Origin of the sequence: Burkholderia sp. Bp8994 (assembly GCF_003853805.1) — a bacterium.
Classification (GTDB): Bacteria; Pseudomonadota; Gammaproteobacteria; order Burkholderiales; family Burkholderiaceae; genus Burkholderia.
Window position 1 is genome coordinate 1 of record NZ_QTQH01000027.1, and the last position, 57288, is coordinate 57288.

Sequence of the window (57288 nt, forward strand, 5' to 3'; positions counted from 1 at the left end):
TGACGATGAACGCCGCGTTCTGCGGGGTGAGCAGGTGGTCGTTCGCGGGATCGCGAATCGGTTCGCTTGCCATGGTTGCCTCCAGAGACAGGACAGGAAGTGAGAGAAATCCCGAGGGTCCAGGATGGGCGGCCGCGGCGTCGGGATCGTCGTCGCGGCGGGGCGCCCGTGCTGTCGCACACGTCCGATGCGGTGCGCGCGGCGGGCGAATGCTCCAAGCTTAGTCAATCGATTCGGCACGCGAGGCACCCGTCAGGGAAAATCTACGCTCGCGTTCGCGCAATCGATCCACAACGAAGAAAGATGCTATTCGCGCAACAACCGAGCTTCCAGTCCCTTAGACTGCCGTCAGTGTTCTATGGGTGGAACAATCATGGATGACCTGAACGACCTCTACTATTTCGTGAAGGTGGTCGAGCACGGCGGCTTCACGCAGGCGGGGCGGGCGCTGGATGTCCCGAAGTCGACGCTGAGCCGGCGCATCGCCGCGCTGGAAGCGCACTACGACGTGCGGCTGCTGCAGCGGACGACGCGTCATTTCACGGTCACGGAAACCGGCCGCGAATTCTACGAACGCTGCCTCGCGGTGCTGGTCGAGGCCGACGCGGCGCGCGAGGTGATCGAGCGCCGGCACGCGGAGCCGCGCGGGATCGTCCGCGTGAGCTGCCCGACCGCGCTGCTCGAATATCGCGTGAGCGAGCTCGTCGCGCGCTTCATGGCGATCCATCCGGCGGTACACGTGCATCTCGAGGCGACGAACCGCCGGGTCGACCTGCTGAGCGAAGGCTTCGACCTGGCGCTGCGCGTGCGTTTCCCACCGCTGGAGGACAGCGACCTCGTGATGCGGATTCTCGGCGACAGCCCGCAGCGGCTGGTGGCCGCGCCGCAGTGGCTGGCCGGACGCACGGTGCCGGTCGACCCGGCCGAGCTGGCCGGCGAGCCGAGCCTAGACTGGGGGCCGCCGCGGCAGCACGTGTGGCAGCTGGTCGGGCCGAACGGCGAGCAGGCGCAGCTGCGCCATCATCCGCGCTACATCTCCGACGACATGCACGCGTTGCGCGACGCGGCGATTCATGGCGTCGGCATCGTCCAGTTGCCGTGCATGGTCATCGAGGACGACCTGCGCGACGGCACGCTGATCGACGTGCTGCCGGGGTGGGCGCCGAAGGGCGGCGTGATTCACGCGGTGTTCCCGTCCCGGCGCGGGCTCCTGCCGCGCGTGCGGCTGCTGATCGACTTCCTCGCCGAACACATCCGCAAGGACTGACGGCGGTGGGGCGCCGTCATCGGACGGCGCCTTTCGATCACGCCTTCCGCGCCGTCAGTGATGCTTGCGGATCTGCACCTGCACCTTTCCGTCGCGGATCGGCATCACATCGGGGCTGTCGTCGCCGACTTCGCTCGCGATCAGGTCGTTCAGCCGGCCGTTCATCGCGAGCAGCAGCTCGCCTTGCTGCTTGCGGTCCCGCGCGAGATTGTGCATTTCGGCCGGATCGTTCGCGACGTCGAACAGCTCGACGTCGTTGCGCGCGAACAGGTCCTCCAGCGTCGTCGGCCGGTTGAACTCGAGCGGTGAGAAATAGCGCGTGAACCGATAACGGCCGTCGTACACGCTGCGGATCGTGCCGCGCAGCCGGAAGTCGGGCTGCTGCGCGAGCGCGCGACGCAGCAGCGCGTCCTCGGGCACGCCTTTTTGCCGCAGCGCGGTCAGCTCCTTGAGCATCCATTCGCTGTCGTAGTAGAGCAGCATCGCGTAGTTGAACAGCGTGGCGTCGCGTGCCGCGTGCAGCTTCGCGTCGGCCGGCTTCGCGAGCCAGCGCGTGAGGTCGTGGCCCTTGAGCGCGTCGCCGCGGATCGACGCGGCGCGCGCGGTGTCGATGCCGGTCAGCCCGAGCAGCGTCGGCGCGATATCGATGTGCGACGTCAGCGCATCGCACTGCGTGCCGCCCGGATACGCGGGATGGCGGATCACGAGCGGCACGTGGTTCTGCGGCTGATACGCGGTCGCGCCCTTGCCGACGAGCTGGTGGGCGCCGACGTGATCGCCGTGGTCGGCCGTCATCACGACGATCGTGCGCTCTTCGAGGCCGAGCGACTGCAACGACTGCAGCAGGCGCACGACGTGCGTGTCGCAGTCGCGGATGCAATTGAAGTAGTTATCCTGGTAAATGCGCAGGCGTTCGTCGGTGAACGGATAGCGGCCGACGAGGTTCGCATGCGCGGCATTGAACATCCCGTGCGCGGCCGGTCGTCCGGGCGCGTCGTACGGCTGCCGGCGCGACGCCGCGAGCGGCACGTCGCGCCACGACGTGCGATACAGCGCGTCGTCGGGCGGTGGCGCGTTGCCGAGCATCGGATGGTTCGCGTCCTGCACGGCCGAGCCGTTCGTGTCGGTGTTCACGAACATCACGTCGTGCGGATTGACGAGGTTCACCGCGAGGAACCACGGCTTGCCTTCCTTCTCGAGCCGCGGCGCATGGTTGCGCATCCAGCTCACCGCGGCCTCGGTCGTGATGCCATCGTATTGATAGCCGCCGCGCACCATCCCGATCAGATCGCCGACGCCGAAGTAGTCGTCGAAGCCGTACGCGCGGATCGTGCGGTTGTAGTCGGCCACCGGCGCGGTGTACGGGCTCGTGGTTTCGTGCATCGTCGCGCTCAGGTGCCACTTGCCGAGATACGCGGCGTAGTAGCCGGCGTCGCGCAGCATGTGGCCGACGGTGCGCACGTCCGGCGACATGTCCTTCTGCCAGGGCATGCCCGCGTTGTCGAGCACGCCGGTGTGCTGGATGTGCTGTCCGGTGTAGACGGTGGAGCGCGACGGCGAGCACACGCACGCGGCGATCTGGTGGCGCGTGAACGTGATGCCGTCGCGGCGCAGCGCTTCGCGGCCCGGCGCGGGAAACGGCCAGCGGTCGAAGTGGCGCTCCTGGTCGGTCAGGATGAACAGGATGTTGTAGCCGGCGGGCGGCGCGGCGGGTGCCGTCGCCGCGCCGTGAAACGCCGGCGCGGGCCCGGCGTCGCCGCTTGCCGCGGCTGCCGGGGCGGCCGGCACCGCGTTGGCCGTGCGAGCGTCCGCGCCGAAACCGGCCGCCGCGACCGCCGCGCCGGCGAGCTTGAGGAACTGGCGCCGGGCCGCGGGTGCGCCGGCGGTGGGGTCCTGATCGTCTTTCACGTCGTCGTCTCCTGTTCGTGCCGGCGCGCGCCGGGGGTTTTCATGCCGACGACTATGCGGCACGATCGCGTATCGATCGATGAAAGATCGCGATCGATCGATAACCCCCGGAACATGAATGACGGAGATGTCAGTGACTTTCGCGACCCGCGGCCCGGGCGGCCGCCTTGCGCCGGACCCGCTCGCGCCGCCCGGCGCGCCGGCCCACGACCCGCGCATCGCGCAGGCGCTGCGCCGGCTGCGGCTGCGCGACCTCGAGACGCTCGACGCGCTCGCCCGCACGCGCAGCTTCGCGCGCACGGCCGAGGCCGCGTCGATCACGCAGCCGGCGCTGTCGAAGTGGCTGCGCGAACTCGAGGCGTCGCTCGGCCTGCTGCTGTTCGAGCGCACGTCGCGCCGCGTCGCGCCGACCGCGTACGGCGATGCGCTGCTCGAATGCATCGGCCGCGTGCTGACCGACTTGCGCGGCGTCGCGCCCGCGTTCGACGCGTTGCGCACCGGCGCCGGCCGCCCGGTGTCGATCGGCCTGCTGCCGAACATGGCGCCGCAACTGATTCCGGGCGTGCTCGCCTGGCTGCGCGACGCGGGGCGCGCGGTGCAGCTCAACGTTCGCGAGGACACGCTCGACCGGATGCTCGCGCAGGCGCAGCGCCACGAACTCGACCTGCTGGTGTGCCGGCTCGACGTGTCGGCGCTGCGCGCAGGGCTCGAGATCGCGCCGCTCTATCGCGACGACATGATCGTCGTGTGCGGGCCGCGCCATCCGCTGCTGCGGCGCCCGCGAGTCGGCTGGCGCGACGCGGCGGCGTTTCCGTGGATCGCGCCGCCGCTCGGCTCGCCGGCGCGCACGGCGCTCGATGCCGAGTTCGCGAAGGCGGGCCTCGCGCCGCCGGTCGTGATGATGGAATCGGTGTCATGGCAGACCAACCGCGCGGTCGCCGAACAGACGCCGTGCCTGTTCGTGCAGTCGGCCCGCGCGTTCGGCATGGCGGCGGCCGCCGGCGAGCGTGTCGGCCGCTTGCCGCTGAAGCTGTCGACGATGCCCGACACGGTCGGCGCGCTGTTCGCGGCGCCGGCGGGCGCGTCGGTGGCGGCCGCGATCGACGCGCTGAAGGCGGTCACGCGCGAGCCGCCGGGCGGGCACGCGTGAGGCGCCGCGCGCGCCAACCGTCTGATGAATCGGGCGCCGCCACGCGCGTCGCCGCGCATGCGGGGCGCGACCGCGCGTAAGCCCTGATGCACGCGGATGCGCGGGGCCGCGCGGATTGGTGTTAAATGTATTTTGGTACGCGTCGCGACGCGCGCTCTTGGGGACGCACCGGGCTCTCGTAAACCCGGAGCGATGAAAAAACGGCACGAAGAATCGCTACGAATCGGGCGCACCAGACCCGGTCGAACTGACGGCAGGATTCATCTTGAATACCGAACCGCAAAGTTCTCGCTACAGTCTCGGCCTCGCAGCGGAAGTGCTCGCATCCGAGCAAAGCGTGCTGAGGCTGATCACACGCAATACACCACTGCCGGAACTGCTCGTCGAGGTCTGCCGGCGCGCCGAGGCGCTGCTCGGCGACGGCGCGTCGTGCACGATCCTGCTGCTCGACGCGGACGGCGTGCACGTGCACGTCGGTGCCGCGCCGTCGCTGCCCGTGCAGTACAGCGCGGCGATCGACGGCGCATCGATCGGGCCCGCCGCGGGCTCGTGCGGCACGGCGATGTACGAGCGCCGGATGATCGCCGTCGAAGACATCGAAACCGATCCGCTGTGGGCCGCCTACCGTTCGTTCGCGTTGCCGCACGGCCTGCGCGCGTGCTGGTCGGTGCCGTTCCTGGACGATACGGGCACCGTGCTCGGCGCATTCGCCGTCTATCACCGTACGCCGCGGCGGCCCACCGACACCGAAACCGACCTGCTGCGCGATATCGGCAACAGCGTCGGCCTCGCGGTGCACCAGGACTGGATCGCGCGGCAGCTCGCGCGCAGCGAGGAACATCACCGCCTGGTCGTCAACAGCCTGAACGAAGGGATTCTCGTGGTGTCGCGCGACGGCATGGTGATCGCGAGCAATCCGAGCGCGAACCGGATGATGCGTGCGAAGGGCGACCTCGTCGGCCGCCGGCTGTCGACGGTGATCCTGTACAAGCTGCGCGAGGACGGCACACCGCTCGCGCCCGACGACTGGCCGAGCCGGCTCGCGTTCACCACGGCCATGCCGCAGCTCGACTACTCGGTCGGCTTCGGGCTCGCCGACGGCGACGTCATCTGGGTGCGCGGCAACGCGGTGCCGATCGTGAAACCGGGCGAGACGCAGCCCGAATCGGTGCTCGTGTCGTTTCACGACATCGGCCCCGTGCGCGAAGCGCAGCAGCAACTGCGCTACCTGGCGACGCGCGACGCGCTGACGGGCCTCTACAACCGGCGCTGGCTCTCCGAACGGATGCGCGAGCTGTTCGGCGCGCGCGAGGCGGCGGCCGGGCCTGCGCATGTCGCGATCCTGTTCCTCGATCTCGTCGGCTTCAAGAAGGTCAACGACACGGCCGGCCACGAGGCCGGCGACGCGCTCTTGCGCAGCGTCGCGGCGCGCCTCGCGGCCTGCGCGGGCGGGCGCCACGCGCTCACGCGCGTCGGCGGCGACGAGTTCGTGATCCTCGTCGACCACTGCGACGATCCCGACGAGCTGGCCGTGCTCGCGCGCGAGGTGATCGACACGATCGCGCAGCCGTTCGAGATCGCGAACAACGAATACTGGCTCGGCGTGTCGATCGGCATCAGCGTCGCGCCGCGCGACGGCGACGATTCGGTCACGCTGATGCGCAACGCCGACTCCGCGATGTACGACGCGAAGCAGCGCGGCCGCAACCACTTCACGTTCTTCACCGCGCAGCTGAACCAGCGCCTGCAGCGCCGCTTCGCGATCGAGCAGTCGCTGCGGCGCGCGTTCTCGTCGGACATGCTGCGGCTCGCGTACCAGCCGGTCGTCGACGCGCGCAGCGGCCGCACGGTCGGCGCCGAAGCGTTGCTGCGCTGGACGAGCCCCGAACTCGGGCCGATGTCGCCGGCGGAATTCATTCCGGTCGCGGAAGATACCGGGCTGATCGTCGCGATCGGCCAGTGGGTGCTCGAAACGGCCTGCCGGCAGGCCGCCGAATGGCGCCGCACGATCGCGCCCGACCTGACGCTCGCGGTCAACCTGTCGCCGCGGCAGTTCCACGAGGGGCTCGTCGAGTCGGTCTACCACTGCCTCGCGCAGACGCAGCTCGATCCGGGGGCGCTCGAACTGGAGATTACCGAAGGACTGCTGATGAACGACACGGACACCGTGCTGCCGATGCTCGAAGCGCTCACGGACATGAACGTGCGGATCTCGGTCGACGATTTCGGCACCGGCTACTCGTCGCTCGCCTACCTGAAGCGTTTCCCGCTGCACAACCTGAAGGTCGACCGTTCGTTCGTATCGGGCGTGCCCGATCATCGCGACTCGGTCGCGATCACGCAGGCCGTCGTCGCGATGGCGCATTCCCTCGGGATGAAGGTCACCGCGGAAGGCGTCGAGACCCAGGCGCAGTCGTGGTTCCTGCAGCAGATCGGCTGCGACATGCAGCAGGGCTACCTGTTCGGCCGGCCGCTCGATCCGACCGATTACGCGCGCCGGCTCGTCACCGTGTAGGCATTCAGGCGAAACCGCCGCCGGCCGGCGGAACCGGGGGCGCCGGCGGCGCGTCGATCTCGACGCGATTCTTGCCGTCGTGCTTCGCGCGATACAGCGCGCGATCGGCCGCCTCGATCAGAGCGGTGGTCGGCAGGCCGGGGGCCGGCACGATGCTCGCGCCGCCGATGCTGATCGTCACGTAGCGGCCCGTCGACGCGTGCACATGCTCGAGCCGCAGCGACTCGACCGCGAGGCGGATCTTCTCGCCGAGCAGCCGCGCGGCGCCCGGCGACGTGGCCGGCATCACGACCGCGAACTCCTCGCCACCGAAACGCGCGGCGAGATCGCCGGACTGCCCGAGACAGCGTTCGATGGTCGTCGCGACCTGCTTGAGCACGCTGTCGCCCGACACGTGGCCGTACGTGTCGTTGTACAGCTTGAAGTTGTCGACGTCGATCATCAGCAGCGACAGCTCGCTGCGCTCGCGCGTGCCGCGCCGCCATTCGGCGGCCAGGTATTCGTCGAGATAGCGGCGGTTCGACAGCCCGGTCAAGCCGTCCGAGTGCGTGAGGCGCCGCAGTTCGAGATTGGCCTCGAGCAGTTGCTGCTGCGATTGCCGCAGCGCGCGGTAGGCCTCGTCGCGCTGCAGCAGGTTCATGTACGAGCGCGAGTGATAGCGGATCCGCGCGACCAGTTCGATGCGGTCGGGCAGTTTCACGAGATAGTCGTTCGCGCCGGCCGCGAACGCGGCGCTCTTGATCACCGGCTCTTCCTGCGTCGACAGCACGATGATCGGCACGTCACGCGTCGCCGGATTCGCGCGGTATGCCTTCACGAGGCTCAGCCCGTCGATGCCGGGCATCACGAGATCCTGCAGGATCACGGTCGGCCGCGTCTCGATCGCGGTCGCCAGCGCGTCGTCCGAGCGCGGGCAGTAGTGGAAGTCGATGCCGTCCTCGTCGACGAGCGCGCGCCGGATGGCTTCCGCGACGATCGTCTGGTCGTCGACGAGCAGGACCATCGCGGGGGTGTCGGCGTGCGGCGTGGGCGGCACGTGCAAGGCGTCGAACGCCGCCTGCAGGCTGCCGGGCGGGCGGGTGAGGTCGCTGGTCATGATTGATGCAGGGTCGCGCCATGGCTGCGACGGGTGGGACAGGGTTTCATTGGGTTCAGATTCGCGCGAGTGCCGCCAGCTCGCCCGCGATGCGCTCGAGCGGCAGGATCGCGCGGGCCGCGCCGAGCGTCGCGGCCGCCTTCGGCATGCCGTAGACGGCGCTGGTCGCCTCGTCCTGCGCGATCGTGTGATAGCCCTTCATCCGCAGGGCCTTCAGGCCGATCGCGCCGTCGCGTCCCATGCCGGTCAGCAGCACGCCGATCACGCGGCCCGGCCAGTGCTCGGTCAGGCTGTTGAAGAACACGTCGACCGACGGCCGGTACGGCGTGGCGGCCGGTTCGCGCGTGTATTCGAGCGTGCCGGTGCGCGTGATGCGCAGGTGATCGTCGGTCGCCGCGAGCAGCGCGACGCCCGGCTGCGGGCGGTCACCTTCGTGCGCGACGCGCACGGTCAGCGGCGTCTGGCCGTCGAGCCATTGCGCCATGCCTTCGGCGAACGCGCGATCGACGTGCTGGACGATCACGATCGGCGCGCTGAAGTCGGCCGGCAGGCTGCCGAGGATCGACGCGAGCGCGCCGGGGCCGCCGGCGGACGCGCCGATCGCGATCAGCGGGCCGCCGCCCGTGCGCGAGGCCGTGCCGGCCGCGCGGACACCGCCGGGCGCGTCGAGCAGGCGGCCGATCTGGTCTATCTTGGCGAGCAGCAGCCGCGCGGTGTCGCCGGCCGCGTCCTCGCCGAGGCGAGGCGTATCGACCGCGTCGAGCGCGCCGGCACCCATCGCTTCGAACACGCGCCATGCGTTCGCGCCGATGCAGCTCGTCACGATCAGGATCGCGCACGGGCGGGCGGAACGCATGATGCGCCGCGTCGCCTCGATCCCGTCGCACTTCGGCATGACCAGGTCCATCAGCACGACGTCGGGCGGTTGCGCGGCGCACAGTTCGACGGCTTGCGCGCCGTCGGTCGCGACCCACAGCACGCGATGCTCGGGCCGGCGCGCGAGCGCGCGGCGCATCGCCTCGACGGCAAGCGGGAGGTCGTTGACGATGCCGATATTCACAAGCGGGATGCTCCGGTCGGTTCGTAGTGTTGGGTATGGGCCGGGTTCATGAAAGGCAGTGCCGGTTCGGCGCCGCCGAACGGCATCGGCGGGCGCGCGGCACGGGATTCTTTTCGATTGGCGACGTCCGCATGCTGTCATGCGGCGCGAGCGGCGGCAATCGAAAAAATTGCGCATTGCGTCGTTTCAGACCCTTTTCTCTATTCCGGGGCGACATTTTTTGCCGCCCGCGAAGGCGGACGGCGATCTGCGGGACGATGCGGCAGTGCGGAAACCCGTTGCCGGCGCGTTCGTTTCGGCGGGAAACGGGCGGGCGCATGCGCGGGCATCGGCGAGCCGGCCGCGCAGGCCGGCGCACCGCGCCCGGGGCGCGTTCAGTCGATCAATGGCTGCGCGCGTACCCCTGGATCAGCGCGCGCATCATCCCTTCGACGGTTGCGTCGAGCAGGTCGGCCTCCTGCTCCGATTCCTCGACGAGCGCGGCATAGGCGGTCGCGAGCGTCACGCGGTCGACTTCGTGGCGTTGTTCCATCAGCGTCACCATCCCGTCCTTCGCCAGATGAGCGGAGAACGCGCGGCTGCCGATGGTCTGGAATACGTCAATCATGGCGGCTCTCCCGAACGTTGCCGATGCCTTCCAGTTTAGTCGGCGCACCGGCGCTCCGCCATGCGCGGCGGGCGCGCGGGCCGCCCGCGGTTCGCGCGGCGCAAGCGTGCATGCCGCGCGCGCCGCCGTTGCCGCCCGCTGCCGACCGCTCGGGCCGCACACGGTCGAAACGCCGCTGACACACTTCTGGCACACGGCTGACATACGGCAGGCACAAGGCCGGCGCACGGTAGTACCGGTTTCAACGTTTGGCCGAAGCCTTAAATTGTCGACTTTTTATCGATAAAATCTGGTGTTGGATTTTGCGGCCTGAACCCGGTCGAAACCGGGCGGACAGCACGTCGTCACGGCGCCGCGCATCCAACACAAGGAGGAGCAATGCTGGTGCTGATTGGCGTGCCGATCGTCGTGATCGGTTTCGCGCTGCGCTTCAACGCGCTGCTGGTGGCGACGATCGCGGGCCTGGCGATGGGGCTGGCGGGCGGGATGCGATTCTCGGCGCGATCGGGATGCTGAGCGGCTTCTGCGGTACGCTGATGACGCCGATGGCCGCGAACTTCAACATCGTGCCGGCCGCGCGGCTCGAACTGAAGGACAAGAACGGCGTGATCGAGGCGCAGTGGCCGACCGCCGTGCTGCTGCTGGCCGTCAACACGCTGCTGATGTACGCGTTCGTATTCCGCTTCTGACGAGATGCCCATGACCGACCGACTGACCCCCGAACTCGCCTCGAAATTCGCGTCGCTCGCGCTCGCGCACCTGACCCGCGAATATCCGAACAGGCTCACCCATTCGCTCGAAGGCCCGCACGACGTGCAGGGGCCGCGCGCATTGCACCCGATCTTCTACGGCAGCTACGACTGGCATTCGTGCGTGCACGGCTACTGGCTCGTGCTGCGCGTGCTCGAACGCTATCCGGCGTTGGCGGAAGCCGAGCGGATCATCGCCGTCGTCGACGCGCATTTCACCGACGCGAACGTCGCCGGCGAACGCGCGTATCTCGCGCTGCCGCACAACAGCGGCTTCGAGCGGCCGTACGGATGGGCGTGGCTGCTGGCGCTGTCCGCGCAGCTGGAGCGGCTCGCGCTGAAGGGCGTGGTGCCGCAGGCCGCCCGCTGGGCGAAGACGATCGCGCCGCTCGCCGACCTGTTCGTCGCGCGCTTCGAGACCTTCCTGCCGAAGGCGACCTATCCGCTACGGGTCGGCACGCACTTCAACACCGCGTTCGCACTGGCGCTCGCACTCGACTTCGCGCGCGCGACGCAGCGCGACGGGCTCGCGGCGCTGATCGTCGATACCGCGAGACGCTGGCACCTGAACGATGTCGCGTGCCAGGCGTGGGAGCCGTCGGGCGACGAGTTCCTGTCGCCCGCGCTGATGGAGGCGGAGCTGATGCGGCGCGTGCTGCCGGCGGCCGAATTCGACGGCTGGTTCGCGCGTTTCCTGCCGGATCTCGCGCGCGGCGAGCCCGCGACGCTGTTCGTGCCGGCGACGGTCAGCGACCGCAGCGACGGCAAGATCGCGCATCTGGACGGCTTGAACCTGAGCCGCGCGTGGTGCCAGCGCGCGCTGGCCGGCGCGCTTCCGGAAGGCGATGCGCGACGCGCGAGGCTGCTCGATGCGGCCGACCGGCATCTCGCGAGCGCGCTCGCGCACGTGGCCGGCGATTACATGGGCGAGCACTGGCTCGCGACGTTCGCGCTGCTGGCGATCGAAGGCTCCGTGTACTGAATCTGTCAGGTTTTCGTGGGGGCCGATGGCTTTGCATCCGGCGCAATACCACTTTCCACCGGCCGACCGGCTCGACCCGGCGGCAGACTCGATACACTGCCGTACCGGTTGCACGGGCCCCGGCATTCAGGCCCCGACGAAGGAGACAAGACAGATGGACACCCAACGCGCAGCGGTCGTGACGTACCGCGGCAAGGCGATCGAGAACAAACACGTCGCCGACGTGGCGGTGGTGGATGCCGGCGGCAAGCTGCTGTTCCGGCTCGGCGATCCGTACCGGATGACGCTCGCGCGCTCGGCGGCGAAGCCGGCCCAGGCGCTGTCCGTGATCGAGACGGGCGCGCCCGAGCGGTTCGGTTTCGACGACGCGGACATCGCGTTGATGTGCGCGTCGCACAGCAGCGAGGAGCGGCACATCGCGCGCACGCGGGCGATGCTGGAGAAGGTCGACGCGCAGGAGTCGGATCTGCGGTGCGGCGGGCATGCGCCGCTGTCGGACGCGGTGTACCGGTCGTGGATCAAGCGCGACTACACGCCGACCGGCGTCTGCAGCAACTGTTCGGGCAAGCATGTCGGGATGCTGGCCGGCGCGCGGGCGATCGGCGCCGCGATCGCCGACTACCATCTGCCGGAGCATCCGATGCAGGTGCGCGTGAAGCAGGTGGTCGCCAACGCGTGCGGCCTGCGCGACGACGAGGTCGACTGGGCGATCGACGGCTGCAACCTGCCGACGCCGGCGTTCCCGCTCGATCGCCTCGCGCGTCTTTACGCATCGCTGGCCGACGGCGCGGATACGGTGGCAGCCGGCGGCGCCGCGGCGACCGGTCGCGTGCGCGCGCTGGCGCGCATTCATCATGCGATGACGGCCCATCCGGAGCTGGTCGCCGGGGAAGGGCGCTACTGCACGGTGCTGATGGATGCGTTCGACGGGCAGGTCGTCGGCAAGCTCGGTGCGGATGCGTGCTACGGGATCGGCGTACGCGCATCGGCGCGCACGCGGGCGCTCGGCGCCGACGGCGCGCTCGGCCTCTCGGTGAAGATCGAGGACGGCAACATCGACGTGCTGTACATGATGGTCAGCGAACTGCTCGAGCGACTGCAGATCGGCACGGACGCGCAGCGCGCGCGGCTCGCCGCGTTCCACCGGCCGCGGATGCTGAACACGCAGGGTGTCGAGATCGGGCACGCGACGTTCCCGTTCGAATTGCAGCCGGCCTGACGGGCGTCGGCGCACCGATGCCGAGGGCCGCGGTGCGCAGCGGCGCCGCGTTGCCGGCCGGCGCGACGGCAGCCGCTACGCGCCCGCGTCGCGAATCTTCGCCAGCTCGACTTCCGACAGCTCGCCGATGTGCGCGAGATGCTCCATGAGGAAGTCCTTCAGCACGCGCAGCTTCGCCGAGCTGCGCCGGTTCGACAGATACGCGATGTAGATGTAGTCGCCCGTCAGCTTGTTCTGCAGCCGGTAGCGCGGCAGCACGGCTTCGAGCCGACCGCTCGCGAGCAGGTCGCGCACCAGCCAGATCTCGAATTCGGCGATGCCGAGCCCCGCGCAGGTCGCATCCAGCAGCAGTTCCGAATGATCGGTGACGAGGTTGCCGGCCGGCAGCACGCTGTGCCGCGCGTCGCCGCGCACGAGCTCCCAGCGCGGATCGCCTTCCGGGTGCACGTAGCGCAGGCAGTTGTGATGCCGCAGGTCGTCCGGCGTCGCGGGGCGCCCGCAGCGGTCGAGATAGCCGGGCGTCGCGCACAGGATGCTGTCGTTGCGCGACAGCCGGTGGACGACCAGGTTGTCCAGGTAGTTCTCGCCCTCGTGAATGTCGAGGTCGAAGCCGCCGGCGACGAGGTCGTTGTGGTTGTCGGTGAGCCGCACGTCGAGCTGGATCGTCGGGTAGCGTGCGAGAAACGGCGCGATCAGCGGCGCGAGGTGGCGGCGGCCGAACCCGACCGGCGCGGTGAGCTTCAGCGGGCCGCTCGGCTGCGAATTGAGCTCGGCGACGACGCGCAGCGTGTCGTCGAGATCGGCGATCAGCGTGACCGCGCGTTCCAGGTAGATGTGGCCGGCCTCGGTCAGCGTCACGCTGTGCGTCGAGCGATGCAGCAGCGCGACGCCGAGCGCGTCCTCGATCGCCGTGATCTTGCGCGCGACGGTGGACGTCGACACGTGCATCTCCTTCGCGACCGCGGAAAAACTCCCCATTTCGACGACCCGCACGAACGCGCGCATCGCGCCGAGGTGATCGATGCCGGTGTCTCTTGCCATTGTTTTCATTCGTCTCTCGCTGTTGCGTCCCACGCAAAACCGCTTTCGATAATACAGAGGCGAGCTTCTTTATGCAAAGGCATAGAATGCGATCCCGTCGCACGGGGAAGCGGTGAACGCAGCCGCCTGGCCGCGGCGGCACGAGACATTTCAGGAGGGGCACCCATGACGGAAAACGGCTTCCGCGTCGAAGCGGATCTCTTAGGGAAACGAAGCATTCCGGATTCGGCGTACTACGGCGTCCATACGCTGCGCGCGAAGGAGAACTTCGACATTTCGGGGCGCACGATCGCGTCGCTGCCGTACCTCGTCATGGCGCTCGCGGCGGTGAAGGAAGCCGCGGCCGACGCGAACTGCGAGCTCGGGCTGCTGCCGCACGCGTATCGCGACGCGATCGCCGCCGCCTGTGTCGAGATCCGCGAAGGTCGCCTGCACGACCAGTTCGTGGTCGACATCATCCAGGGCGGGGCCGGCACGTCGACCAACATGAACGCCAACGAGGTGATCTGCAACCGCGCGCTCGAGATCATGGGGCACGCACGCGGGCAGTACGAATACCTGCATCCCAACGAGCACGTCAACCTCGCGCAGAGCACGAACGACGTCTACCCGACCGCGATCCGGATCGCGACCTGCTTCGCGGTCGAGCATCTGCTCGACGCGATGGCGCGCCTGCGCGATGCGTTCGCGGAGAAGGCCGACGCGTTCTCGGATCTGTTGAAGCTCGGCCGCACGCAGTTGCAGGACGCCGTGCCGATGACGCTCGGCCAGGAGTTCTCGACCTACGCGGTGATGGTGACGGAAGACATCGCGCGCCTGCAGGAAGCCGGCTTGCTGATGCGCGAGATCAATCTCGGCGCGACCGCGATCGGCACCGGCATCACCGCGCATCCGCAGTACGCGGAGAAGGCGCTGGCCGCGCTGCGCCGCATCACCGGCCTGGACCTGAGCACCGCGCCGAACCTGATCGAGGCGACGCAGGACTGCGGCGCGTTCGTGCAGGTCTCCGGCGTGCTGAAGCGGATCGCGGTCAAGCTGTCGAAGATCTGCAACGACCTGCGGCTGCTGTCGAGCGGCCCGCGTGCCGGCTTCGGCGAAATCAACCTGCCGCCGGTGCAGGCCGGCTCGTCGATCATGCCGGGCAAGGTGAACCCGGTGATTCCGGAAGTCGTGAACCAGGTTGCGTTCGAAGTGTTCGGCAACGACCTGACGGTGACCTTCGCCGCCGAGGCCGGCCAGCTTCAGCTCAACGCGTTCGAGCCGGTGATCGCGAGCGCGCTGTTCCGCAGCTTCGGCCATCTGACGGCCGCCTGCACGACGCTCGCGGACCGCTGCGTGAGCGGAATCACCGCGAACCCCGAGCGGTTGCGCGAAACGATGGAGCGGTCGGTCGCGCTCGCGACCGCGCTGAACCCGTACATCGGCTACAAGCGCGCGACCGCCGTGGCCGCCGAGGCGCACGCGAGCGGCAAGTCGATCCGCGAAGTCGTGCTCGATCGCCAGCTGATGACCGCCGCGCAACTGGACGAGGCGCTGCAGCCCGAAGCGCTGATCCGTCCGCGCGCGTACTGACTCCGGCCGCGCGGCGCCGGCGCCTGCCGCCGGCGGCCCGCGCGCGGCCGTTCCCGAGCGCCCGTCGACGGGCGCAACACATCAAGAAACGGAGACACACCATGAAGCACGCCAGCGAGCGCGCGGCCGACCCGGCCGGCGGCGCGGACCCCCGTCACGCCGATCGCGATGCGATGTTCGCGTCGCACGAAGCCGGCTATGCGCAGCACCTGAAGCCCCGACACGTGCAGATGATCGCGATGGGCGGTGCGATCGGCACCGGCCTCTTTCTCGGCGCGGGCGGCCGCCTGCAGAGCGCGGGGCCCGCGCTGGCCGTCGTGTATCTCGTGTGCGGCGCATTCGCCTTCCTGATCATGCGCGCACTCGGCGAGCTCGTGATGCACCGGCCGACCAGCGGCTCGTTCGTGTCGTACGCACGGGAGTTCATGGGCGAGCGCGCGTCGTTCGTCGCGGGCTGGATGTACTACCTGAACTGGGCGACCACCGGCATCGTCGACATCACCGCGGTGGCGATCTACATGAAGTACTGGGCCGTGTTCACCGACGTGCCGCAGTGGGTGTTCGCGCTCGGCGCGCTGGGGATCGTGTCGGTGATGAACATGATCGGCGTGAAGGTGTTCGGCGAGATGGAGTTCTGGTTCTCGATCGTCAAGGTGGGGACGCTCGCGCTGTTCCTCGCGGTCGGCGCCGTGTTTCTCGCGAGCGGCCATCCGGTTGCCGGGCAGATGCCGGGGCTGCACCTGATCGCGGATCACGGCGGGATCTTCCCGCACGGGATCCTGCCGGCGGTGCTGATCGTGCAGGGCGTCGTGTTCGCGTATGCGAGCATCGAGCTCGTCGGCGTCGCGGCGGGCGAGACCGCCGATGCGCGCAAGGTGCTGCCGAAGGCGATCAACAGCGTGATGTGGCGCATCGCGCTGTTCTACGTCGGCTCCGTCGTGCTGCTGACGATGCTGCTGCCGTGGACCGCATACAGCGCGCACGAAAGCCCGTTCGTCACGTTCTTCAGCAGGCTCGGCGTGCCGTACGTCGGCACGGTGATGAACGTCGTGGTGCTGACCGCCGCGCTGTCGAGCCTGAACTCCGGCCTCTATTCGACCGGGCGCGTGCTGCGTTCGCTCGCGATGGGCGGCTCGGCGCCGCGCTTCGTGTCGCGGATGAACGCGCGCGGCGTGCCGTACGGCGGGATCCTGGTCACGGTCGCGGTCAACGCGATCGGCGTGCCGCTGAATTACATCGTGCCGGCGCAGGCGTTCGAGATCGTGCTGAACATGGCGTCGCTCGGGATCATCACGACCTGGGGCTTCATCGTGATGTGCCAGATCCTGTTCCGCCGCGCGGTCAATCGCGGCGAGCTGAGCCCCGTGTCGTTCCGGATGCCCGGCGCGCCGTTCACGTCGTGGCTCACGCTCGGGTTCCTGGTCAGCGTGCTGGTGCTGATGGCGTTCGATTACCCGGGCGGCACGTGGACCGTCGCGATGATTCCCGTGGTCGTGCTCGCGCTGGTGGTCGGCTGGAAGCTGGCCAAGCGCGGTGCCGCGCGAGAGGCTGCTGCCGAGGCTGGCGTGCCGATCGTTGCCGATCCGGCGAGCAACGTCTGACGGCAGGCCCGGGCGGGCGACCGCCCGGTGCGATCAATTCAACCCGGCGCGTGCGCCGACCCAGCGGCTGAAGTCGCCGGCCATCTGCGCGGTCAGCTCGTGGCCGGCGTCATAGAGCTGCGTGTCGTGCGCGACGCCGAGCGCCGTCAGCTTCGCGTCGGCCGTGTTCGCCCACGCGACCGGCAGCTTGTCGTCGAAGCGGCCGTGCATCACCAGCGCGTGCAGCGGGCTCAATGCATCGCGCGACGCGATCAGCGGATCGATCTCCGGCAGGATGCGCCCGCACAGCACCGCGAACGCGGCGACGTCGGCCGGCGAGGTGAGACCGACGCTCGCGCTCATGATGCCGCCCTGGCTGAAGCCGGCGATCACGGTCGGCAAGGCGGCGGGTTCGTTCCCGGTGTCCCGCGCGCGCAACGCGCGCAGCAGCGCGATCAACTGCACACGGCTCTCCTCCGCGCGGGCCGCATCGATTTCCGGGCCGTTCGGGCCGAAGCGCACCGGAAACCACGCGTGCTGGCCGGGGCCGAACGTCAGCGGCCCGCGCACGAACGCGATTTCGACGCGCGGATCGATCGTGGCGGCCAGGTTCAGCAGGTTGGTTTCGTTGCCGCCGACGCCGTGCAGCAGCAACAGGCGGCCCGCGGGGCGGCCGGCGGCCGGGCGCAGCCGGTAGTGGAGGCCGGATTCGGGGTCGGTGGTCAGCGGCAGGACATCGGTCATTGCGTGGGTCCGGTGGGGGAGTGATCCGATAGTCTAGAACGCGCGGACGGGGAGATGAATCGCCGGATGGTGATTGATTGTTTCCTGTTGGGAATGAATGTGGAGCCAGAACGTCCGATATTGGGTACGGCTACGTGTGTCCCGTCGCGAGCAAATTTCCCGAGAGGCGACCGTTCATCACCAATATGTCGACCGCACGACTCGCCGCCGCGACCCACAGTCGGCAAAATATCCACGTTTTGTCGATGCATGGAGTGTCGAGATGGAGACCGCCAAGATTTTCGAGCATGATGGATCGCAGGCTGTTTGCTTGCCGAAGGATTTCCGCTTCGATACCACGGAGGTCCGGATTCGGCGGCACGGCGCGTCTGTCATCCTCGAGCCCGTGCCGCAAGGCTGGGCGTGGTTGACGCCACTGATCGGCCCGGTTGATGCCGATTTCGAGGAAGCTGCGACAACCGAGCCCGCCGCTCATGAATGCTCCGGGCCGGACGTGTTCGAATGAAGTTTCTGCTGGATATCACCGCAACCGGATCACCGTCGACTTCAACTCCGTGTACTTCTCCAGCGCGTGCAATGAGTTGTCGCGCCCGTTGCCCGATTCCTTGAAGCCGCCGAACGGGAAGTTCATGTCGTCGGTTTCCTCGTAGCCGTTCACCCACACCGTGCCGGCCCGCAGCCGCCGCGCGGTTTCGTGCGCGGTCGTCAGGTTCGCGGTCCACACCGACGCCGCGAGCCCATAACGCGTGTCGTTCGCGAGCGCGACAGCCGTATCGAGATCGTCGAACGCCGTCACCGCCAGCACCGGCCCGAAAATCTCCTCGCGCACGATCCGCGCATCGGCCCGCGGACAGTCGAACACGGTCGGCTCGACGTACTGGCCGCCGCTCGCGGCGCGCGCGCGCCGGCCGCCCGCGAGCAGCGTCGCCTCGTCACGGCCGGCATCGACGTAGCCGAGCACGCGCTCGACCTGGGCGGCGTCGATCAGGCTGCCCATCCGCGTGTCGGGCGACAGCGGATCGCCGGGCGCATACTCGGGCGCGATCGCGAGCACGCGCGCGACCAGTTCGTCGCGGATCGCGCGATGGACGAGCAGGCGCGAACCCGCCGTGCACATCTGCCCGGTGTTGTAGAACACCGCATGCGCGACGGTGCGCGCCGCGCGTTCGAGATCGGGGCAATCGGGCAGCACGATCTGTGGCGACTTGCCGCCGAGTTCGAGCCATACGCGCTTCAGGTTCGAATCGGCCGCGCAGCGCGCGACTTTATGGCCGACCGCGGTCGAGCCGGTAAACGCGATGCAGTCAACGTCCGGATGCCGCGCGAGCGCTTCACCTGCATCGCCGAACCCCGGCAGCACGTTCAGCACGCCGGCCGGCAGCCCGGCCTGCACGGCCAGCGCGGCGAGCCGCAGCGCGCTCAGCGGTGACTTCTCGGACGGCTTGAGCACGACGCTGTTGCCCGCCGCGAGCGCGGGCGCGCATTTCCACATCGCGATCATCGCGGGGAAATTCCACGGCACGACAGCCGCGACCACGCCGATCGGCTCGCGCGTGACGAGCCCGACGAGATGCGCGTCGGCCGGCGCGACCTCGCCGCCGGTCTTGTCGATCGCCTCGGCGAACCACTCGGCGCAATACGCGGTGGACGGGATGTCGATCGTGGTCGTATCGCCGATCGGCTTGCCGGTGTCGAGCGTTTCGAGCAGCGCGAGATCGTCCGCGTGCTCGCGGATCAACGCGGCCCAGCGCAGCAGCACGCGCTTGCGTTCGCGCGGCGATGCGTCGCGCCAGATGCCGCTTTCGAACGCGCGCCGCGCGGCGGCGACCGCGAGGTCGGCGTCGGCCGCGCGGCAATGCGCGACCGGCGCGAGCACGCGGCCGTCGATCGGGCTCGTGCATGTGAAGGTGGCGCCGTCGTGCGCGTCGCGGAACGTGCCGTCCACGAACGCGCGGGAAGCGATGTCGAGCTGGCCAGCGCGGCTGCGCCAGGCGTCGTGCGTCTGCATGGGAAAACTCCGTCGTGGTTCGGCTTGGTCAGCGGGAAGTGGAAGCAGCGGAAGCAGCAGGGGCCGCGCGGCGGATCGCGATCGCACGGCCCGCGTGCGGCTCGCGCGGCGCGCGCGCATGCTCGGCGTGAATCGCGTCGAGATGCCGGCGGATCGCGTCCGGAAACGGCGCCGAGCGTTTCGCGCGCATGTCCACGTGCGTGAGCAGCTGTTCGCCGGTCGCGAGTTGCGCGCCGGTCGTCGCGTGATGCATCGAATGGAACACGTGCAGCCGGCGATCGTCCAGGTCGAGCAGCCGCACCGTGAGCCGCAGCGGCTCGCCGAGCATCGCTTCGCGCAGGTGGCGGATGTGCGTTTCCGCGGAATAGATCGAGCAGCCGGCGTCGCGATAGTCGTCGTCGATGCCGAAGTAGCGGAAGAACGCATCGCTGCTGTCGCCGAACACGAGCAGGTAGCACGACTCGCTCATGTGGCCGTTGTAGTCGACCCACTCGGGCTGCACGATGCAGCGATGCAGTTCGAGCGGCGTCGCGATCGGCGCGGCCGGGTCGTACGGGCGCGACTTCTGTCCTTCGTAGGCCGAGCGCAGGCGCGGCTCGGCGGCGGGGCTGAGGGTGGTCGTCATCCAGTGCACTCCGAGGTTCGGAACGGGCCCGCACGTCATCCGCGGGGCTGCCGGTCGATGTTATGACGGGTTGAACGTTTTTTCAATAATGAAATCGCCGATGGGTGTAAACACCGGTGCATCCGTTCTCGTCAATCGATTGAACATTCATTCAGCAAAACCTATACTCGCCAGCGCCGCGGTGCCGAAGCGAAGCAGGCGGGCGGCGTTCACGCACAACGAAAATCGAGCCGCCGCGCGCGGCAACCGGAGACACCGAAAATGAAGAAGCGCTTCCTGCTGGCCGGCATGATGTCGGTGATGGTCCACGGCTACGCCCATGCCCAGAGCAGCGTGTCGCTGTACGGGATCATCGACGGCGGCATCACCTACGTGAACAACACGGGCGGCGCGCATGCGTACCTGTTCGACGACGGCGTGTCGTACGGCAACCGCGTCGGCCTGATGGGCACCGAGGATCTCGGCGGCGGCAACAAGGCGGTGTTCAAGCTCGAGAGCGGCTTCCGGCTCGGCACCGGCAGGCTGAACCAGGGTGGCGCGATGTTCGGGCGGCAGGCGTACGTCGGGCTCGGCAACGACTGGGGCACGCTGACGTTCGGTAATCAGTACGACTTCGCATTCGACTTCACGGCCGCGTACAACGTCAGCGCGTTCGGTAGCGGCTACGGCGTGCATCTCGGCGATTTCGACCGCCAGAGCGGGGACCGGCTGCAGAACGCGGTGAAATTCGTCAGCAACAGCTTCCACGGGCTCGTGGTCGGCGGCATGTATTCGTTCAGCAACGACGCGGGCAGCTTCCATGACGGGAGCGCATGGAGCGTGGGCGCGAGCTACACGCACGGCGATTTCTCGGCGGGCGGCAACTACACGCGGCTCAACGCGCCACGCCGGCTTGCCGCGCTCGATCCGTATGCGCAGATGGGCGTGCGGACGATGCTCGGGCAGACGGTCGCGACGGTCGACCCGGCGACGGGCGCCGTCACCGACCTGCACGATTCGACGCCGTTCTCGATCGATTCGCAATCGATCTTCGGTGTCGGCGCGTCGTACACGTTCGGCAAGCTGACGCTGAACGCGGACTTCAGCAACACGACGTTCAAGGGCTACGGACAATCGTCGACGATGCGCGTGTACGAAGCGGGCGGCCTGTACCAGGCAACCGTGCCGCTGTCGCTCGTCGCGGGCTATCAGTACACGACGTTCGAAGGTCATCACTGGCACGAAGTCGCGCTCGGCGCGCATTACGCGCTGTCGAAGCGCACCGACGTGTATGCGGCGGTCGACTGGATGCGTGCATCGAACGGCGTCGACGCGGTGATCGGCTACAGCTTCACGCCGTCGACGAGCCGCACGCAGGCCGCCGCGCGCATCGGCATGCGGCACAATTTCTGATCCTCACTCGCTCCCGGGCCGGGTTCGGCCGGCCCCGTCGATCATGTCCGATCCTTCCTTGAACGGCGACGTCGTCGCCGCGCTGCGCGACGCACTCGGCGCCGATTGCGTCAGCGTGGGCGACGCCATCGGCGCGCGTCATTTCACGAACTACGGCGAAGCGGCCGGCCCGCGGCCGCGTGCGTTGGTGCGGCCGCGCAGCGTCGACGATGTGAGCCGCGCGCTCGCGATCTGCACCGCGCATCGTCAGACGGTCGTGCCGCAGGGCGGAATGACGGGGCTCGCGGCCGGCGCCGGGCCCGGTGCGCAGGACGTCGTGCTGTCGCTCGAACGCATGAAGGGCGTCGTCGAGATCGATGCGGACGCGGCCACCGTCACCACATGGGCCGGCACGACGCTGCAGGAGCTGCAGCAGGCAGTGGACGACGCGGGATTCGCGCTCGGCATCGATCTCGGCGCGCGCGGCTCGTGCCAGATCGGTGGCAACGTCGCGACCAATGCGGGCGGCAATCGCGTGATCCGCTACGGTACGACGCGCGAGCAGGTACTCGGCCTCGAGGTCGTGCTGACCGACGGCACCGTGCTGAGTTCGCTGAACAAGATGCTGAAGAACAACGCGGGTTACGACCTGCGGCAGATTTTCGTTGGGAGCGAAGGCACGCTCGGCGTCATCACGCGCGTCGTGCTGCGGCTGCATCCGCGGCTCGCCGCGCCATCCACCGCGTTGTGCGCGGTGCGCGATACGGCGGCGGCGCTCGCGCTGCTGCGCGACGCGCGTGCCGCATGCGCGGACTTGCTGAGCTTCGAGGCGATGTGGCCGGCGTTCTACGGCTACGTGTGCGCGCATACGCCCGGCACGCACGCGCCGCTGCCGGCGGACGGCGGCGTCAAGGTGCTGATCGAATGCGCGAGCGGCGATGCCGCGCAGACGGCCGAACGGTTCGAAGCGGTGCTGGCCGACTGGCTCGAACGCGGGCTGATCGACGATGCGGCGCTCGCGCAGACCGCGGCCGATGCGCAGGCCTTCTGGACGGTGCGCGAAGGGCTCGCGATCGACGATCTCCCCGGCGTCGTCAATTTCGACGTCGGCATTCCGCCGCGCGCGACGGAGAAGTTCATCGACGCGTGCGAGCGCGCGCTGAACGCACGCTGGTCCGGGGCGCACGTGTTCTTCTTCGGCCACCTCGGCGACAGCAACCTGCATGTGTGCGTTTCCGCGCCGTATGCGACGGGCGAGGGCGCGCACGACGTCGACGCGGTGTTGTATCCGCTCGTGCGCGATGCGGGCGGCTCGGTGTCGGCCGAGCACGGGATTGGCCGCTACAAGCGCGACTGGCTCGGTTGTTCGCGCAGCGACGTCGAGATCGCCGCGATGCGACGTCTCAAGCATGCATTCGATCCGTTCGGACTTCTGAATCCCGGCAAGGTGATCTGAACGGCGGAGCGTTCTTCGCTTTCGACGGACGGCTCGGCAATCAGGCAGCGGCCCGCTCGCGCATCACGCAAGCGGGCCGCCGCGTTTCAGGCCGGCATCACGCGTCGAGCCGCACCAGCGCATCGACGGCCACCGCACCGCGTTCCATCACCAGCAGCGGATTGACGTCGAGTTCGACGAGTGTGTCGGCATGCGCCTGTGCGAAGCGTGCGATCGCCATCACGTTCGCGACGACCGCATCGAGATCGGCCTTCGGCCGCCCGCGATAGCCGGTCAGCAGCGGGCCGAGCTTCAACCCGAGCAGTGCGTCGCGCACGTCGCTTTCGCGCACCGGCAGCAGCAGCGTCGCGGTGTCGCGGATCAGTTCGACCAGCACGCCGCCGGTGCCGAGCACCAGCGCGAGACCGAAATTCGGCTCGCGCTTCACGCCGACGATCAGCTCGAGCAGCGGCGCGTCGGCCATCTTCTCGACGAGGATGCGTTCGACGTGCACATCCGGCGCATGACGCGCGACCTGTTCGGTCATTCGCACGACGGTCGCGGCGACGGCTTCGGGCGAGCCGAGCTTCAGCGCGACCGCGCCGGCCTCGGTCTTGTGCGGCAGGCGATCGCTGACCACTTTCACGCAGACCGGAAAGCCGAGCCGCTGCGCGGCGGCCGGCGCATCGGCGGGCGCGACGCATTCGGCCGGCGGCACGTCGAGCCCGTGCGCAGCCAGCATCCGCTTGCTCGCCCATTCGTCGTGCAGCGTCGCGGTGCCGTGGCCGCCGTCGCCCGCGCGCAGCACCGGCAGCGCGTTCAGCGCGTCGGCGTCGAGCACGCGGCGGCGCGTGTCGCCGTAGGCCATCGCCGCGCCGATCGCAGCGATCCCGTCGGCCAGCCCCTGCAGCGGCGCGACGCCGGCGGCGGCCATGCGGGCCGCGTGATCGGGCGGCGTCAGGTCCGGAAACACCGAAATCACGGCGCCGACCACGCCGTGCTGGCGTGCGGACGCCGCGAACGCGTCCGCGGCGATATCGCACAGCGGCCGCTCGCCGGTCGCTTCCTGCGGATAGTCGAGGATCATCGCGGCGGCGCCCGGGCGATCGGCGAGCAGCGCGTCGCAGCACGCGCGCATCTTGTCGGGGTCGCCCCACGGCGTGGTCGTGAAGTCGAGCGGGTTCGCGATCGTCGCGTACGCGGGCAGCACGTTGCCGAGCGCGTCGCGGCCGGCATCGCCGACCGGCGGAAAAGCGATGCCGCGCGCTTCGCCGAGATCGGCGACGAGCCCCGCATCGCCGCCGGACGTCGCCAGCGCGGCGAGCGTGCGGCGCTCGGGCACGCCTGCGATCGCGAGCAGCTTCAACGTCTCGACGAGGCCGACCGGGTCCTTCACGCGAATCACGCCGAGCCGCCGGAACAGCGCGTCGTACAGCGCGTCCGAGCCCGCGAGCGAACTCGTGTGGCTCATCGCGAGCTGCGCGCCGAGCGTCGACGTGCCGCTCTTCAGCGCGACGATCGGCACGCCGCGCGCGAGCGCGCGGGCCGCGGCCTCGCTGAACGCGCGCACGTCCTTCAGCCCTTCGAGGTGCACGCCGATCGCGCGGATGCGCGGATCGTCGACGAACGCATCGACGAGGCGCGCGATGTCGACCGACGCCTGGTTGCCGACGCTCGCGAGATACGCGAACGGCACCGAGCGCGCGCTCATCGACAGGTTGTATGCGAGGTTGCCGCTCTGAGTGATCACCGCGACGCCCGATTCGACGCGCGGCGCGCAATGCGCGACCGGCCACAGCGCGCTGCCGTTCAGCCCGTTGATCAGGCCGTAGCAATTCGGGCCGAGCACGGCCATGTCGCCGGCCGCGTCGACCAGCGCCTGCTGCAGCGCGGCGCCGTCGGCGCCCGTTTCGGAGAAACCCGACGCGTAGACGATCGCGCCGCCGGCGCCGCGTGCGGCGAGCGCGCGCACGACGTCGATCGCCTGGCGCGCGGGCACCGCGACGAACACGGCGTCCGGCGCGGCGGGCAGGTCGGCGACGCTCGCATGGCAGCGCACGCCGTCGATCTCCGCATGATTCGGATTGACGAGCCGGATGTCGCCGGTATAGCCGTAATCGCGACAGCGCTGCACGGCGCCCGCGATGCCGCGTCCGCCGACGAACGCGATGCTGGCCGGGTCGAGCAGCCGGCGCAGATTGGTCGCCGCGGCCGCGCGGTGATCCCTGACTGCGGGAGAGGAAGTCATGAAAGGTCCTTTCGGAAGTCGCGCCGGACGCGCCGGCGCGACGATTCACGTCAGCTGTAGCGTCGGAGGATTTCCTTGGACAGGATATGGCGCTGGATCTCGGACGTGCCTTCCCAGATGCGCTCGATGCGCGCATCGCGCCAGAAGCGCTCGATCGGAAGTTCGTCCATCAGCCCCATGCCGCCGTAGATCTGCACCGCGTGATCGGTCACGCGGCCGAGCGTCTCGGTCGCGAGCAGCTTCGCGAGTGCGGCGTCGCCGTCGGTCATCGTGCCCTGGTCGAGTTTCTGCGCGGTGTACAGCGTGACGAGTTCCGCCGCGCGGATCTCGGTCTGCATGTCCGCGAGCTTGAACGACGTGCCCTGGAAGTCGCCGATGCGCTTGCCGAACTGATGACGCGTCGCGGCCCATTCGGCGGCCATCTCGAACGCACGCTGCGCGCGGCCGATGTTGTTCGCGGCGACCATCACGCGGCCGGCCGTCAGCCAGTCGTTCGCGAGCTCGAAGCCGCGATGCTCTTCGCCGAGGATCTGCGCGGCGCTCACGCGGCAGTCGGAGAGGAAGATCTCCGACTGGTGATAGCCGCGCAGGCTCGTGCAGTGCGGGCCGCGCCGCACGGTCATGCCCGGCGTGTCCTTGTCGATCAGGAAGCAGGTCACGCGCTTGCGCTTCTGGCCGCGCACTTCCTCCTCGCCGGTGACGGCGAACAGGATCACGAAGTCGGCCGTGTCCGCATGACTGATGAAGTGCTTGCTGCCGTTGATCACGTAGTCGTCACCGTCGCGCACCGCGCGCGTGCGGATGCCCATCGCGTCGGAGCCGGCGCCCGGCTCGGTCAGCGCGAAGCAGTCGACGCGCTCGCCGCGCACGGCCGGCTTCAGGTAGCGCTCGACCTGGTCGCCCTTGCACGCCATCAGGATCTTGCTCGGCCGCGCGACGAACACGTGCAGCGCCCAGCTCGTGCGGCCGAGCTCGCGTTCGACGAGCGCCTGCGTCACGTAGTCGAGCCCCGGGCCGCCGGCGCTCTCGGGCATGTTGAACGCATAGAAGCCGAGCTCGAGCGACTTGCGGCGGATCGAGTCGGCGAGTTCGGGCGGCACGTCGTCCGCGCGATCGACCGCGAATTCATGAGGCTGCAGTTCCTTCTCGACGAACTGACGCAGGGACGTCACCAGCATTTCCTGCTCTTGGGTCAGCGAAAAATCCATCGATCATCTCCCGACAAAATGAGGTGCGCGACCTTCGACCGACGCGCGAAGCGCTTCCTGGCCGTCCTCGCTGTGACCGCACGCGACGCCGGCCGCCAGCTCGCCGCGCAGTTGCTCGGCGAGGGTGTGCGTGAGCGATTGCGCGAGCAGCGCTTTGGTATGGCCGAACGCGACGCTCGGCCCTTGCGCCAGACGCGCGGCGAACGCGGCGACGTGCGTTGCGAAATCGTCGGCGTCGACGACTTCGGACACGAGCCCCGCGGCAAGCGCGTCCTGCGCGTTCCAGCGTTCGTTCAGAAAGATGAAGCGGCGTGCGACGTCGGGGCGCGCGATGCGCGGCAGGAACCAGCTTCCGCCCATGTCGGGGCTGTAGCCCATGCCCGTATACCCGCAGCGCAGCGTCGCAGCGGTGCTCGCGATGCGGAAGTCGCACGCGAAGCCGATGTCGGTGCCGGCGCCGACCGTCGAACCGTTCAGCGCGGCGATCGTCGGACGCGGAAATGCGGCGAGCGTCTGCACGAAACGGTGCGCACGCTCGGTCCAGCCGTAGGTGTCGAGTTCGCCGTTGCGCTCGGCCTCGGCCCATTCGTCGACGTCCGCGCCCGCGCAGAACGCGCTGCCGGTGCCGGTCAGTACGACGCAGCGCACGGCCGGATCGTTCGCGAGCGCGTCGAGCGTCTCGCGAAGAAAGTCGAGATGCGGCCGCGCGAGCGAATTGCGTTTCGCCGGGCGGTTCAGGCGAAGGGTCACGACGCCGTCGTGCCGTTCGATTCGAATGTCCTCGATGCTCATGCTGATCACTGTCTCCTGGTTGTTGTGTGTCGGGGTGGTGTCAGAGCCGGCAAGGGTCGCCGCTACTTGCGGACCGCATTTCGGCATAGTATAAGTTCTGTTAAATGAACGTTCAACCCAATTGTGAGTCGACCAGGAGACACACGATGAGCGTGGTGATGGAGACGTCGGCAGGTGTGGAGGACGGCAGGACCGGGGCGCATGCGGCACGCGCGGCGGCGCAGCATGCGGCGAGCGGCGCGGGCCTGCAGATCGATCGCGTGTCGAAGCGCTACGGCAGCGTGCATGCGCTGCGCGAAACGACGATCGACATTCCGCGCGGCGAATTCCTGACGATCCTCGGGCCGTCGGGTTCGGGCAAGACGACGCTGCTGACGATCGTCGCGGGCTTCGAGCATCCGAGCAGCGGGGACCTGCGCGTCGGCGGCCGCAGCATCGTCGCGGTGCCGCCCGAGAAGCGCAACTTCGGGATGGTGTTCCAGGGCTATGCGCTGTTTCCGCACATGACGGTCGAACAGAACGTCGCGTATCCGCTGATGGTGCGCAAGCGGAAAGGGCCCGACGCGGTGAAGCGCGTGAAGGCCGCGCTCGATCTCGTGCGGCTCGGCCATCTTGCCGATCGCCTGCCGCGCCAGTTGTCGGGTGGCCAGCAGCAGCGCGTCGCGATCGCGCGCGCGCTGGTGTTCGATCCCGATCTCGTGCTGCTCGACGAGCCGCTCGGCGCGCTCGACCGCAAGCTGCGCGGCGAGGTGCAGGTCGAGCTGAAGGCGCTGCACGAGCGGCTCGGCGCGACGTTCCTGTTCGTCACGCACGACCAGGAGGAAGCGCTGTCGATGTCGGACCGGATCGCGATCATGCGCGACGGCCGGCTCGAACAGATCGGCACGCCGGACGGGCTCTACGAGCAGCCGGCCAACCGCTTCGTCGCGGACTTCCTCGGCAAGAGCAATTTCATCGAAGGTGTCGCGCTCGGCGGCGATGCTTCGACGACGCATTACCGCGTCGGCGATGCGCGCTTCGTCGCGCCGGCGTGCGGTGCGCGGCCCGACGAGCCGCTGCTGTTCGCGCTGCGCCCGGAGAAGGTCGCGGTGTCGGCGACGTCGTGCGGCGGTGCGCACAACGAAGTCGCGGGTCGCATTCGCCACTGGAGCTATTTCGGTTCGTCGTACCGCTTCGAGATCGAGACGCCGGCGCTCGGCTGCGTGACGGCCGACGTGCCCGCATGGCGCGGGCTCGCGTCACCACGCTGCGGCATGGACGTGTTCGTGCAGTGGGAGCGCGACGCGACGTGCCGGATCGCGGCCGACTGACGCGGCGCACGTTGCATCCCGCGCGAAGCGGCACGAGCCGCCGTCGCCGCCGACTCACCGACTGACGGATTCACCGATTCACCGATGCCCGAAAACGACGAGACGCGTGCGGGCGCTGACCAGCCTGGAGGAGACACCATGACGAACCGCCATCTGCAGGACCTGCTCGACCAAGCACGCGAACTTCAACCGGCGATGTCGCAGCGCCGCCGCGATTTTCTGCGGTTGTGCGCGGCGGCCGGCATCGCGCCGACGCTGCTGTCGCTCGGCGCGAAGGACGCACTCGCGTCGAACCCGAAGGAAATCGTGCTCAGCGCATGGGGCGGCGAAGCGCGTTCGGCGTTCCGCTCCGCGTACATGGACCCGTTCACGAAGTCGAGCGGCATCCGGATGGGCTACGACTCGTCGCCGGAGGACGGCAAGATCAAGGCGATGGTCGAGAACCGGAACGTGATCTGGGACGTGATGGATCTCGACGGCTTCGCGGCGATCAAGCTCGGCAAGCAGGGCTTCCTGCGGCCGATCGACTATTCGGTCGTCGGCCGCAACACGCTGCCGGGGCTCGCATCGGACTTCGGCGTGCCGTCGTACCTGCTGAGTTACGTGCTCGTCTACGACGCGCGCAAGTTCGGCGCGAACCCGCCGAAGAACTGGGCCGATTTCTGGAACGTCGGCAAGTTTCCGGGCAAGCGCGGGCTGTGGAAATGGATGGGCGGCGCGCTCGAAGCCGCGCTGATGGCCGACGGCGTCGACAAGGACAAGGTCTATCCGATCGACGTGCCGCGCGCGCTGAAAAAGCTGAAGGAACTGCGCTCGAACGTGCTGCTGTGGGATTCGGGCGCGGACAGCCTGCAGCTGCTGCGCAACGGCGAAGTCAGCATGGCGTGCATCTGGCATACGCGCGCGAACGTGATCCAGCGCGAGAGCAATGGCCGGTTCCGCTATACGTGGGAGCAGGGGCTCGCGTCGTGCGACGTGTGGGGCGTGCCGAAGAACAATCCGTCGGGCGATGCCGTCTGGCAGTTCATCAAGTTCGTGCAGGGCGTCGAGCCGCAGGTGCGCCTGCTGTCGCTGCTCGGCAACGGGCCGGTGACGCCAGCCGCGACCGCCGCGGTGCCGCAGGCGCTACGCGCCGACAACCCGGGCACGCCGGAGAACTGGGCAAAGCAGTGCAAGGTGAATCCCGAGTGGTGGGCGCAGCACTACGAAGCGACGCTCGCGCAGTACACCGACCTGATGTCGTCCTGAGCCGCCTCGCGAGCGTGACGCCATGAATACCCTGTCTACTCCCGTCGCGGGCGCGGTCCCGCTCGGCCGCGCGAAGGCCGATCGTTACTGGCTGCTCGTCGTGCCGCTGCTCGCGGTGCTGATCGTGCTGTACGTGTATCCGCTCGTGCGTGTGCTGTGGCTCGGCTTCACGGTGCCGGAGCCGGGCCTGCACAACTATGCGCGGCTGCTCGGCAATCACGGCGTGCATCGCGTGCTGTGGACCACGCTGCGCGTGTGCGCGGTCACGACCGTGTGTTCGGTCGCGCTCGGCTATGCGATTGCGTATGCGATGGCGCACGTCGGCCCGCGGCAACGGATGGCGCTGATGTTCGGGCTGCTCGTGCCGTTCTGGGCGTCGGTGCTGGTGCGCGCGTTCTCGTGGCTGTTCCTGCTCGGCGAGCAGGGGCTCGTCAACACGCTGCTGCTGCGCATCGGGCTGATCGACGCGCCGCTGCCGCTGATGCGCAACGAGGTCGGCGTCGTGATCGGGATGATCCACTTCATGATTCCGTACGCGGTGCTGCCGCTGTACGCGAACATGAAGGGCATCGATCCGCAGCTCGCGCGTGCCTCGCAGGGGCTCGGCGCGGGCGCGTTCGTCACGTTCCGCAAGGTGTATTTCCCGCAGACGCGACCGGGCATCGTCGGCGCGGCGATCCTCGTGTTCATCTTCTCGCTCGGCTTCTACGTGACGCCGGTGATACTCGGCGGCGGCCGCACCGTGATGATCGCCGAATACATCAGCACGCAGATCCTGCAGCTCGTGAACTGGGGCAGCGGGGCGGCGCTCGCGTCGCTGCTGCTGGCGTCGATCCTGGCCGCGCTCGCGCTGCTCGCGCGTTTCGTCGACCTGCGCGAGCTGTTCGGCGCGCGCTGACCCGAACGGAGGAGGTTCCGATGAACACCCGAATGACCGCAGGACGCGCGCTCGTGGTCGGTATCGCGTGGGCCGCGATCTTGTTCCTGATGCTGCCGCTGCTCGTGTCGGTGCCCGTCTCGCTGACGCCGAGCGACTACCTGTCGATGCCGGACGGCGCGCTGTCGCTGCGGCACTACCGCGTGCTGCTCGACGACGACGGCTGGGTGTCGAGCTTTCTGCAAAGCGGGCTGATCGCGCTGGTGTCGTCGGCGATCTCGGTCGCGCTCGGCACGCTGTGCGCGATCGGGCTGTGGAAAGTCGCGTCGCGGCGCGGCGAGTTCGTGCGCGGCGTGATCCTGTTCCCGCTGATCGTGCCGCCGATCGTGTCGGCGCTCGCGTTCTACCGGCTGTGGGGCGAACTCGGGATGCTCGACAGCTATCCCGCCGCGATCCTGTCGCACGTCGTGCTGTCGGTGCCCTACGTCGTGGTGGCGGTTTCGGCATCGCTCGCGACCGTCGGGCTGCGCATCGAGCAGGCATCGCGCAGCCTCGGTGCGAACGTCGCGCAGACGCTGCGCTACGTGATCCTGCCGTCGATCCGGCCGGGCGTGCTGTCGGCCGCGGTGTTCGCGTTCATCCTGTCGTGGGACGAGCTCGTCGTCACGCTGTTCATCTCGAGCCGGAACGTCTATACGCTGCCGCGCCGCATGTGGGACGGGATGCGCGAGAACGTCGATCCGGCGATCGCGTCGGTATCCACGCTTTTGCTCGTCGCGACCTGCGTCGCGATCGGCCTGTCGCTGCTGCGCAAGCGTGCGGCCGGATCCGTCTGAATCCAGCAGTTCAACGTTACGTCGCGGAGAAAACTCGCACCATGAAAGTCCTGATCGTTCACGCCCATCCCGAACCGCAGTCGTTCACGACGTCGATGCTGCACCGCGCGGTGAGCACGCTCGAAGCGCAGGGGCATACCGTGACGGTGTCCGACCTGTACGCGATGCAGTGGAATCCGGTCGCGAGCGCGGCCGATTTCGGCGTGCGCAAGAACCCCGACTATCTCGTCTACGCGCTGGAGCAGCGCGAGAACGTCGCCGCGCACGCGATCGCGCCGGACATTGCCGCGGAACTCGACAAGCTTGCCGCGTGCGACCTGCTGATCCTGAGCTTTCCGCTGTTCTGGTGCTCGGTGCCGGCGATCATGAAAGGCTGGATCGACCGCGTGCTCGTGTCGGGCAAGGTGTACGGCGGCGTGCGCTTCTACGATCGCGGCGGGATGCGCGGCAAGCGCGCGCTGCTTGCCTATACGTGCGGCGGCCGAGACTACATGTTCGGTGCGGACGGCGTGCACGGCGAAATGGACCTGATGCTGCGCCACGTGTTGCGCGGCACGCTCGGCTACGCGGGCTTCGACGTGCTGCCGTCGTTCGTCGGCTATCACGTGCCGTACATCGGCGACGCGGAGCGCGCGGCCGTGCTGGAACGCTACGACGCCTATCTCGCAGAAATCGACCGGCACGAACCGATGGCGTTTCCGACGCTCGACGATTTCGATGGCGACATGCGGCCGCGCGAACGCGCGCCGCAGGACGCCACGCAGGATTGATCACGCCCGGCCGCGTCGCCACCGCGCCGCTTATCCACCCGACCGCATGTGAGTTCGAGCGATGACCCTGACGTCGAGCGACGTGCTGCTGTTCCTGACCGGGCTCCTGACGCTGTTCTGTCCGCCCGTCGCGATCCCGATGTATGCGGCCGTCACCGGGCATTTTCCCGACGTGACACAGCGGCAGATCGCGTTCAGGCTGTTCGCGTGGATCGCGGCGCTGATGATCGGCGCGGTGTGGGGCGGCCAGTTCCTGTTGCGCATGCTCGGTCTCACGCTCGGTGCGCTGACGCTGACGGGCGGCCTCGTGCTGTGCCTGTGGTCGATTCCGATGATGCGCGGCACGGCGAACGACGAGCGCAGCGGCGGCGACACGCGGCTAGAGTATGCGCAATGGCGCAGCTACATCGCGGTGCCGCTGATCTTCCCGCTGTCGATCGGCAGCGCGGTGATGTCGCTCGTGATCACGACCGCGACGCGCTTTCATACGCCGGCCGACCTGCTGGCGCTGAGCGCGGCGTGCGTGCTGCACGCGGGCGTGATCGGGCTCACGTATGCGTGCTCGGCGTCGTGGTGCCGGCGGCTCGGCGAGATCGGCAGGACGCTGGTCGAGCGGCTGTCGGGCATCGTGCTGACCGCGATCGCGTTCCAGATGCTCGCGCAGGGCGTGCGCGAACTGTTGCCGGGGCTCGCGCATTGACGGCCTCACGGGGCCGCGCGCGATCCACCTCCTTACCCTGAACGATGGAAATCACATGAAAACAGTAGGCATGTACCTGGTCGACCTTCTCGCCGCCTACGGCGTCGACACGGTGTTCGGCATTCCCGGCGTGCATACGATCGAGCTGTACCGCGGGCTCGCCGGCAGCGCGCTGCGCCACGTGAGTGCGCGCCACGAGCAGGGCCTCGGCTTCATGGCGGACGGCTATGCGCGCGCGACCGGCAAGCCCGGCGTGTGTTTCGTGATCACCGGCCCCGGGATGACGAACATCGCGACGTCGATGGCGCAGGCGTATGCGGATTCGATTCCGATGCTGGTGATTTCGAGCGTCAACGCGTCCGGCGACATCGGCTCCGGCAACGGCCATCTGCACGAACTGCCGGACCAGCATGCGTTCGCGCAGAACATCGCCGCGTTCAGCTACACGGTGCCGCGCGCCGACGCGCTGCCGCAGGCGATCGCGCGCGCGTTCGCGGTGTTCTCGGGCGGCCGGCCGCGCCCCGTGCATCTGCAGATTCCGCTCGACGTGCTCGCGGCGCCGGCCGATGCATTGCCGCCGGTGACGGCCGTGCCGCCGCGCATCACGCCCGGCCCCGCATCGGCCGACGGCATCGACGCACTGCGTGCGAAGGCCGCCGCCGCGCGCGCGCCATTGATTCTCGCGGGCGGCGGCGCGCTCGACGCGGCCGCCGACGTGCGCTGGCTCGCGGAGACGCTCGACGCGCCGGTCGTGATGACGATCAACGGGCGCGGCGTGTTGCCGAGCGCGCATCCGCTTGGCGTGTCGTGGTCGGCGTCGGGCGACGCGGTGCGCGCGCTGATGCGCGACAGCGACCTGATCGTCGCGCTCGGCACCGAGCTCGGCCCGACCGATTACGACCTGTATGCGACGCGCAGCTTCTCGATGCCCGCGCCGCTCGTGCGGATCGACATCGATCCGCAGCAGCTGTGCCGCAATGCGGTGCCCGCGCTGCCGCTGCTCGGCGACGTCGGCGAAACGCTGCGCGCGCTGCGGCGCGTGTGGCCGGCCGATGAGCGGGCGCGCAGCGAAGGCCACGGCGATGGCGATGGCGTCGAGCGGGCGGCGGTGTGCCGTGCGGCGGCGCGGCAGGAACTCAACGACGAAATGCGGCGCGATCTCGCGCTGCTCGACAGTGTGCGCGACGCGCTGCCCGATGCGGCGCTCGTCGGCGATTCGACGCGGATCGTCTATGCGGGCAACGTCGGCTTCGCGGCGTCGCGTCCGCGCAGCTGGTTCAACGCGTCGGTCGGCTTCGGCTCGCTGGGCTACGGGCTGCCGGCCGCGGTCGGCGCGAGCCTCGGCGATGCATCGCGGCCGGTGGTCTGCCTCGCCGGCGACGGCGGGTTCCAGTACACGCTCGCCGAACTCGGCACCGCGGTGCAGCATCGCGCGCGCGTGATCGTCGTACTGCTGAACAACGGCGGTTACGGAGAGATCAAGCGTGCGATGGTCGACGGCGGCGTCGAGCCGGTCGGCGTGGATCTGCATACGCCCGATTTCGTCGCGCTCGCGCGCGCGTATGGATGGGGTGCGCAGCGAGTCGAAGAGGGTGCGTCGCTGGCCGGTGCGCTCGGCGAAGCGGCCGCGCACGACGCGCCGTACCTGATCGAGATTCGCGCGGCCTGAAAATGCGAACGGCCTCGCGATGCGAGGCCGTCGTGCCGGTTGCGGCGCGAGTGCGGCGCGAGTGCGCCGGCTTGCCGGCGAGGCGCGTTGCGTGCGTTACGCGCGCTTGCGCGCCGTCTTCGGCGGCGGCAGGAACGAATCGACGACGCGCAGGCAGCTCGTCAGCGCGTCTTCCGCGGTGAACGACGTGGGGTCGCGCGCGAGTTCGAGCCAGAAGCCGTCGATCACCGCCGTCACCGTCAGCGCGGCGAGCTCGCTGTCGACGGTGCCGCCGCGCACTTCCGCGATCTGGTCGAACAACTTCTTCAACGCCTGCCGGTAGCCGGCATACAGCTCCTTGTGCGCCTTGCGGATCACCGGATCGCTGTGCGCGACGCTCCAGAAGCCGAGCCAGACCTTCACGTTCTTCGGCGCGAACACCGGCGCGGCGAAACACACCTTGATGATCGCGTCGAGCTTGTCCTCGGGGCCCGTCGCGTTCGCGGCGGCCGCGCGCGACACGTCGAGCAGGTCGGCCGCGAGCCGCTTGTAGGTCTGCGCCATCAGCTCGTCTTTCGACTGGAAGTGATGGTTGATCAGCCCGCGCGACACCTTCGCTTCCGCGCAGATGCGGTCGATCGTGGTTTCCGAATAGCTGTAGCGCGCGATGCAGCGCATCGTCGCGTCGATGATCGATTGCTGCCGCACCGCGGGTGTTTCTCGGATGCCGCGGCTGCGGGTCTGAACCGGTGCGCTGCCAGAAGTCTTTTTCACGGGGTGACCTTACGGAATCGTCATGGCACCGATTATAGGGGAGTGTCGGACGCTTGTTCAATTACAGCGATGGAACCCGCGAAAACCCTTGCTTCCGGATTATTGAAATCTGTTGAACCCTTGTTCAACAGAGCCTATACTCGACTCCACATGAGGTTGGTCGGCCATTCAACAAGACGCCGCGATCCCGCGCGGGACGGGCGTGAGAATTCGACACAGGAGACAGCATGTTGGCGCGGGCGGAGAGCGTGAAGACGGCGGTCGAGGAGCGCGTGCAGGTGACGGACCTGCACAAGCGGTTCGGCGAGCTGGAGGTGTTGAAGGGCGTGTCGCTGAGCGCGCGCGAAGGCGAAGTGATCTCGCTGATCGGCGCGAGCGGCTCGGGCAAGAGCACGCTGCTTCGCTGCATCAACCTGCTCGAGACGCCGACCCGCGGGCGCATCGTCGTCGATGGCGAGGAGATCGGGCTGAAGCTCGACCGCAAGGGCCGCACCGTGCCGACCGATCCGCGCCAGGTCGAACGCATTCGCACGCGGCTCGGCATGGTGTTCCAGAGCTTCAATCTGTGGGCGCACCGCACGGTGCTCGAGAACGTGATCGAGATGCCCGTGCACGTGCTGCGCGAACCGCGCGCCGAAGCGCTCGCGCGCGCCGAGCAGCTGCTCGAACGCGTCGGCCTCGCCGACAAGCGCAACGTCTATCCGGCGTTCCTGTCCGGCGGCCAGCAGCAGCGTGTCGCGATCGCGCGCGCGCTCGCGATGCGGCCGAAAGTGATGCTGTTCGACGAGCCGACTTCCGCGCTCGATCCCGAACGCGTCGGCGAAGTGCTGAAGGTGATCCGCGATCTCGCGTGCGAAGGCCGCACGATGATCCTCGTCACGCACGAGATGGCATTCGCGCGCGACGTGTCGAACAAGGTGCTGTTCCTGCACGAGGGACGCGTCGAGGAGAGCGGCGCGCCGGCCGAGATCTTCGATGCGCCGCAGAGCGAACGCTGCCGCCAGTTCGTCAACGCGCACCGGCAACGTCACTGAACCGATGGCACGGCCCGCGCCTGCCTGCCTGCGCGGCCGGCCGCACCGATGCCGGCCACACCGATACCGGCCGTACCGATTTCGTATCTTTCCAGCCAGGAGTCCGACCATGAAGCGTGTCGTTCGCAGTCTGCTGTGCCTGTTGAGTCTCGTTCTCGCGGCGCTTGCGCCGTTCGGTTCCGCGCACGCGTCGCCGGGCGTGCTGCGCTTCGGCGTCGCCGCCGAGCCGTATCCGCCGTTCCTGATGAAAAGCCCGACCGGGCAGTGGAGCGGCTTCGAGGCCGACCTGATCCGCGCTGTGTGCGAGCAGATGAAGGCGAAGTGCGAGATCAAGGAAGTCGCGTGGGACGGCATCATCCCGGCGCTGCTCAGCGACAAGATCGACGTGATCTTCAACTCGATGTCGATCACGCCGGAACGCCAGAAGGTGATTGCGTTCTCGCGGCCGTACTACGAGACGCCGGGCACCTTCGTCGGCGCGAAGAACCAGAAGCTCACGCTGACGCCGGACGGCCTGAAGGGCAAGGTGATCGGCGTGCAGGGTTCGACCGCGAACGCCGAGTTCATCAAGATGGCGTACGGCAAGACGGCGACGGTGCGGCTCTACAACACGCAGGACGATTGCAACTCGGACCTCGTCGCGGGCCGCATCGACACGATGTATCTCGACCAGCTCGGCATTCTCGACTTCCTGAAGTCGAAGGACGGTGCGACGTTCGAGCTGAAAGGCCCCGGCAGCGTGAAGATGGATCCGGCGATCTTCGGCTACGGCGTCGGCGCGGGAATGCGCAAGGCCGATGCGCCGCTCAAGCAGCAGATGGACCAGGCGCTCGAGCAGCTGCATGCGTCGGGCAAGTACGCGCAGATCGCGAAGAAGTATTTCCCGATCGACCTCTGGCCGCACTGATCGCACGATTTCGCGCCGACGGGCGCCACGCACGGACGGAGGAGGCGGCATGGACGGTTGGGGATGGGTGAGCTACCTGGGCATGGACCCGGACGGCTGGGGCGTCGCGCTGCTGCAGGGCGCGGGCGTGACGCTCGAGATTTCGCTCGGCGCGTTCGTCGTCGGCATCGTGCTCGGGCTCCTGGGCGCGGTCGCGAAGCTGTCCGGCGTGCGCGCGTTCGAGCGGCTCGCGCAGGGCTACACGACGCTGTGCCGCGCGGTGCCCGAACTGCTGCTGATCCTGCTGCTCTACTACGCTGGCACCGACGCGATCAACCTGCTGATGACGGCGATCGGCGTCGGGCCGGTCGCGGTCAACGGCTTCGCGGCCGCGGTGATCGTGCTCGGCATCGTGCAGGGCGCGTATGCGGCCGAGATCATCCGCGGTGCGATCCTCGCGATCCCGTACGGGCAGATCGAAGCCGCGCGCGCGTTCGGCGCGCCGCCGGCGCTCGTGTTCCGCCGCGTGACGCTGCCCGCGATGGCACCGTATGCACTGGCCGGCTTCACGAACCTGTGGCTGATCCTCGTGAAGGACAGCGCGCTGATCAGCGTGGTCGGCTACAGCGAGCTGCTCTACACCGCGAAGCAGGCGGCCGGTTCGACGCGCGAGTACCTGCACTACTACCTGATGGTCGCGGCCGTGTATTTCGCGATCACGTCGCTGTCGGGCATGCTGTTCCGCGAGATCGAGCGGCGCTTCGGCCGCTGGATGCCCGCATCGTGACCCACGTCCCGCCTTTCCACGCATCTTTCGACCGAACCGGATCAATGTCATGGATCTGAGCGTACTGTCTTCCTACGGAGCGCTGCTGCTGCTCGGCGTGCTGACCACCGTCAAGCTGCTCGTCGTGTCGGCCGTATTCGGCTTCGGGCTCGCGATCGCCGTCGCGTTCGCGCGGCTGTCGGGCAATGCAGTCGTCGCGCGCGTGAGCAAGGCGTTCACCGAAGTGATCCGCGGCACGCCGCTGCTCGTGCAGATCTACCTGATCTACTATGGTGTCGGCTCGCTGTTCGCCGGCTGGCCCGCGCTGCGCGACAGCGTGCTGTGGCCGTTCCTGCGCGACGGCTTCTGGTATGTCGCGTTCGCGCTGGTGATCAGCGTCGGCGCGTACGTCGGCGAAGTGCTGCGCGCCGGGCTGCGCGGTGTGCCGAAGGGCGAGATCGAGGCCGCGCGCGCGATGGGGATGCGCCCGTCGATGATCGCGCGGCGCGTGTGGCTGCCGCGCGCGATCCAGATCCTGCTGCCGACGCTCGCGGGCGAGACGGTGATGCTGCTGAAATCGACCGCGCTCGCGTCGACGGTCGCGGTGATGGACGTGCTCGGCGCCGCGAACTACATCCGCGCGCAGACCTTGCGGACCTACGAGCCGCTGCTGGCGATCGCGGTGATCTACGTCGTGCTCGCGTTCGCGATCGAGCGCGCGTTCGGCCGGCTCGAGCGGCGTGTGCCGGTGCGCATGCCGCGTTGAACGAACCCTTGATGGCGCGGCGGCCGGGCGGGCGCCGCGCGCCGGAGAACACATGAACTATTCGAAGCTGGTCGAGCGCCTGCAGGGCAAGCGCACGACCGCCTGGGACATTCATTACGCGGCGCAGGCGGCCGTCGCGGCCGGCGAGCCGGCGATCGTGCTGAGCGTCGGCGATCCGGATTTCCCGACCCCCGACGTGATCGTCGAACGCGCGGTGACCGCGCTGCGCGGCGGCGATACGCACTACAGCGAAGTGCGCGGGCGCGCCGAGCTGCGCGCGGCGATCGCGCGCGAGCATGCGAAGGCGTGCGGGCAGGCGGTCGGCGCCGAGCACGTGATCGTGACGGCCGGCGCGCAGAACGCGCTGTTCGCGATGGCGCTGTGCCTGTGCGAGGCTGGCGACGAGGTGCTCGTGCCGGAGCCGATGTACCTCACGTACGAAGCCAGCGTGCGCGCGTCGGGCGCGACGCTCGTGCCGGTGCCGGTCGATGCGGCTCGCGGTTTTCATCTCGACGTCGACGCGCTCGCAGCGGCCGTGACGCCGCGCACGAAGGCGATCTTCTTCGCGACGCCGTGCAATCCGACCGGCGTCGTGATGCCGCGCGCCGATCTCGAACGGATCGCGCGGCTCGCATGCGAGCGCGACCTGTGGGTCGTGTCCGACGAGGTCTACGCGGAGCTGACGTTCGAGCGCGACATGGTCAGCATCGCGTCGCTCCCGGGGATGGCCGAGCGCACGGTGACGATCGGCAGCCTGTCGAAATCGCATGCGATGCCGGGCTGGCGGGTCGGCTGGGCGATCGGCCCGATCGAGCTGATCGAGCATGCGGAACGGCTCGCGCTGTGCATGCTGTACGGACTGCCCGGCTTCGTCCAGCAGGCGGCCGTGACCGCGCTCGACAACAAGGCCACGATCGTCGCCGACATGCGCGAGCTGTATCGGCGCCGCCGCGACCTCGCGTACGCGCGCCTGCGCGACGTCCCGGGGCTGCGCTGCCTGCTGCCGGAAGCCGGGATGTTCATGATGGTCGACGTGCGCGGCACGGGGCTGGATGCGAACGCTTTCACGTGGGGGCTGTTCCGCGCAAAGCAGGTCGCGCTGCTCGATGCGAGCGCGTTCGGCGAAACGGCGTCGGGCTTCGTGCGCTTCGGCTTCGTCGTCGACGATGCGAAGCTCGCCGACGCGTGCGAGCGCATCGCGGCATTCGTCGCAAGCCTCGGCGGGAACGCGCGCGGCGTCGTGATGCATATCCGGAACCGGAAGGAGGAGCGACGATGATCGAAACGCTGACGTGGCAGGTGCCGGGCGACGGCGGCCAGCCGCTCGCGATCCGCGCGTGGCGGCTGTCGGGCGGCGACGGGCCGCGCGTACTCCTGCAGGCCGGCGTGCATGCGGACGAGATCGCCGGCATGCTCGTGCTGCACCGGTTGCTGCCGCAACTTTGTGCGGCCCACGATCGCGGCGCGCTGCGCGGCACGGTGACGGTCGTGCCGCAGGCGAATCCGCTCGGGCTCGCGCAGTTCCGGCAAGGGCGGCTGCTCGGCCGCTTCCACGACGCGACGCACCGCAATTTCAACCGGCACTTTCACGAATCGGCTGCGGCGCGCCGGCCCGCGACGACGTTCGCCGCGTGGCAGCGCACGGTGTTCGACGCCGCGTGCGACGCCGACATTGTGCTCGATCTGCATACCGATTCCGAGGCGCTGCCGTACGTATACCTGCATCGCGATCTGTGGCCGGCCGGCCGCGATCTCGCGGCCGCGCTCGGCGTGGACGTCGCGATCCTGTGGGACGAGGACGACGACGGCGCGTTCGAAGGCGCGATTGCCGCGCACTGGGCGCGCAACGGCGGTTTGCGCGAGCGACTCGTCGCGACGATCGAACTGCGCGGCCAATCCGACGTGTCCGACACGCTCGCAGAACGCGATGCCGACGGCATCCTTGCGTTCCTGCGCGGCCGCGGCGTGATCGCGGAACCGGCCGGCGTGCGCGACTGGCATGGCGACGCCGTGCCGATCGCGCACATGGAAACCGTGCTCGCGCCGGTGTCGGGCGTGCTCGTGTACGAACGCGAACTCGGCGCGACGGTCGAGGCCGGCGAGCGCATCGCGCGGATCGTCGCGCTGCCGGGCGTGCCCGGCAGCGAGCACGTGCTGGTGGCGCCGCAAGCCGGGCGCATCGTCACGCGCAATCGCGAGCGGCTGGTCGCGCAGGGCGACGTCGCGTTGAAGCTGACCGGGTCGCGGCCGTCGGCAGGCTGGTCGGGCGGTGCGCTCGACCCGTGAGCGGCAATGATGCGGCCCGCCGGTCCGGCTCGCGCATGATCTCCGTTATCGCGCGTGAATGACTGCCCGAGCGATTCGATTCACGGATAATGCGCAAACGTTTCACCGGTATTCGGCCGGATTGAATTGCCGAATCGAGAATCGAAGAATAAATTTCCGGATGCGATTATTCCGCGCTGCCCGGCAAGCGGCCAGAGCCCAGATGCGCCGAAGGTTAACGGCTCATTCGCGGAAAACTTTAGGATTTTCCCGTCGCAATTAATCATTGCGATTTCCTCAACGGCCGATTGATTTTCAGTCATCGGACGGTCATACACCATCCCCGATAATTCGCCGCTCACATTCTTTCAATAGGCCAGAGCGCGATCGAAGCCGGATCGCTGCGGGGAGCTGTACTCATGACCATCCGTCATCGCATTACGCTGCTAGTCGTCCTGACGTTTTTCGCGTTGTCCGCGATCGGCGTGTACGCCGTGTACCAGACGCGCAAGAGCGCGTCCGAGGTGCGTCAGGTTACCCAGGGAATCGTGCCGAGCGCGCTCGCGTCGGCGGATCTCGTCGCCGACGTGAAGAACATCCAGATCGCGACGATGACGCTGGTGTACGCGCCCGACGCGAACACCGCCGCGCAGGCGCGCGACGAACTGAAGGCGAAGCAGGGTGCGCTGCGCGCCGCGCTCGACGCCCAGGCGAAATCGGCGGTCGGCCGCGCGCAGGAAGGCCTCGTCGCGCAGGCGAAGGACAGCGCCGCGAACTACTTCGCCGCGATCGACGACACCGTGAAGATGAAGACCGACGGCAAGCCCGAGATGGCGCAGGCGTACCTGTTCGCGAACGTCGCGCAGTATCGCGACGAACTCGAAAGCATCGTCGACACGCTGCGCGTCGAGAAGAACCGCCAGAAGGACGACGCGATCCGTGCGCTGAACGGCATGCTCGCGACGACGGCCACCGCGATCGCGGGGGTGGCGGGCACGGTGGTCGTGCTGCTGACCGCGCTCGGCTTCGTGCTGTATCGCCAGATCACGCGTCCGCTGATCGGGATGCAGACGGCGATGAGCGAGATCGCGACGAGCCAGGACTTCACGCGCCGCGTGCCGGTGGGCCGGATGGACGAGATCGGCCATTCGATCGTCGCGTTCAACGGGATGATCGAGAAGATCCAGGAGAACGCCGCGCAACTGAAGCAGAAGACGGCCGACATCCAGGCGATGCTGCAGAACATGCAGCAGGGGATCCTGACCGTCGTCGAAGGCGGGGTCGTGCATGCGGAGTATTCGGCTTACCTCGAAACCATCTTCGAAACGCACGACATCGCCGGCCGCGACCTGATGGCACTCGTGTTCGACGATTCGGGCATCGGTTCCGACGCGCGCTCGCAGGTCGACGCGGCCGTGCATGCGTGCCTCGGCGAGGACAGCATGAACTTCGCGTTCAACGAGCACCTGCTCGTCAACGAAGTCGCGAAGCGGATGCCGGACGGCCGCGAGAAATGGCTCGACCTGAGCTGGTCGGCGATCACCGACGAGACCGACACGGTCGTGCGGCTGATGCTGTGCGTGCGCGACGTGACGGAGATTCGCGAGCTGACCGCGCAGGCCGGCGAGCAGCAGCGCCGCCTCGAGATGATCGGCGAGATCCTGTCGATCAGCCAGGACAAGTTCCACGACTTCGTGCACAGCGCGAAGGGTTTCCTCAGCGAGAACGAGCGGATGATCCGCCAGCACGAACGCGCGGATCACTCGATCGTCGCGGCGCTGTTTCACAACATGCACACGATCAAGGGCAATGCGCGCACGTATAGCCTGCAGCACCTGACCAACATCGTGCACGAAGCGGAGCAGGCGTACGAATCGCTGCGCCGCGCCGACGGCGGCCCCGAGTGGAACCGCGATGCGCTGATGGACGACCTCGCCCGCGTGCGCGAGGCGGTCGACCGCTACGCGACGATCAACGCGGTCACGCTCGGCCGCCACGGCGAGGCGGCGCAGCATGGCGGCGCCGACTACCTGATGGTCGAGCGCGCGCATATCAGCGAGAGCCTGCGCATGCTCGACGGCGCCGACCCGGCGAACGCGGGCGACTGGCACGCGGCGCGCGATTCGGTGCGCCGCCTGTTGAGCCAGTTCGGCACGCAGGGCATCGGCGATGCGCTGGGCGGCGTGATCGAATCGCTGCCGTCGCTCGCGGCCGAACTCGGCAAGCCGGCGCCCGTCGTGCATATCGACAGCAACGGCCATCGCGTGCGCAGCGAGATCGGCGCGACGCTGACGAACGTGTTCATGCACCTGCTGCGCAACGCGATCGACCACGGCATCGAAACGTCCGACGAGCGTCGCGCGGCCGGCAAGGCGCCGGCCGGCAAGATCGACATCGCGGTCGACGTCGACGGCGAGGCACTGCGCTTCGTGCTCGCCGACGACGGCCGCGGCCTCGCGCTCGACCGGATTCGCGGGATCGCGCGCGAGCGCGGCTGGATCGACGCCGGCAACGAAGCCGGGTTGACCGACGAAGCCGTGGCCGAACTGATCTTCCGCCCGGGCTTCTCGACCGCGCGCGCGGTGACCGAGGTATCGGGGCGCGGCGTCGGGATGGACGCGGTGCGCAACTTCCTGAAGCGCGACGGCGGCGATATCGCGCTGCGCTTTACCGACGATCGCGTCGGCGCGTCGTATCGCGCGTTCGAGACGATCGTGTCGCTGCCGGCGCGTTTCGCGGCGGACGGTGCGGTCAACGGCGTGGCCAACGCTGCGGTGCGCGAAATCGGGCAGCCGGTGCACGCCGTGAACGTCGACGCAACGGAGTGATCGTGCAAGCGTGGATGATCCCGATCGGTGCCGCGCTGGCGGGCGGCCTCGTGGTCGCGGCGATCGCCGCGTTCGCGTGGCGCATCGCACGCGCGCGGCACGTTGCCGCGCTGACGCGCGAAGCGGACGCGTTGCGCGCCGCGCTCGGCGCGGCCGATGCGCGGGCCGACGAAGCCGCGGCCGCACATGCGGAAGCCGCACGGGCATGGACGCGCCGCGAAACGGAACTCGAGGAAACGCGGGCGCGCGAGGCGGCCGGCACCGGCGAGCAGCGCGACGCGCTGCAGGCGCTCGCGGCCGAGCGCGCCGCGCTGTCGCAGCACGCGGCGAAGCTCGCCGAAGAGGCCGCGCGCCTGCGCGGGCTGGCCGGCACGTTCGAGCGCTGGCACGAGCAGATGATCTCGCTGACCACGCAGAACCAGGACATGCGCACGAAGAACCAGGAGCTGTCGGCGATCGTCGCGCACGTGTCGATCGTCTCGCTGAACGCATCGATCGAGGCCGCGCGCGCGGGCGCCGCGGGACGCGGCTTCTCGATCGTCGCGAGCGAGGTGCGCGGGCTTGCCGCGCGCTCGCAGCAACTGTCGAACAGCTATCGCGACAGCCTGAACCGCAACGATCTCGTGACGGCCGCGACGTTCCAGGACATCCAGGCCGGCGGCAAGATGATCACGGCCGCGCTCGCGACGGTCGAGACGCTGGCGGGGCAGCTGCATGCGCGGCTCGAAGGAGCGGCGGCGTGATCAGCGCGCAGGCCCGCGCCGGTTTCGAGCGGATCTTCTTCGATGCGGCGCGCACGCGGCTCGCGTCCGGCGGCGCGTGCGAGATCCGGCCGGCTGCCGACGACGCACATGGTGCGTCACATGACCCATCCCGCACGAAGTCGCGCGCGATGCCGAAGATCGCGGAACACGTCGCAGTGCTGACGATCTCGGCGCTGCATTTCCGGCTGCTGCTCGCGCTGCGTTTTCGGGACGACGAACCGACGCGCCGCCATTTCGCTGCGGCGGCGCCCGGCGCGAGCGCGCAGCGGCCGCTGCCCGAAGCGTTCATGGAAGTCGCGAACCTGTGCTGCGGCGCGATCAACCAGGCGCTGACCGTGCCGTTCCCCGATCTCGGGATGTCGACGCCTTACCTGCTGAGCGGCGCGAGCATCGACTACCTGCAGGCGCTGAATCCCGGCCACGTGGCCGCGTACGACGTGACGCTCGACGGCGACGTGCGGATCGGCGCGACGCTGTGCGTGTGCGCGAACGCGCCGGTCGATTTCCACGTGTCGGAAGCGGCGAGCGTGGACACGGGCGGCGAGCTCGAACTGTTTTGACCGATTGCGAGGACTCCGCGACATGACCGTAGACCAACCCGTCAGCAAGGTGCTCGTGCTCGACGACAGCCGCGCGCATGCGGCGACGCTCAAGCGCTTCTGCGACGAGCACAACCTGGTCGGCCTGACCGTGCGGCGCAACCGGCTGCTGAAGGTGCTGCGCTCGAACATCGATCTCGGCGCGATCCTGCTCGCCGAGGACTACGGCGGCTCGCCGGACGAAAGCGCGATCGTCGCGACGCAGATCGATGCGCTGCGCCCCGAGCTGCCGATCATCCTGCGCCGCATGTCGAATGCAGGGGACGCGTCGCGCGACGGGCTGCCCGATGCGCTCGCACGCGTCGCGTGCGCGGCCTACGTCGCCGACGACCTGACGCCGCTCAAGCGCGCGATCGACGAGTACCTGTTCGGCCGCGACTACCCGAACGCACTGGTGCGCGGCATCGCGGAGATCACCGAGGCGCGGCTCGACAGCCTGTTCCCGGGCATGACGATCGAGCGCGACACGCCGTGCATCGTGCGCGACCAGATCATCTTCGGCGAGGTGTTCAGCCTGATCGCGCTGGAAAGCGCATGGTGCCGCGGCTACATGCTGCTGCAGACGAGCGAGCAGCCGCTGCTCGACATGATCGGCGGCACGCGCGACGACGGCCGGGCACCCGATTTCCGCGACGTGAACAGCGTGCTCGGCGAGCTGACCAACCTCGTGTGGGGCGCGTTCAAGAACCGCTATCTCGGCGACGCGGAGGCCCTTGCGCGCCATCCGGTGCAGGTGCCGCTCGTCGTCAATCACAAGCAGAAGTTCATTTCGTTCGGCGGCGACTGTCCGCAGCTCTGTTTCAAGTACCGGATGACCGACCCCGCATCGGGGCGGTCGGTGCGGCTCGACCAGCGTTTCGTGTTCAGCCTGAGCTGGTCGCCGGAGGATTTCCGCGAATCTGTGCAGGACGTGGGGCCAATGGTGGAAGCGGGCGAACTCGAACTGTTTTGAATGTTGAAGTCGGCAACGACGAAAGGGGAAGACGGCATGGCAAAGATTCTGGTGGTCGACGATTCGGGCACGGTGCGCGACGAAGTCGCGGGTTTCCTGCGCAATCACGGGCTCGACGTCGCGACGGCGGTGGACGGCAAGGACGGGCTCGCGAAGCTCAAGGCGACACCCGGCGTGCGTCTCGTGATCAGCGACGTGAACATGCCGAACATGGATGGCCTGACGATGGTCGAGAAGATCCGCGGCGAGCTGGCGAACACGTCGGTCAACGTGGTGATGCTGACGACCGAAAGCAGCCCGGCGATGAAGGAGCGCGGCAAGGCCGCCGGCGTGAAGGGCTGGATCGTGAAGCCGTTCAAGGGCGATGCGGTGCTCGACGCGCTGAAGAAGCTCGCGGGCTGAGCCGATATTCGGCGGGAGCGGGCCCGATACCGGTTGCGTGTTCGAGTTTGCGATTCGGGACGCGCGACCGCTGCGTCGCCGGTTGCAACGGGATGTTCGCAGGCGAGCATGCCGGGTACGCGCAGGGCGGTGCGATCTGCATTCAGGGCGGCGCGACGGTCGAAATTCGCGATGTGCGCTCCTGCACGCGGCCCTGACCACGCACGCGAGTGGCGCGCCGCCCGATTCCCGCGAACGTCTGCTGCGCCGGCGGTCCGTCCGCTTCGCTGGACGTCGCGCGCAAACTGGAGGACGATTCGTGATCATGTCGATCGCGAATCCGGACGCGTGTTGCCCGTGCCGCCGGTTCGCGTCCGATCGAACCCCATCGAGCGGAGCATCATGGAACCCATTCACGAGACAGCCGAGCCGATCCTGCTGAGCGAGGCCCACGACGGCGTCGTCACGCTGCGGCTGAACCGGCCGCAACAGTTCAACGCGTTGTCGGAGGCGATGCTGGCGAGCCTGCAGGACGCGTTCGATTCGCTGGCCGCCGATCCGCACGTGCGCTGTGTCGTGCTCGCCGCGCAGGGCAAGGCATTCTGCGCGGGCCACGACCTGCGGCAGATGCGCGGCAAGCCCGAACTCGATTATTACCGCACACTGTTCGCGCAATGCAGCCGCGTGATGCTCGCGATGCGCGCGCTGCCGGTGCCGGTGATCGCGCGCGTGCAGGGCATCGCGACGGCGGCCGGCTGCCAGCTCGTCGCCGCGTGCGACCTCGCCGTGGCGGCCGACACCGCGCGCTTCGCGGTGTCGGGTATCAACGTCGGGCTGTTCTGTTCGACGCCCGCCGTTGCGTTGAGCCGCAACGTGTCGGCGAAGCGCGCGTTCGACATGCTCGTCACCGGGCGTTTCATCGATGCGGCGACGGCCGCCGCGTGGGGGCTCGTCAACGAGGCCGTGCCCGAGGATGCGCTCGACGCGGCCGTCGCGCGCAAGGTCGCGGAGATCGTCGCGAAGAGCCCGGCGGCGGTGCGCTACGGCAAGCAGATGTTCTACCGGCAGCGAGAACTGCCGCTGGACGACGCATACGCTTTTGCGGGCGACGTGATGGCGCGCAACATGATGGAAGAGGACGCCGGCGAGGGGATCGATGCGTTCCTCGAGAAGCGCAAGCCGACGTGGCGTGAGTAGTTCGTAGTTCGTAGTGTGTGGCGCCCGTGGACCGGTTGCGCGCTGCGTCCCGCCTGTGCTTCGCCGTCGGTACATGCGGCAAAAGCAGGCCGCAAAAGCAGACCGCACAAAACAAGCGGACCGCCCGACGCGGCCCGCAAGCGGATTCCGAGCGTCCGGATGCGCAGCGACCCGCGAGCGTGCCGCCGCATCCGCGCCCCGGTTATCGCCCGTAGCTGCCCGTGCGCGGCGCCGGCTGCACCGTCGACGCGCCGGACGGCACGACCACGACCGGCACGCGGCGCGCGAGCGCGCACATCAGCTCGTAGCCGATCGTGCCGCTGGCTTCCGCGACGTCGTCGACCTTCACCTGATCGCCCCACAGCTCGACGCTCGAGCCGATGCCCGCGTCCGGGCACGGCGTCAGATCGACGGTCAGCATGTCCATCGACACGCGGCCGACGACGCGCGTCATCACGCCGTCCACCGCGATCGGCGTGCCGGTCGGCGCGTGGCGCGGATAGCCGTCCGCATAGCCGCACGCGACGACGCCGATCCGCATCGCCTGGTCGGCGGTGAAGCGGCGGCCGTAGCCGACCGTTTCTTCCGGCGCGAGCGTCTGCACGCCGATGATCTTGCTGGTCAGCGTCATCGCGGCCATCAGCGGCGTGTCGGCGATATGCCGCGACGCGCCGGTCGGTGACGCGCCATACAGGATCGTGCCAGGCCGAACCCAGTCGCGATGCGCGCGCGGATGCCACAGCACGGCCGCCGAATTCGATGTCGAGCGCTCGCCCGGAATCCCGGCGGTGGCCGCATCGAACTGCTCGAGCTGCCAGTCGACTTCGCCTTCGTCGGCGTTTGCGAAATGCATCATCAGCGTGATCTTGCCGATCGACGGCGCGGCCGCGGCGCGCTCCCACGCGGCACGGAATGCGTGGGGCCGGTAGCCGAGCCGGTTCATCCCGGAGTTCATCTTCAGCTGGATGTCGATCGGTTGCCGAGGCTTCGCGGCGATCAGCAGGTCGAGCTGCGCGTCGCAGTGCACGGCCACCGTCAGCCGGTAACGATCGGCCAGTTCGACGTCGGCCGGCTCGAAGATGCCTTCGAGTAGCAGCACCGGCTTGTCCCAGCCGAGTTCCCGCACACGCACGGCTTCGTCGAGATCGAGCAGCGCGATGCCGTCGGCGGCCGCGAGGCCCGGGTAGATCCGCTCGATCCCGTGACCGTAGGCGTTGGCCTTGATCACGGCCCATACGCGCGATTGCGCGGCGGTGCGGCGGATGAAGTCGAGGTTGTGGCGGACGGCGTCGGGACGGATATGGGCGACGATGGGACGGGGCATGGGCGGGCTCGGGTCGAAAGTCGTTCGGTACGCGCGCGGGGGCGCGGGTCAGCGGCCGGTGCGTTGCGCACCCAGCCAGTGTTGAGCGCTATCTTATTGGTGTTCGACCAGTTTTAATTAACGTATTTGTCGGCGATTTGGTGGAATTTTTTGTGCCGGACCCATGTCGACACGGCCTTCGCCAGCCTGCCTTGCCGAGTCTCCCCTCCAGAAAACCGGTGCGCGAACGGCGCGGCGCAGTGCCAAGCGCTACGTGCCCCTGTCATTGATCGATGTGCTGTTCTTCGCGAAGCCGTGACGCCGCAACGGACTGCCGACACGCGCGCCGGCATCCGGATGCGGGCGCGCTACGCACCGCCCGCGTCGCGCGCGTGACTGTCGTTGGATGCGGGTGCAACGATCTTCGCGCGCTGGAGCGGCGGGGCATCGGCTTCGCGGCGCAGGAACGCGATCAACGGATCGAGCAACCGGTGCCGTGCCGACGGATTGCGGCGCAGCACGAAGCGCCACGACGCATCGCGCTCGAGGCCCGGCACCAGCGGCACCAGGCGGCCGCTGCGCAGTTCGGGCTCGATCAGCGGCACACGGCCGAGCGCAATGCCCGCGCCGCCCACCGCCGCGCCGATCACCTGGCTGAAACTGCTGTAACGGACGATCTTCGTCTCGAAGTCGTCCGGCAGGCCGAAGTGCACGGCCCAGTTGCGCCAGTCGATCTCGGGGCTGTCCTCGTGCATCTCCTGCAGCAGCCGCGAGCGGCACACGTACCCGGATGCGTACGGGAACAGCTCGGGGCTGCACACCGGGAACACGGTTTCCCGCATCAGGATGTCGTCGTCGGCGCGCAGCCGGTGCGCGGGCACGTGCACGATCGCGAGATCGACGCCGCTGCGCGCGAAATCCGGTTCGTCGTCGACCACGATGGCATGCAGCGGCGTGTCGGGATGAAGCGACGAAAATTCCGCGAGACGGCGCGCGAGCCACATCGACGAAAACGGCGCGTTGGCGGACACCGTCAGCCGTTGCGCGGTGGTGCCGCGAATCTCGGCGCACGCGTCGGTCAGCTTCGACAGCGCATCGCTGACGGCCGGCAGCAGGCGGGCGCCCGCTTGCGTGAGGCCGATGCCGCCGAGCCCCGTGCTGCGTTCGAGCAGGCGGGCACCCAGCGATTCCTCGAGCGCGCGGATCTGGTGACTGATCGCGCTCGTCGACACGTTCAGCTCGGCCGCCGCGCGCGCGAACCCGCCGAGGCGGACGGCCGCCTCGAAAGCACGCAGCGCGCTGAGGGGAGGGAGGTGCGACATGCGGGGTATTGTAGTTGACTCAACACCCGTTGAAAAATCATCTTTTGCCGCGCGTCGGGGGGGCGGGTAGCCTTGGTCCGGTCAATCGAATCGCAACGAAAAACCGACCGGAGGGCTTCATGTATTTCGACCGACGACTATGGGCGATGATGGCGGGATTGCGCTGGCGGGTCGCCGCCGCGGTCGCGCTCGGGCTGCTCGCGATGGGTGTCGGCATCCTGCGGTTCGTGTTTCTCGGCCGCGTGCTCGCGCTCGTCTTTGCCGGCGCGCCGGCGCGCGATATCGCCGAAACCGCCGTTGCAACCGCGGCCTGCGTGCTGCTGCGCGCATGGCTCGACCATCGTCGCACGGTGCTCGCGCAGCACACGGCCGGGCGCGTACAGTCCACGCTGCGCGCGCGGCTGTTCGACCGGATCGCGGCGCTCGGCCCCGCATGGTTCAGCGGCGAGCGCACGGGCGGCGTGATGCTGGCCGTCGTCGACGGCGTCGAGCAGCTGCAGACCTTCTTCGGCGTCTACCTGCCGCAGCTCGTGATCGCCGCGTGCGCGCCGGTGATGATCTTCGCGGTGCTCGCATGGTGGGACGTGCCGACGGCCGCGATCCTGCTGGTCGCGGCGCTCGTCACGCTCGCGCTGCCGCAACTCGTGCATCGCGCCGACCGGCGCGCGGCGCTCGCCCGCTCGGCCGCGTTCAAGGCGTTCGGCGAGGAGTTTCTCGACGCGGTGCAGGGCCTGCCGACGCTGAAGGCGTTCGGGCAGAGCGGCGCGTTCGGCGCGAAGCTGGCGGCGAAGGCGCGCGCATTGTCCGACAGCACGTTCTGGGTGCTCGCGCTCGGGCTGCTGACGCGGCTCTTCACCGATCTCGGCACGGGCCTCGGCGCGGCGGCGGCGATCGCGGTCGGCGCATGGCGCGTGCGCCACGGCGACATGAGCCTCGAGGCGCTGCTGATCGTGCTGATGGCCGGCAGCGAAATCTTCCGGCCGCTGCGCGACCTGCGCGGCGTGCTGCACCAGGGGATGATCGGCCAGTCGGCGGCGAACGCGATTCACGCGCTGCTCGATGCGGGCAGCGACACGCCGGCCGCCGCGGCGCCGCGCGTGCCGCACCTGCGGCCGGAGATCGTGTTCGACGGCGTCAGCTTCGCGTATCCGGGGCGTCGCGCGGATGCGCATGCGGCGCTGGGCTTCACGGTGCGCGAAGGCGAGACGGTCGCGATCGTCGGCCCGAGCGGCGCGGGCAAGTCGACCATCGTGCGCCTGCTGCTGCGCCAGCACGATGCGCAGGGCGGCACGATCCGCATCGGCGGGCACGACGTGCGCACGCTCGACGCCGATCAGGTGCGCGAGATGATCGCGGTGGTCGCGCAGGACGCGACGCTGTTCGACGGCAGCGTCGCCGACAACCTGCGGCTCGGCCGTCCCGACGCGAGCGACGCGGACATGATCGCGGCCGCGCGAGCCGCCAACGCGCACGATTTCATCTCGGCGCTGCCCGACGGCTATGCGACGCGCATCGGCGAACGCGGGCTGATGCTGTCGGGCGGCCAGCGCCAGCGAATCGCGATCGCGCGCGCACTGTTGCGCGATGCGCCGATCCTGCTGCTCGACGAGGCGCTGTCGTCGGTCGATGCGGAGAACGAAGCGCTGATCCAGCAGGCGCTCGACCGGCTCACGCGCGGGCGTACGACGCTCGTGCTCGCGCACCGGCTGTCCAGCGTGATCGGCGCCGATCGCATCCTGGTGCTCGACCAGGGGCGGGTGGTCGACGCGGGCACGCACGCGGAACTGATCGCGCGCGACGGCCCGTATCGCCAGCTGATGGGGCCGCAGCTGGAGGCAGCCGCCGAAGCCGTCGGCACGGCCGCGATGGCCGGCGGCGCGGGCGCGCGTGCTGCATCGGGCCCGCAGGTCAGGCCGCTGAACGACGACGCGGCGACGATCGGCTGGCCCGAAACGCTGCGCGCGCTGCTGCGCTTCGTCGGTCCGTGGAAGGGCAAGGTCGTGTTGACCGTGCTGTTCGGGATCGGCCGCGTGCTCGCGTTCATCGGCGTCGGCGTGATCGGTGCGCGGGTGGTCGGCGGCGTGTCGGACGGGCACGCGAACGGCGCGCTCGTCGCGGCGCTGCTGGTCGTCGCGCCGGTCGCGGCGGTGCTGCACTGGCTCGAATCGTGGCTCGCGCACGACATCGCGTACCGGCTGCTCGCCGAGATGCGCATCGCGCTGTTCGCGACGCTCGAACGGCTCGCGCCGGCCGGTTTGCTGCGGCGCCGTTCCGGCGATCTGGTCGCGCTCGCGACGCAGGACGTCGAGACCGTCGAATACTTCTATGCGCATACGCTCGCGCCGGCGTTCGTCGCGGTGCTGGTGCCGGCCGGCGTGCTGGTGCTGCTCGCGTCGGTCGCCTGGCCGCTCGCGCTGGTGTTGCTGCCGTTCCTGCTGTGGGCCGGGCTGGCGCCCGTGCTGGCGCGGCGCGACGTCGACCGGCTCGGCACCGGCGCACGCGAGGCGCTCGGCCTGCTCGGCGCGCACCTGACCGAAACGATCCAGGGGCTCGCGGAACTGACTGCGTTCCAGGCACTCGCGCGTCGGCGTGCCGCGTTCGTCGCGCAAGCCGACGCGTACCGGCAGCAGCGCGCGAAGCTGCTCGACGATCTGTCGGCGCAGAGCGCCGCGCTCGAAGTCGCGAGCGGGCTCGGCGGGCTGGCCGTCGCGGCGCTCGGTGCGCTGCTGTGCGCGCGCGGCTGGTTCGCGCACGAAGCGTTGCCGCTGCTGGTGCTGGTCGCGGTGGCCGCCTTCATGCCGGTGGCCGAGATCGGCCAGGTCGCGCGGCAGCTGGCCGACACGATTGCATCGACGCGGCGCTTGCGCGCGCTCGAGAAGGAGCCGGTGACGGTCGTCGACGGCGCGCATGCGCTGTCCGGCGACGCGACCGTGCGGTTCGAGAACGCGGGCTTCACGTACCCGGGCCGCGGCGTGCCGGCGATCGATCGCGTGAGTTTCGAGGTGCCGCCCGGCAGCACGGTCGCGCTGGTGGGCGCATCGGGCGCCGGCAAGTCGACCGTCGCGAGCCTGCTGCTGCGCTTCTGGGATCCGCAGCACGGGCGCGTGACGCTGGGCGGCGTCGACCTGCGCGATCTGCGGCTCGACGATCTGCGCCGGCACATCGCGCTGGTTGCGCAGGATACCTATCTGTTCAACGACACGCTCGAGGCGAACATCCGCCTCGCAGCGCACGATGCATCGGACGAGGACGTCCGGCGCGCGATCGACCACGCGGCGCTGGGCGCATTCGTCGCGCGGCTGCCCGACGGGCTCGAGACGCGGGTCGGCGAGCGCGGCGTGCAGCTGTCCGGCGGACAGCGCCAGCGCGTCGCGATCGCCCGTGCGTTCCTGAAGGATGCGCCGGTGCTGATCCTCGACGAAGCGACGTCCCACCTCGACACGATCAGCGAGCAGCAGATCCGCGCGGCGCTGGAGGATCTGATGGCGCAGCGGACGTCGATCATCATCGCGCACCGGCTGTCGACCGTGCGCAACGCGGACACGATCCTCGTGCTCGAGCACGGCAGGATCATCGAGGCGGGAACGCATGCGGCGCTGATCGCGCGGCAGGGTGCGTATGCGCGGCTGGTTTCGCATCAGGCGAGCGGGGTGGCGGCGTAACGTCGCGTTGAAGTCATGCCGGGCGGCGTTGCCGCTCGCGGTTCATTCCGTTCGTTGAGCGGCGGCGGTTGCCGGCAAATACCGCTCGCCCGCCTCATCCCCGAGTCCAGGGCCCGCCGCGCGCTCCCGCCGTCATTCCCCCGCCTTTTCCTCTGACCAATCCCGCCCGTCCCGCGCGGGTTTGTCTCGATGCAATTACTTGTTGCGCGTTTTTTTGTTGTCGTAGTATCCGTGTTGACAACACTTGTTGCACTAAGGTCTAATTCAACATCGCATGTTGCGGTGCGGCTTGATGTCGTCGTTCCCCGGCCAGCCGGCCGGTTACATCGCTCAACCATGCGGAGAAAAGCCATGAGTCGTCGTTCCTTCCTGAAAGCCGTCGCGGTGGTCGCCGCGCTCGGCGCCAGCATCGCGCACGCGGATACCAAGACGCTCGTCGTCGGGACCGATACGTCGTTCATGCCGTTCGAGTTCAAGCAGGGCGACAAGTACGTCGGCTTCGATCTCGACCTGTGGGCGGAGATCGCGAAGGACCAGGGCTGGAAATACACGATCCAGCCGATGGATTTCGCGGGCCTGATCCCGGCGCTGCAGACGCAGAACATCGACGTCGCGCTGTCGGGGATGACCATCAAGGAAGAGCGCAAGAAGGCGATCGACTTCTCCGCGCCGTACTACGACAGCGGGCTCGCGGCGATGGTGCAGGCCGACAATACGTCGATCAAGTCGATCGACGACCTGAACGGCAAGGTGATCGCCGCGAAGACGGGCACCGCGACGATCGACTGGATCAAGGCGCACCTGAAGCCGAAGGAGATCCGCCAGTTCCCGAACATCGACCAGGCGTACCTCGCGCTCGAGGCCGGCCGCGTCGACGCGGCGATGCACGACACGCCGAACGTGCTGTTCTTCGTGAACAACGAAGGCAAGGGCAAGGTGAAGGTCGCGGGCCAGCCGGTGAGCGGCGACAAGTACGGGATCGGCTTCCCGAAGGGCAGCCCGCTCGTGCCGAAGGTCAACGCGTCGCTCGTGAAGATCAAGTCCGACGGCCGCTACGCGCAGATCTACAAGAAGTGGTTCGGCGCCGAGCCGCCGAAGCTGTGAGCGTGACGGCGCAACAGGGCGCGGCCGGGCGGCCGCGCCGGTCTTGAATCGAACGGGGAGCGACACGTGAATTTCGATTGGTCGGCGATCTGGGCGGCGTTGCCGGACCTGATGGACGGGGTCCGGTTGACGGTGTTCATCGCATTTTTCGGGCTGGTGGGCGGGTTCGTCGTCGGGATGATCGCGGGCATGTTCCGCGCATACGGACCGAAGGCGATGAACGTGCTCGCACAGGTTTATATTGAACTGATCCGCGGTACGCCGATCGTCGTGCAGGTGATGTTCCTGTACTTCGCGCTGCCGCTGCTCGCGCATATCCGCATCGACGGACTGACGGCCGCGATCATCGCGATCACGGTGAATTCCGGCGCGTATCTCGCGGAAGTGGTGCGCGGCGCGCTGCTGTCGATCCCGAAGGGGCTGACGGAAGCGGGGCTCGCGATGGGCCTGTCGATGCCGCGCGTGCTGCTGAAGGTGGTCGGGCCGCTCGCGTTCCGCCGGCTGATTCCGCCGCTCGGCAACCAGTGCATCGTGAGCCTGAAGGACACGTCGCTGTTCATCGTGATCGGCGTCGGCGAACTGACGCGCAAGGGACAGGAAATCATTGCCGGCAATTTCCAGGCCGTCGAAATCTGGACCGCGGTGGCCATCATCTACCTGATGCTGACCGGCGCGATGACGCTGACGCTGCGGCTCGTCGAAAAGCGCATGAGGATCCTATGAGCATGATCGAATTCCAGAACGTGTCGAAGAGCTTCGGCCATGTGCCGGTGCTCAAGCATATCGACCTGAAGATCGACGCGGGCGAAGTCGTGGTCGTGATCGGTCCGTCGGGCTCGGGCAAGTCGACGATGTTGCGCTGTATCAACGCGCTCGAGAAAATCACCGGCGGCGAGCTGCTGGTCGACGGCCAGAGCGTGCGCGGCAACGCATCGACGATTCGCAACATCCGGCTCGAGGCCGGCATGGTGTTCCAGCAGTTCAACCTGTTTCCGCAGATGACCGCGCTCGAGAACGTGATGTTCGGGCCGATCCAGGTGCGCGGCGCGTCGCGCGCCGACGCGCGCGACCAGGCGATGGCGCTGCTCGACAAGGTGGGCCTCGAATCGCGCGCGAATCATTACCCGTCGGAGCTGTCGGGCGGCCAGCAGCAGCGTGTCGCGATCGCGCGTGCGCTCGCGATCCGGCCGCGGCTGATGCTGTTCGACGAGCCCACCTCCGCGCTCGATCCGGAATTGCGCCACGAAGTGCTGAAAGTGATGCAGGATCTCGCAACCGAAGGGATGACGATGATCGTCGTCACGCACGAGATCGGCTTCGCGAAGCGGGTCGGCACGCGGCTCCTGTTCATGGATCAGGGCGGCATCGCCGAGGACGGCCATCCGGTCGACCTGATCGACCGGCCGCCGACACCGCGCCTCAAGGAATTCCTGAAACACGTGTCCTGAACGAAACCGAATTGCCCGACATGCCGCTTTCCCTTTCTCCCGTCATCGCCGGCACGCCATTCGACATCGGCGTGCGTCTCGGCGAGCTTGCCCGCCCCGTGTTCGATGCGTACATGCAGCAGAGCAGCGCATGGCAGGCCGTGCGCCGCTGGCGCGGCCATCCGTTCGTCGCCGCGCTGCGGCAGGCCGCGCTGGCCGCGTACCCCGACCTCGTCGCGGAACTGGACGGGATCGCGGCGGGCGTCGGCTGGCCGGCGGAGGACATCTTCCTGTGGAACTGCCGCGGCGAACTGATCCATAACGCGCCGGACGGCTGCACGACGCTCGCCGGGCGCGACGCGCACGGCACGCGCTGGATCGCGCACAACGAGGACGGCGATCCGTACCTGCGCGAGCGCTGCCTGCTGGTCGACGTGCAGCCGCAGGGCAAGCCGGGCTTCATCAGCTTCTATTACCCGGGCTCGCTGCCCGGCCATACGTTCGCCGCGAACCGCGCGGGCATCGCGCAGGCGATCAACAACCTGCGGATCCGCACGCCCGCGGCCGGCGTGCCGCGGATGATCCTCGCGCGTGCGGTGCTCGATGCGACGTCGCTCGACGCAGCCGCCGACGCGCTGCGCACCCATGCGCGCGCGAGCGGCTTTCACCACACGCTCGGCGCGACCGGCGAT

49 protein-coding genes and 3 pseudogenes (1 of these 52 only partly in view) are annotated in these 57288 nt (G+C 68.7%); 36 read left to right on the forward strand and 16 right to left on the reverse strand.

Features of this window, described 5'->3' with window-relative positions; all coding sequences use genetic code 11:
- A pseudogene (locus DIE04_RS25985) lies at window positions 1-73 on the reverse strand (hydrolase); the annotation flags it as partial.
- A 300-nt stretch (window positions 74-373) separates the two neighbouring features.
- Between DIE04_RS25985 and DIE04_RS25990 the strand changes: the two are divergent.
- Window positions 374-1267: a LysR substrate-binding domain-containing protein gene (locus DIE04_RS25990; protein ID WP_124523821.1), complete on the forward strand. Its 894-nt coding sequence runs from the start codon at window positions 374-376 to the stop codon at window positions 1265-1267.
- 54 nt (window positions 1268-1321) lie between these two features.
- Here the strand turns inward: DIE04_RS25990 and DIE04_RS25995 are convergent, their stop codons facing one another.
- Complete coding sequence (locus tag DIE04_RS25995) at window positions 1322-3175, reverse strand: sulfatase-like hydrolase/transferase (RefSeq protein WP_124523819.1); 1854 nt, start codon at window positions 3173-3175, stop codon at window positions 1322-1324.
- A 127-nt stretch (window positions 3176-3302) separates the two neighbouring features.
- Between DIE04_RS25995 and DIE04_RS26000 the strand changes: the two genes are divergently transcribed.
- Both DIE04_RS26000 and DIE04_RS26005 read left to right on the forward strand, forming a co-directional pair.
- Window positions 3303-4325 (forward strand): LysR family transcriptional regulator, encoded by a 1023-nt coding sequence (locus DIE04_RS26000; protein ID WP_260426300.1) that lies wholly within the window; start codon window positions 3303-3305, stop codon window positions 4323-4325.
- 265 nt (window positions 4326-4590) lie between these two features.
- Complete coding sequence (locus tag DIE04_RS26005; RefSeq protein WP_124522980.1) at window positions 4591-6840, forward strand: bifunctional diguanylate cyclase/phosphodiesterase; 2250 nt, start codon at window positions 4591-4593, stop codon at window positions 6838-6840.
- A gap of 4 nt (window positions 6841-6844) precedes the next feature.
- Here the strand turns inward: DIE04_RS26005 and DIE04_RS26010 are convergent, their stop codons facing one another.
- From DIE04_RS26010 to DIE04_RS26020, 3 genes are all read right to left on the reverse strand, one after another.
- Window positions 6845-7936, reverse strand: a complete 1092-nt coding sequence (locus DIE04_RS26010; RefSeq protein ID WP_124488875.1) for a diguanylate cyclase domain-containing protein — start codon at window positions 7934-7936, stop codon at window positions 6845-6847.
- Between the two features lie 55 nt (window positions 7937-7991).
- Window positions 7992-8996, reverse strand: coding sequence for a chemotaxis response regulator protein-glutamate methylesterase (locus DIE04_RS26015; RefSeq protein WP_044843909.1), 1005 nt, complete (start codon window positions 8994-8996; stop codon window positions 7992-7994).
- A gap of 382 nt (window positions 8997-9378) precedes the next feature.
- Complete coding sequence (locus DIE04_RS26020; RefSeq protein WP_039357299.1) at window positions 9379-9603, reverse strand: hypothetical protein; 225 nt, start codon at window positions 9601-9603, stop codon at window positions 9379-9381.
- 378 nt (window positions 9604-9981) lie between these two features.
- Between DIE04_RS26020 and DIE04_RS26025 the strand changes: the two are divergent.
- The 4 genes and pseudogenes from DIE04_RS26025 to DIE04_RS26040 form a co-directional block, all read left to right on the forward strand.
- Window positions 9982-10098 (forward strand): annotated as a pseudogene (locus DIE04_RS26025) (5-oxoproline transporter, DUF969 family subunit); the annotation flags it as partial.
- Window positions 10083-10292, forward strand: a pseudogene (locus DIE04_RS26030) (5-oxoproline transporter, DUF979 family subunit); the annotation flags it as partial. The pseudogenes DIE04_RS26025 and DIE04_RS26030, both read left to right, overlap by 16 nt.
- A 10-nt stretch (window positions 10293-10302) precedes the next feature.
- A complete protein-coding gene (locus DIE04_RS26035) occupies window positions 10303-11334 on the forward strand; it encodes a DUF2891 domain-containing protein (protein WP_124523815.1) in 1032 nt (343 codons plus the stop codon).
- 154 nt (window positions 11335-11488) lie between these two features.
- On the forward strand, window positions 11489-12553 hold the full coding sequence (locus DIE04_RS26040; protein ID WP_124488872.1) for an asparaginase: 1065 nt from the start codon (window positions 11489-11491) through the stop codon (window positions 12551-12553).
- A 75-nt stretch (window positions 12554-12628) separates the two neighbouring features.
- Here DIE04_RS26040 and DIE04_RS26045 read toward each other — a convergent pair whose 3' ends face one another.
- Window positions 12629-13603, reverse strand: coding sequence for a LysR family transcriptional regulator (locus DIE04_RS26045; protein WP_044843913.1), 975 nt, complete (start codon window positions 13601-13603; stop codon window positions 12629-12631).
- Window positions 13604-13759: 156 nt separating this feature from the next.
- Here DIE04_RS26045 and aspA point away from each other — a divergent pair, with 156 nt between their 5' ends.
- Both aspA and DIE04_RS26055 read left to right on the forward strand, forming a co-directional pair.
- Window positions 13760-15166 (forward strand): aspartate ammonia-lyase, encoded by a 1407-nt coding sequence (gene aspA, locus DIE04_RS26050; RefSeq protein WP_124488871.1) that lies wholly within the window; start codon window positions 13760-13762, stop codon window positions 15164-15166.
- A 101-nt stretch (window positions 15167-15267) separates the two neighbouring features.
- On the forward strand, window positions 15268-16767 hold the full coding sequence (locus tag DIE04_RS26055; RefSeq protein WP_124522976.1) for an amino acid permease: 1500 nt from the start codon (window positions 15268-15270) through the stop codon (window positions 16765-16767).
- A gap of 33 nt (window positions 16768-16800) precedes the next feature.
- Here DIE04_RS26055 and DIE04_RS26060 read toward each other — a convergent pair whose 3' ends face one another.
- Window positions 16801-17490, reverse strand: coding sequence for an alpha/beta hydrolase (locus tag DIE04_RS26060; protein WP_124523813.1), 690 nt, complete (start codon window positions 17488-17490; stop codon window positions 16801-16803).
- Window positions 17491-17752: 262 nt separating this feature from the next.
- Here DIE04_RS26060 and DIE04_RS26065 point away from each other — a divergent pair, with 262 nt between their 5' ends.
- Complete coding sequence (locus tag DIE04_RS26065; RefSeq protein ID WP_124522972.1) at window positions 17753-17995, forward strand: antitoxin; 243 nt, start codon at window positions 17753-17755, stop codon at window positions 17993-17995.
- A 15-nt stretch (window positions 17996-18010) separates the two neighbouring features.
- On the opposite strand, the gene DIE04_RS26070 is transcribed toward DIE04_RS26065, so the two are convergent.
- On the reverse strand, window positions 18011-19498 hold the full coding sequence (locus DIE04_RS26070; protein WP_124522970.1) for an aldehyde dehydrogenase: 1488 nt from the start codon (window positions 19496-19498) through the stop codon (window positions 18011-18013).
- A 28-nt stretch (window positions 19499-19526) separates the two neighbouring features.
- Window positions 19527-20123, reverse strand: coding sequence for a thioesterase family protein (locus tag DIE04_RS26075; protein WP_124522968.1), 597 nt, complete (start codon window positions 20121-20123; stop codon window positions 19527-19529).
- A 261-nt stretch (window positions 20124-20384) separates the two neighbouring features.
- Between DIE04_RS26075 and DIE04_RS26080 the strand changes: the two genes are divergently transcribed.
- The gene (locus DIE04_RS26080; RefSeq protein WP_124522966.1) at window positions 20385-21515 is read left to right on the forward strand and encodes a porin; all 1131 of its coding nucleotides are present in this window, start codon (window positions 20385-20387) and stop codon (window positions 21513-21515) included.
- Between the two features lie 43 nt (window positions 21516-21558).
- On the forward strand, window positions 21559-22950 hold the full coding sequence (locus DIE04_RS26085; RefSeq protein ID WP_124523810.1) for an FAD-binding oxidoreductase: 1392 nt from the start codon (window positions 21559-21561) through the stop codon (window positions 22948-22950).
- 97 nt (window positions 22951-23047) lie between these two features.
- Here the strand turns inward: DIE04_RS26085 and DIE04_RS26090 are convergent, their stop codons facing one another.
- The 3 genes from DIE04_RS26090 to DIE04_RS26100 are packed head-to-tail and all read right to left on the reverse strand — an operon-like array spanning window position 23048 to window position 27177.
- A complete protein-coding gene (locus DIE04_RS26090) occupies window positions 23048-25177 on the reverse strand; it encodes an acetate--CoA ligase family protein (protein WP_124523808.1) in 2130 nt (709 codons plus the stop codon).
- Window positions 25178-25227: 50 nt separating this feature from the next.
- A complete protein-coding gene (locus tag DIE04_RS26095; RefSeq protein WP_044843923.1) occupies window positions 25228-26385 on the reverse strand; it encodes an acyl-CoA dehydrogenase family protein in 1158 nt (385 codons plus the stop codon).
- 3 nt (window positions 26386-26388) lie between these two features.
- Complete coding sequence (locus tag DIE04_RS26100) at window positions 26389-27177, reverse strand: enoyl-CoA hydratase/isomerase family protein (RefSeq protein WP_044843924.1); 789 nt, start codon at window positions 27175-27177, stop codon at window positions 26389-26391.
- Window positions 27178-27323: 146 nt separating this feature from the next.
- Here DIE04_RS26100 and DIE04_RS26105 point away from each other — a divergent pair, with 146 nt between their 5' ends.
- The 7 genes from DIE04_RS26105 (at window position 27324) to DIE04_RS26135 (ending at window position 34587) form a co-directional block, all read left to right on the forward strand.
- A complete protein-coding gene (locus DIE04_RS26105; protein ID WP_124523806.1) occupies window positions 27324-28487 on the forward strand; it encodes an ABC transporter ATP-binding protein in 1164 nt (387 codons plus the stop codon).
- 138 nt (window positions 28488-28625) lie between these two features.
- Window positions 28626-29735, forward strand: a complete 1110-nt coding sequence (locus DIE04_RS26110) for an ABC transporter substrate-binding protein (protein WP_124523804.1) — start codon at window positions 28626-28628, stop codon at window positions 29733-29735.
- A 22-nt stretch (window positions 29736-29757) separates the two neighbouring features.
- The gene (locus DIE04_RS26115) at window positions 29758-30633 is read left to right on the forward strand and encodes an ABC transporter permease (protein ID WP_124488860.1); all 876 of its coding nucleotides are present in this window, start codon (window positions 29758-29760) and stop codon (window positions 30631-30633) included.
- Between the two features lie 20 nt (window positions 30634-30653).
- Window positions 30654-31448, forward strand: coding sequence for an ABC transporter permease (locus DIE04_RS26120; protein ID WP_124488859.1), 795 nt, complete (start codon window positions 30654-30656; stop codon window positions 31446-31448).
- Between the two features lie 41 nt (window positions 31449-31489).
- On the forward strand, window positions 31490-32218 hold the full coding sequence (locus DIE04_RS26125; RefSeq protein ID WP_124523802.1) for an NAD(P)H-dependent oxidoreductase: 729 nt from the start codon (window positions 31490-31492) through the stop codon (window positions 32216-32218).
- Between the two features lie 61 nt (window positions 32219-32279).
- Complete coding sequence (locus DIE04_RS26130; RefSeq protein ID WP_124523801.1) at window positions 32280-32918, forward strand: MarC family protein; 639 nt, start codon at window positions 32280-32282, stop codon at window positions 32916-32918.
- Between the two features lie 55 nt (window positions 32919-32973).
- On the forward strand, window positions 32974-34587 hold the full coding sequence (locus tag DIE04_RS26135) for a 5-guanidino-2-oxopentanoate decarboxylase (protein ID WP_124523800.1): 1614 nt from the start codon (window positions 32974-32976) through the stop codon (window positions 34585-34587).
- Between the two features lie 96 nt (window positions 34588-34683).
- On the opposite strand, the gene DIE04_RS26140 is transcribed toward DIE04_RS26135, so the two are convergent.
- Window positions 34684-35340, reverse strand: coding sequence for a TetR family transcriptional regulator C-terminal domain-containing protein (locus tag DIE04_RS26140; RefSeq protein ID WP_260426299.1), 657 nt, complete (start codon window positions 35338-35340; stop codon window positions 34684-34686).
- 248 nt (window positions 35341-35588) lie between these two features.
- Here DIE04_RS26140 and DIE04_RS26145 point away from each other — a divergent pair, with 248 nt between their 5' ends.
- From DIE04_RS26145 to DIE04_RS26170, 6 genes are all read left to right on the forward strand, one after another.
- Window positions 35589-36374: an ABC transporter ATP-binding protein gene (locus DIE04_RS26145; RefSeq protein WP_409333460.1), complete on the forward strand. Its 786-nt coding sequence runs from the start codon at window positions 35589-35591 to the stop codon at window positions 36372-36374.
- 109 nt (window positions 36375-36483) lie between these two features.
- Window positions 36484-37281: a transporter substrate-binding domain-containing protein gene (locus tag DIE04_RS26150; RefSeq protein WP_124488854.1), complete on the forward strand. Its 798-nt coding sequence runs from the start codon at window positions 36484-36486 to the stop codon at window positions 37279-37281.
- A 49-nt stretch (window positions 37282-37330) separates the two neighbouring features.
- A complete protein-coding gene (locus DIE04_RS26155) occupies window positions 37331-38047 on the forward strand; it encodes an ABC transporter permease (protein WP_044843934.1) in 717 nt (238 codons plus the stop codon).
- 49 nt (window positions 38048-38096) lie between these two features.
- On the forward strand, window positions 38097-38792 hold the full coding sequence (locus DIE04_RS26160) for an ABC transporter permease (RefSeq protein WP_124523798.1): 696 nt from the start codon (window positions 38097-38099) through the stop codon (window positions 38790-38792).
- A gap of 52 nt (window positions 38793-38844) precedes the next feature.
- Window positions 38845-40071, forward strand: a complete 1227-nt coding sequence (locus DIE04_RS26165; protein WP_124523797.1) for a pyridoxal phosphate-dependent aminotransferase — start codon at window positions 38845-38847, stop codon at window positions 40069-40071.
- Entirely contained in the window at window positions 40068-41078 is a 1011-nt protein-coding gene (locus tag DIE04_RS26170; RefSeq protein WP_124523796.1) for a succinylglutamate desuccinylase/aspartoacylase family protein, read from the forward strand. The genes DIE04_RS26165 and DIE04_RS26170 overlap by 4 nt, the downstream gene beginning before the upstream one ends.
- A gap of 80 nt (window positions 41079-41158) precedes the next feature.
- Here the strand turns inward: DIE04_RS26170 and DIE04_RS26175 are convergent, their stop codons facing one another.
- Window positions 41159-41380, reverse strand: coding sequence for a hypothetical protein (locus tag DIE04_RS26175; RefSeq protein WP_124522942.1), 222 nt, complete (start codon window positions 41378-41380; stop codon window positions 41159-41161).
- A 96-nt stretch (window positions 41381-41476) separates the two neighbouring features.
- On the opposite strand from DIE04_RS26175, the gene DIE04_RS26180 reads away from it, so the two are divergent.
- From DIE04_RS26180 to DIE04_RS26205, 6 genes are all read left to right on the forward strand, one after another.
- Window positions 41477-43885, forward strand: coding sequence for an ATP-binding protein (locus DIE04_RS26180; RefSeq protein ID WP_124523794.1), 2409 nt, complete (start codon window positions 41477-41479; stop codon window positions 43883-43885).
- Between the two features lie 2 nt (window positions 43886-43887).
- Window positions 43888-44628, forward strand: a complete 741-nt coding sequence (locus DIE04_RS26185) for a methyl-accepting chemotaxis protein (RefSeq protein WP_124522938.1) — start codon at window positions 43888-43890, stop codon at window positions 44626-44628.
- Window positions 44625-45209, forward strand: a complete 585-nt coding sequence (locus DIE04_RS26190) for a hypothetical protein (protein WP_124522936.1) — start codon at window positions 44625-44627, stop codon at window positions 45207-45209. Before DIE04_RS26185 ends, DIE04_RS26190 begins: the two co-directional genes overlap by 4 nt.
- A gap of 22 nt (window positions 45210-45231) precedes the next feature.
- Window positions 45232-46200, forward strand: a complete 969-nt coding sequence (locus DIE04_RS26195; RefSeq protein WP_044843940.1) for a chemotaxis protein CheX — start codon at window positions 45232-45234, stop codon at window positions 46198-46200.
- 36 nt (window positions 46201-46236) lie between these two features.
- The gene (locus DIE04_RS26200; RefSeq protein ID WP_006765703.1) at window positions 46237-46602 is read left to right on the forward strand and encodes a response regulator; all 366 of its coding nucleotides are present in this window, start codon (window positions 46237-46239) and stop codon (window positions 46600-46602) included.
- A gap of 381 nt (window positions 46603-46983) precedes the next feature.
- Window positions 46984-47778 carry an enoyl-CoA hydratase gene (locus DIE04_RS26205; RefSeq protein ID WP_124522934.1) on the forward strand — a complete coding sequence of 265 codons (795 nt, stop codon included), beginning with the start codon at window positions 46984-46986 and terminating at the stop codon, window positions 47776-47778.
- Between the two features lie 202 nt (window positions 47779-47980).
- Here the strand turns inward: DIE04_RS26205 and alr are convergent, their stop codons facing one another.
- Window positions 47981-49102, reverse strand: coding sequence for an alanine racemase (alr, locus tag DIE04_RS26210; protein ID WP_124522932.1), 1122 nt, complete (start codon window positions 49100-49102; stop codon window positions 47981-47983).
- A 347-nt stretch (window positions 49103-49449) separates the two neighbouring features.
- Window positions 49450-50403 (reverse strand): LysR family transcriptional regulator, encoded by a 954-nt coding sequence (locus tag DIE04_RS26215; RefSeq protein WP_124522930.1) that lies wholly within the window; start codon window positions 50401-50403, stop codon window positions 49450-49452.
- A gap of 119 nt (window positions 50404-50522) precedes the next feature.
- Here DIE04_RS26215 and DIE04_RS26220 point away from each other — a divergent pair, with 119 nt between their 5' ends.
- The 5 genes from DIE04_RS26220 to DIE04_RS26240 form a co-directional block, all read left to right on the forward strand.
- Window positions 50523-54065: an ABC transporter ATP-binding protein gene (locus DIE04_RS26220; protein ID WP_124522928.1), complete on the forward strand. Its 3543-nt coding sequence runs from the start codon at window positions 50523-50525 to the stop codon at window positions 54063-54065.
- A gap of 351 nt (window positions 54066-54416) precedes the next feature.
- Window positions 54417-55169 (forward strand): glutamine ABC transporter substrate-binding protein GlnH, encoded by a 753-nt coding sequence (gene glnH, locus DIE04_RS26225; RefSeq protein WP_044843946.1) that lies wholly within the window; start codon window positions 54417-54419, stop codon window positions 55167-55169.
- Window positions 55170-55235: 66 nt separating this feature from the next.
- Window positions 55236-55892: a glutamine ABC transporter permease GlnP gene (gene glnP / locus DIE04_RS26230; protein WP_044843947.1), complete on the forward strand. Its 657-nt coding sequence runs from the start codon at window positions 55236-55238 to the stop codon at window positions 55890-55892.
- Window positions 55889-56617 (forward strand): glutamine ABC transporter ATP-binding protein GlnQ, encoded by a 729-nt coding sequence (gene glnQ / locus DIE04_RS26235; RefSeq protein WP_014899691.1) that lies wholly within the window; start codon window positions 55889-55891, stop codon window positions 56615-56617. The genes glnP and glnQ overlap by 4 nt, the downstream gene beginning before the upstream one ends.
- 20 nt (window positions 56618-56637) lie before the next feature.
- Window positions 56638-57288 carry the 5' portion of a C45 family peptidase gene (locus DIE04_RS26240; RefSeq protein WP_124522926.1) on the forward strand. 399 nt of this gene lie beyond the right edge of the window, so the window shows 651 of its 1050 coding nt (coding positions 1-651); its start codon is at window positions 56638-56640; its stop codon lies beyond the right edge, outside the window.

Excerpts from the sequence above, each read along its gene's own strand:
- glnH (WP_044843946.1), top strand. The coding sequence starts at position 54,417 with ATGAGTCGTCGTTCCTTCCTGAAAGCCGTCGCGGTGGTCGCCGCGCTC.
- DIE04_RS26055 (WP_124522976.1), top strand. The coding sequence starts at position 15,268 with ATGAAGCACGCCAGCGAGCGCGCGGCCGACCCGGCCGGCGGCGCGGAC.
- DIE04_RS26165 (WP_124523797.1), top strand. The coding sequence starts at position 38,845 with ATGAACTATTCGAAGCTGGTCGAGCGCCTGCAGGGCAAGCGCACGACC.
- DIE04_RS26205 (WP_124522934.1), top strand. The coding sequence starts at position 46,984 with ATGGAACCCATTCACGAGACAGCCGAGCCGATCCTGCTGAGCGAGGCC.
- DIE04_RS26120 (WP_124488859.1), top strand. The coding sequence starts at position 30,654 with ATGAACACCCGAATGACCGCAGGACGCGCGCTCGTGGTCGGTATCGCG.
- DIE04_RS26065 (WP_124522972.1), top strand. The coding sequence starts at position 17,753 with ATGGAGACCGCCAAGATTTTCGAGCATGATGGATCGCAGGCTGTTTGC.
- DIE04_RS26110 (WP_124523804.1), top strand. The coding sequence starts at position 28,626 with ATGACGAACCGCCATCTGCAGGACCTGCTCGACCAAGCACGCGAACTT.
- DIE04_RS26105 (WP_124523806.1), top strand. The coding sequence starts at position 27,324 with ATGAGCGTGGTGATGGAGACGTCGGCAGGTGTGGAGGACGGCAGGACC.
- DIE04_RS26220 (WP_124522928.1), top strand. The coding sequence starts at position 50,523 with ATGTATTTCGACCGACGACTATGGGCGATGATGGCGGGATTGCGCTGG.
- DIE04_RS26170 (WP_124523796.1), top strand. The coding sequence starts at position 40,068 with ATGATCGAAACGCTGACGTGGCAGGTGCCGGGCGACGGCGGCCAGCCG.
- DIE04_RS26115 (WP_124488860.1), top strand. The coding sequence starts at position 29,758 with ATGAATACCCTGTCTACTCCCGTCGCGGGCGCGGTCCCGCTCGGCCGC.
- DIE04_RS26000 (WP_260426300.1), top strand. The coding sequence starts at position 3,303 with ATGTCAGTGACTTTCGCGACCCGCGGCCCGGGCGGCCGCCTTGCGCCG.
- DIE04_RS26175 (WP_124522942.1), bottom strand. The coding sequence starts at position 41,380 with ATGACTGAAAATCAATCGGCCGTTGAGGAAATCGCAATGATTAATTGC.
- DIE04_RS26180 (WP_124523794.1), top strand. The coding sequence starts at position 41,477 with ATGACCATCCGTCATCGCATTACGCTGCTAGTCGTCCTGACGTTTTTC.
- glnQ (WP_014899691.1), top strand. The coding sequence starts at position 55,889 with ATGAGCATGATCGAATTCCAGAACGTGTCGAAGAGCTTCGGCCATGTG.
- DIE04_RS26045 (WP_044843913.1), bottom strand. The coding sequence starts at position 13,603 with ATGAAAACAATGGCAAGAGACACCGGCATCGATCACCTCGGCGCGATG.
- DIE04_RS26060 (WP_124523813.1), bottom strand. The coding sequence starts at position 17,490 with ATGACCGATGTCCTGCCGCTGACCACCGACCCCGAATCCGGCCTCCAC.
- DIE04_RS26200 (WP_006765703.1), top strand. The coding sequence starts at position 46,237 with ATGGCAAAGATTCTGGTGGTCGACGATTCGGGCACGGTGCGCGACGAA.
- DIE04_RS26080 (WP_124522966.1), top strand. The coding sequence starts at position 20,385 with ATGAAGAAGCGCTTCCTGCTGGCCGGCATGATGTCGGTGATGGTCCAC.
- DIE04_RS26155 (WP_044843934.1), top strand. The coding sequence starts at position 37,331 with ATGGACGGTTGGGGATGGGTGAGCTACCTGGGCATGGACCCGGACGGC.
- DIE04_RS26095 (WP_044843923.1), bottom strand. The coding sequence starts at position 26,385 with ATGGATTTTTCGCTGACCCAAGAGCAGGAAATGCTGGTGACGTCCCTG.
- DIE04_RS26040 (WP_124488872.1), top strand. The coding sequence starts at position 11,489 with ATGGACACCCAACGCGCAGCGGTCGTGACGTACCGCGGCAAGGCGATC.
- DIE04_RS26035 (WP_124523815.1), top strand. The coding sequence starts at position 10,303 with ATGACCGACCGACTGACCCCCGAACTCGCCTCGAAATTCGCGTCGCTC.
- DIE04_RS25990 (WP_124523821.1), top strand. The coding sequence starts at position 374 with ATGGATGACCTGAACGACCTCTACTATTTCGTGAAGGTGGTCGAGCAC.
- DIE04_RS26135 (WP_124523800.1), top strand. The coding sequence starts at position 32,974 with ATGAAAACAGTAGGCATGTACCTGGTCGACCTTCTCGCCGCCTACGGC.
- DIE04_RS26130 (WP_124523801.1), top strand. The coding sequence starts at position 32,280 with ATGACCCTGACGTCGAGCGACGTGCTGCTGTTCCTGACCGGGCTCCTG.
- DIE04_RS26090 (WP_124523808.1), bottom strand. The coding sequence starts at position 25,177 with ATGACTTCCTCTCCCGCAGTCAGGGATCACCGCGCGGCCGCGGCGACC.
- DIE04_RS26215 (WP_124522930.1), bottom strand. The coding sequence starts at position 50,403 with ATGTCGCACCTCCCTCCCCTCAGCGCGCTGCGTGCTTTCGAGGCGGCC.
- alr (WP_124522932.1), bottom strand. The coding sequence starts at position 49,102 with ATGCCCCGTCCCATCGTCGCCCATATCCGTCCCGACGCCGTCCGCCAC.
- DIE04_RS26150 (WP_124488854.1), top strand. The coding sequence starts at position 36,484 with ATGAAGCGTGTCGTTCGCAGTCTGCTGTGCCTGTTGAGTCTCGTTCTC.
- DIE04_RS26160 (WP_124523798.1), top strand. The coding sequence starts at position 38,097 with ATGGATCTGAGCGTACTGTCTTCCTACGGAGCGCTGCTGCTGCTCGGC.
- DIE04_RS26020 (WP_039357299.1), bottom strand. The coding sequence starts at position 9,603 with ATGATTGACGTATTCCAGACCATCGGCAGCCGCGCGTTCTCCGCTCAT.
- DIE04_RS26075 (WP_124522968.1), bottom strand. The coding sequence starts at position 20,123 with ATGACGACCACCCTCAGCCCCGCCGCCGAGCCGCGCCTGCGCTCGGCC.
- DIE04_RS26010 (WP_124488875.1), bottom strand. The coding sequence starts at position 7,936 with ATGACCAGCGACCTCACCCGCCCGCCCGGCAGCCTGCAGGCGGCGTTC.
- DIE04_RS26070 (WP_124522970.1), bottom strand. The coding sequence starts at position 19,498 with ATGCAGACGCACGACGCCTGGCGCAGCCGCGCTGGCCAGCTCGACATC.
- DIE04_RS26125 (WP_124523802.1), top strand. The coding sequence starts at position 31,490 with ATGAAAGTCCTGATCGTTCACGCCCATCCCGAACCGCAGTCGTTCACG.
- aspA (WP_124488871.1), top strand. The coding sequence starts at position 13,760 with ATGACGGAAAACGGCTTCCGCGTCGAAGCGGATCTCTTAGGGAAACGA.
- DIE04_RS26100 (WP_044843924.1), bottom strand. The coding sequence starts at position 27,177 with ATGAGCATCGAGGACATTCGAATCGAACGGCACGACGGCGTCGTGACC.
- DIE04_RS26085 (WP_124523810.1), top strand. The coding sequence starts at position 21,559 with ATGTCCGATCCTTCCTTGAACGGCGACGTCGTCGCCGCGCTGCGCGAC.
- DIE04_RS26195 (WP_044843940.1), top strand. The coding sequence starts at position 45,232 with ATGACCGTAGACCAACCCGTCAGCAAGGTGCTCGTGCTCGACGACAGC.